The organism is Kitasatospora sp. NPDC058184, assembly GCF_042883725.1.
Lineage (GTDB): Bacteria > Actinomycetota > Actinomycetes > Streptomycetales > Streptomycetaceae > Kitasatospora.
Genome location: NZ_JBHVVE010000034.1, coordinates 1 through 56,221, shown reverse-complemented (window position 1 = coordinate 56,221; position 56,221 = coordinate 1). Strand labels below are relative to the sequence as shown.

The following is a 56,221-nucleotide window of genomic DNA, read 5'->3' as shown; positions in this document are numbered from 1 at the left end:
CGGCCGCCTTGCCGCCCTCGGCCGGATCGCTGCTGCTGCGCATCGCGGCCACGCTCAGGTGCGGGAAGGCCAGGCCTATCCCGGTGCCGGCGGCGAACAGCGCCACCGCCCAGAGCAGCACCCGGAGCCCGGAGGCGTGCCCGGTCTGCGACAGCCCGTACACCAGCAGGCCGCCGACCAGCACCAGCGGGGCGACCCGGATCGCCAGGGCCCGGCCGCGGGCCGACTCGATGCCGACGCTGAACAGCTGGGCGGCGGTCCAGCCGGCCGAGGTGGCGGCGCCGAGGAAGCCGGCCACCAGCGGGCCGAGGCCGCCCAGCTGCTGGCCGAACAGCGGGATGAAGTTCTCCGTCACCACGCCCGCGCAGAGCACCGCGACGGTCAGGTAGAGCCACTTCAGGGGGTTGCCGGGCCGGTAGGTCTGCCGCGGCAGCACCGTCGCCGCCGAGCGCCGCTCGACCGCCGCGAAGCCCACCAGCAGCGCCAGTCCGGCGAGCAGGCAGAGCGCCGTCGGCCAGCCGGACGGCACGGTCGAGCTGACGCTGAAGACGGCCGCCGCCAGGGTGAGCAGCAGCAGCGAGGGCAGCGGCACCGGGCCGCCGCCCCGACCCGTGCCGGAGCGCCCGGGCAGCACCCGGCGGGCCAGCACCGCCAGCACCAGCGCGGCGGCCAGCAGCAGGACGTACGCCCCGCGCCAGGCGCCGAGCTGGGCGAAGAGCCCGCCCAGCGACGGCCCGACCAGGGTGCCGACGCCCCACATCGCGGAGACCAGTCCGGCCGCGCGGGTCCACAGCCGCTCGGGCAGGGCGCTGCGGATCACCGCGTAGCCGAGCCCGGCCACCAGCCCGCCGCCGAGGCCCTGCACCACCCGGCCGAGGATCAGCGCCGCCATCGACGGGCTGAGCGCGTTGACCACGGCGCCGGCGCCGAAGACCAGGAAGCCCAGGACGTAGGCCCGGGCGGCGCCGAGGCGCTCCAGCAGCCGGCTGACCAGCATCGAGGCGATCACGGCGGCCATCAGGAAGCCGGTGGCCACCCACGCGTAGTACCGCTCGCCGCCGATGTCGGCGACGATCGAGGGCATCAGCGCGGCGGTGAAGTAGAGGTTCATCGCGTACAGCGCGACGCCGCCGGCCAGGATCGAGGCGGGGGCGGCGTACCGGCGGGAGAAGAGTTCGCGCCACCCGGCGGCGGCCCCGACGGACTGCGACTCCGGTGCGTAACTGCCCTGCTCAGCAGGGGAGGTGTCGGTCACTACGGCAGATAATTCGGTCACGTCCGGTACGCTAGGACTTCAAGAGAACTTGAAGTCAAGGAAGCCGAAGGAACCGAGGAGTCGCCATGACCACCGCGCCGGTCGACCTGCTGAGCGTCGGTGAGGTGGCCCGGCGGGCCGGGATCGCCACCTCGGCGGTGCGCTTCTACGAGGACCAGGGGCTGATCTCCTCCGAGCGCACGGCCGGCAACCAGCGGCGCTACCGGCGGCACGTGCTGCGCCGGATCTCGCTCATCCTGGTCGCCAAGCGGCTCGGCATCCCGCTCTCCGAGGTCGCCGAGGTCTTCACCGGCCTGCCCGAGGACCGGATGCCCGGCAAGCACGACTGGGAGCGCATCTCCCGGCGCTGGGCCGAGCAGCTGCGCGCCCGCCGGGCCGAGCTGGAGCGGCTGGAGGACGAGCTGACCGGCTGCATCGGCTGCGGCTGCGTGTCGCTGCGCCGCTGCCGGGTGCTCAACCCGGGGGACGAGCTGGCCGCCGAGGGGCCGGGCCCCCGCCGGCTGCTGCCGGAGGAGGGCCTGCTGCCCGTCGAGGAGTGAAACGCCGTCGACGCGTGGGACGCCATCGAGGAGTGAGGCGCCGTCGACGCGTGGGACGCCGTCGACGCGTGGGCGGGGAAGGGGTTGGAACCCGGCCGGACGCGGCCCTCGCAGGGTTCCCCGCCGCGTCCGACCGGGGGCTTTGTGCGGCTCAGACCTCCGGGAAGTGGCAGGCCGCCTGCCGCTCGCCGGGCCCGGCGATCCGCAGCAGCGGCCGCTCGGTCCGGCACAGGTCCTGGGCCTTCGGGCAGCGCGGGTGGAAGGTGCAGCCGGGCGGCGGGTCGGCCGGGCTCGGCGGGTCGCCGAGCAGCACGATCCGCTCCCGGGTGCGCTCCGCCTCCGGGTCGGGCAGCGGGACGGCGGACAGCAGCGCCCTGGTGTACGGGTGCGCGGGGCTGCCGTACACCTCGGCCTTGTCGCCGATCTCCACGATCCGGCCCAGGTACATCACCGCGACCCGGTCGCAGACCCGCTTGACCACCGAGAGGTCGTGCGCGATGAACACGTACGCCAGCCCGAGCTCCTGCTGGAGCCGCTCCATCAGGTTGACCACCTGGGCCTGAATGGAGACGTCCAGCGCGGAGACCGGCTCGTCGGCGATCACCAGCCGCGGCGAGGTGGCCAGCGAGCGGGCGATGCCGATGCGCTGGGCCTGGCCGCCGGAGAACTCGTGCGGGTAGCGGTCCAGGTGCTCGGGGATCAGCCCGACCAGCTCCATCAGCTCGGCGGCCCGCTTGCGCGCGGCCGCCGCGCTCTCGCCCTGGACGAGCAGCGGCTCGGAGATGATCCGGGCCACCGTCTGCCGGGGATTGAGCGAGGAGTACGGGTCCTGGAAGACCATCTGGAGGTCGCGCCGGTGCGGCCGCAGCCGGGCCTGGGAGAGCCCGCCGATCTCGGTGCCGTCGAAGGTGACGGTGCCCGAGGTCGGGTCGAGCAGCCGGACGATCATCCGCCCGGTGGTGGACTTGCCGCAGCCGGACTCGCCGACCAGGCCGAGCGTCTCGCCCGCCCCGACGTCGAAGCTCACCCCGTCCACGGCCCGGACCGGCGCACCGGGGCGCCCGGTGCGGCTCCGCCGGCCGGGGAAGGTCTTCACCAGGTCCCGTACGGACAGCAGCGGTCCGGCCGCGTCCTTCGTCGACGGTGTGGTCATCACAGCACCCCTTCCGGCACCAGCGGCAGGTGGCAGGCGGCCTGGTGGCCGGGGGCGAGCCGGTCGAGCACGGGGCGCTCGGCCAGGCAGCGGGAGTGCTCCTCGGCGGACGCCGCGGTGGTGCGGGCGCAGCGCGGGGCGAAGGAGCAGCCGGGGGCGGGGGCGATCAGCGACGGCGGGCTGCCGGGGATGGCCCGCAGCGGGGCGTCGTCGGTGTCGTCCAGGCGCGGCAGCGAGTCCAGCAGGCCGCGCGTGTACGGGTGCGCGGGCTGCGCGAACAGCCGGTCCACCGGGGCCTGTTCGGCGGCCCGGCCGCCGTACATGACCAGCACCTCGTGGGCGACCCGGGCAACCACGCCGAGGTCGTGGGTGATCATCACGACGCCGAGGCCGCGCTCCTGCTGGATCCGGGCGATCAGGTCGAGGATCTGCGCCTGGACGGTGACGTCGAGCGCCGTGGTGGGCTCGTCGGCGATCAGCAGCTCGGGCTCGCAGGCGAGCGCCATGGCGATCATGACGCGCTGGCGCATGCCGCCGGAGAACTGGTGCGGGTACTCGTCGACCCGGCGGGCCGGCTCCGGGATGCCGACCTCGGCCAGCATCTCCACCGCCTTGGCCCGCCCGGCCTTGCGGTTGGCCTTGAAGTGCACCCGGTAGTGCTCGGCGATCTGCTCCCCGACGGTGTAGAAGGGGTGCAGGCTGGACAGCGGGTCCTGGAAGATCATCGCGATCCGGCGGCCCCGGACGGTGCCCAGCTCCCGCTCCCCGAGCCCGTTCAGCTCCTGCCCGTTCAGCCGGATCGAGCCGGTGACGGCGGCGCCGCGGTGCAGGCCCATGACGGCGAGCGAGGTGACGGACTTCCCGCTGCCCGACTCGCCGACCAGCCCGAGGGTGCGACCGGCCTCGACGGCGAAGGAGATCCCGTCGACCGCGCGGACGGTGCCGCGCGGGGTGTCGAAGGCGACCTTGAGGTCCTCGACCTCCAACAGCCTGGTCATCAGTACCTCACTCTCGGGTCGACGAACGCGTAGAGCAGGTCGACCAGCAGGTTCGCCGCGACGATGAAGAAGGCCGCGAGCAGGGTGACGCCGAGGATCACGGGCTGGTCGGAACGGGCCAGCCCGTCGTAGAACAGCCGGCCGACGCCGGGCAGACCGAAGATCGACTCGGTGATGACCGCGCCGGCCAGCAGGCCGCCGAGGTCCATGCCGAAGATGGTCAGGATCGGCGTCATCCCGGAGCGCAGCCCGTGCTTGACGGTGACCGTCCGCGGCGGCAGACCCTTGGCCCGGGCGGTGCGGATGTACGGCTCGGCCATCGCCTCGATCATCGAGTTGCGGCTCTGCCGGGCGTACATGGCCGCGTACAGCAGGGCCAACGCGATCCACGGCAGCAGCAGGTTGGAGCCCCATTCGAAGGGGTTCTCGGTGAACTTGTGGTACGAGGGGTAGGGCAGCACGCCGGCCGTCCTGACCAGGCCCCAGATCAGCATGATCGAGGTGAAGTAGACCGGCAGCGAGGCGGTGCCGACGGACAGCACCATCAGGGTCTTGTCGATCGGCCTGCCCTTGCGCAGCGCCGAGGTGACGCCCGCGCCGAGGCCGAGGACCAGCCAGAGCACGGCCGCGCCGAGGGCCAGCGAGATGGAGACCGGCAGCCGGTCGGTGAGCAGGTCCCAGACCGGCAGCCCGTACTCGTAGGAGTAGCCGAGGCAGGGGAAGCCGCAGTGCACCGCGCTGGGGCCGGAGCCGTAGTCGCGGCCGGCGAAGATGCCGCCGAGGTAGGCGAGGAACTGGTCCCAGACCGGCTTGTCCAGGCCCATCGCCGACTTGACGTCGGCGAGCCGCTCGGGGCTGCAGGTCTTGCCGCAGGCGGCCGCTGCCGGGTCGTTGGGCAGCAGGTAGAAGATGGTGAAGGTGATGGCGCAGATGGCGAGCAGGATGCCCGCCACGCCGAGCAGCCGGCGGCCGAGGTAGAGGATCACGACCGGCCTCCCCGGGGGTCGAGGATGTCGCGCAGCGCGTCGCCGAGCAGGGTGAAGGCGAGCACGGCGACGAACAGGAAGGCGGTCGGGATCAGGAAGTAGGTCGGGTCGGTCTCGTAGTGCACGATGCTCTCGGCGATCATCTGGCCCCAGGACGCGGTCGGCGGGCGGACGCCCACGCCGAGGTAGCTGAGCGCGGCCTCGGTGGCGATCATGCCGGGGACGAGCAGGGTGGTGTAGGCGATGATCGGGCCGGAGACGTTCGGCAGGATCTCGCGGGTGAGGATGCGCCAGGAGCGCGCCCCGCCGACCTTGGCGGCCTCGACGTACTCGCGGTGCTTGAGCGAGAGGGTCTGGCCGCGCACCACCCGGGCGATGCCGGGCCAGGTGAACAGCCCGATCACCAGGGTGATCAGCAGGATCCGGTTGACGTCCTTGGCCACCGACATCATCGCGATCATGAAGATCAGCGAGGGGAAGGACATCGTGAGGTCCATCAGCCGGGACAGCAGGGTGTCGACGCGCCCGCCGAAGTAGCCCGCCGCGATGCCGGCCAGGGTGCCGGCGATCACGACCACGGCGGTCGCGGTGAACGCGATCAGCAGGGACACCTGACCGCCGTGCAGCACCCGGGCGAACAGGTCGCGGCCGCTGCCCGGCTCGACGCCCAGCCAGTGCCGGGCGCTGATGCCGCCGAAGTCGCCCCGGGGCACGCCGCCCAGGTACGGGTCGACGGCGCGCTTGTCGAACTCCTCCGGGGTCCAGCCGCCGAGGGCGCTGAGCGGTCCGGCCAGCGCGGTGACCAGGATCAGCACGCCGACGGTGATCAGCCCGAACCGGGCCGAGCCCTTGGCCCACAGCTGGTCCCAGACCAGCCGCCAGGGCCCGCGCCCGGCACTCTTCTTGGCGCCCCCCGCCGTGGCGTCGGCCACGGCGGCGGGCTCAGTGGTGGTACTCATCGCTGCCGGCCCCTCACTTGCCCTTGGCGGGGTCCTTGAGGCCGATGGCACCCAGGTCGAGCATCCCGGCGTAGCCCTGGTTGCCGAAGGCGCCGGCCACGTTGGTGCCGACCAGCAGGGGGCGGCGCTGCCAGATCAGCGGGACGGCCGGGGCCTTCTTCGCCAGGTCCTGGTCCAGCTGCTGCCAGGCCTTGTTGGCCTCGTTGACGTCCGTCATGGCCGCGATCTGGTCCATCCGGTCCATCGTGGCCTGGTCCTTGAACTGGCTCAGGTTGCCCTGGTTTCCCTTCTCCTTGATGGTGCGGCCGTCGAACTGGAACGGCAGGAAGGTCGCACCGGAGGGGTAGTCGGGGCACCAGCCGCTGATGGTCAGGTCGGGGGCGTTCTTGATGTCGCCGACGGTGTCCTGGAAGGCGGACGGGTCGGTGGTGTTGATGGTGACCTGGACGCCGGCCTTGGACAGCGACTGCTGGATCGCCTCGGCGCGGCTCTTGTCGCCGAGCGAGACGGTGAGCGAGACCTTGAGGTCGCTCTTGCCCGCCTCCTGGAGCAGCTTCTTGGCCTTCTCCGGGTCACCGGCCGCCGGGACCTTCAGCGGGTCGGACTTGACGCCGCCGGTCAGCGAGGGCGGCAGGTAGGAGGTCGCCACGTCGGCCATCGCCGGGCCGCCGAAGGCCGTCACCTGCCCCTCGCGGTCGACCGCCCACATCATCGCCTCGCGCACCTTCGGGTCGTCGAAGGGGGCCTTGGAGGTGTTCATGTACAGCATGTCGGTACAGCCGGTGACCTCGGCGGCCATGCGGGACTTGACGTCCGGCTTGGGCAGCACCTTGGCGACGGTCTCGTGCGCCATCCACGGCATGTTGATCGCGTTGGCGTCGGCGCCGTCGCTGGCGATGATCCGGTCGTCGGCCTGGCCGCCCTTGATGCCCTCGGTGACCACGACCTTGTCCGGGTAGGCCTTGCGGACGGTGTCGGTGGCCGGGTCCCAGTTGGTGTTGCGGACCAGCACCAGCTGCTTGCCGCGGTCGTAGGTCTCGATCTTGTACGGGCCGGAGGAGAACGGCCGGGCGTCGTACTGGGTGCCCTTCTCCTGGGACTGCGGCACCGGGGAGAAGGTCGGCAGCGAGACGGTGGAGGAGAACTCGGCGACCGGGCGCTTCAGGTGGAAGACGATCGTCTTGTCGTCCGGGGTCTCGATGCTCGCCAGGTGCTCGCCGTTCAGCGGGCCCTTGTAGTTCTCGCCGCCGGCCAGGTACTGGATCGCGTAGTCGGGGCCGCCGGTGAGGTCCGGGGAGAAGGACCGCTCGACGTTGTACTTGATGTCGGCGGCCTTGATCGGCGAGCCGTCCTCGTACTTGAGGCCGTCCTTGAGGGTGAAGGTCCACACCTTGCCACCGTCGGAGGACTTGCCGAGGTCGGTGGCGAGGTCCGGGACGATCTCGCTGCCCGCCGCGCCCGGCTCGGCCTTGAAGGTGGTCAGGGTGCGGTAGATCAGCCGGGTGCCGAAGTCCATGTGCGGCACCACCCAGCTGCGGGCCGGATCGAGGTGGGCGAAGTCCTGGTTGGTCAGGACGGTGAGGGTGCCGCCCTTGGCAGGGGTGCCGCCGATGACCGAGCCGGACGCGGCGCCCGGGCCCTTGCCGTCGGAGGGGGCGGCGTCGCTGCCGCCGTCACTCTTGTCGTTGGAGCAGGCCCCGAGGCCGAGGGTGAGGGTCGCCGCGAGGGCCGCCGCGAGGGCGGCGTGGGTGCGCCTGGTCATGTTGCAACTCCGCTGTGGGGGGCCCGATCCGCCGGATCTGGCCGCTGCGCTGTGTGACCCGTAACATAGTAATGTGAAATTGCACTTCACAAGAGGTGACGGCTCCCGTTACCGAGCTGTGTCCGTGCCAGCATCTCCCCCGCCCCGCCAAGGAGTTCACCGGTGACCCTTCCCCCGACCGGCCTCAACACCGGGAGCCACGACCTCCCGGTCTCCCCCGCCCTCGCCTCCTTCATGGCCACCAGCTGGGCCGCCACCCCGCTCCCCGCCGACCGGCGGGTCCCCGGCCACGACCGCTTCCCCGGCCGCCGCGCCCGGCTCTCCGCCGCCTTCCCCGGCGAACGGCTGATCGTCCCGGCCGGCCGGCTCAAGGTCCGCTGCAACGACCTCGACTACCGCTTCCGCCCGCACAGCGCGTACGTCTGGCTCACCGGCCTCACCGGCGAGGACCAGGCCGACCACGTCCTCGTCCTCGAACCGGCCGGCCCCGAAGGCCACGAGCCCGTCCTCTACCTGCGCCCGCGCTCACCGCGCGACGGCGGCGAGTTCTACCGCGACCGCCGCTACGGCGAGTTCTGGGTCGGCTCCAGGCCCGACCTCGCCGAGGCCGCCCGACTCACCGGCGTACGCACCGAACACCTCGACGACCTCGGCAAACTGCTCACCGGCCCCCAGCCCCCCACCCGGGTCCTGGCCGGCACCGACCCGCTCGTCGACGAGGCCACCGGACGGCCCGCCGACGGCCGGCGGGACGGCGAACTCGCCGCCGTCCTCTCCGAGTTGCGCCTGGTCAAGGACGAATGGGAGGTCGGACAGCTGCAACTGGCCGTCGACCACACCACCACCGGCTTCGAGGACGTCGTCCGGGCCCTGCCCACCGCACTGCGCCACCACCGCGGCGAACGCTGGATCGAGGGCGTCTTCGACCTGCGCGCCCGCGCCGAGGGCAACGGCACCTCCTACACCACCATCGCCGCCTCCGGCGCCCACGCCTGCGTCCTGCACTGGATCCGCAACGACGGCGCCCTCGACCCGAACTCCCTCCTCCTGCTGGACGCCGGCGTCGAGACCGACACCCTCTACGCCGCCGACATCACCCGCACCCTGCCGCTCAGCGGCACCTTCACCCCGATCCAGCGCCAGGCCTACGACCTCGTCCTCGCCGCCCAGAGCGCCGGCATCGCCACCCTCCGCCCGGGCGCGCGGTTCCGCGACTTCCACCGCGCCGCCATGCGGGTCATCGCCGAAGGCCTCGCCGACTGGGGCGTCCTGCCCGTCTCCGCCGAAGAGGCCCTCGCCGAGGACAACGGCCTCTACCGCCGCTACACCCTCTGCGGCAGCGGCCACATGCTCGGCCTCGACTACCACGACTGCGCCAAGTCCCGCGCCGACCGCTACCTCGACGCCACCCTGGAGGAGGGCATGGTCCTCACCGTCGAACCCGGCCTCTACCTCCAGCCCGACGACGAGACCCTCCCCGCCGAACTCCGCGGCCTCGGCATCCGCATCGAGGACGACCTCGTCATCACCCCCGACGGCGCCCACCTGATGTCCGGCGCCCTCCCCCGCACCGCCACCGACGTCGAGTCCTGGATGGCGACCCTGCTGTCCTGAGGAGGCCGCCAGGAGCGGACGGTCAAGCCACCTTGATCGTCCGCTCCCCCCGCCGGATCATCACCTCGACCTCGCCGCCGATCGCCGCCGAATACGCCCGCAGGTTGTCCAGGCTGTCCACCTGCCCGTGCTCGATCTGGGACACCCGCGCCTGACTCACTCCCATCAGCGCCGCCACCTCCTTCTGGGTGAGGTTGGCCGACTTCCGCATCTCGGCCAGCTCGTAGCCGCGGATCCGGGCCAGGTTCTCCTTTCGGATCCGAGCCCGGTCGGCCTCCGCCTCCGGCGAGGCCAGCCAGGGGTTGATCCGCTGCGCCTCGGCCCACACCTCGGTCCAGCTACGACCCTTCATGCTCACGCTCCCTTGTCCTTCTCCTCGACGTACTGCTCATAGCGAGCCTCCGCCAGCGGGATGTTGATGTCGTACCACCGGGACCACTCCCCGTTCTTGTCGCCGGCGACCAGGATGACGGCCTCCCGTTCGACATCGAAGACGAAGAGCATTCGAACCTCGGAGCGCCCCGCCGAGCCGGGCCGGAGCTCCTTCAGGTTGTGCAACGTGCTGCCATGAATCCGATCCACCAGCGGGCGCCCGAGCAGCGGCCCCCTTCTGGCGAGCAATTCGATCGCGTCGGCGATCTGGTCGGCCGTATCCGGGTCCTTGACAGCGATGTCCAGGAACCAGTCGTTCACCGGACCGATGAGTGTGATCTCCCACATGGACCCAAATTAAGTTGTTCCTTATACGTTACCGCGCGCTTTCCCGCTCAATCCACCCCTGCGAGGGACGACACTCCGAGTCCTGCGCGCCCCCGACCGACTACCCGCGCGCTGCCTGCCACAGGTCGGCGACGATCCTCTCCGCCGGGCCGGTGCGGGCCAGGTGGTGGGCGGTGCCGGCCCAGAGGTGCATGGCGTCGGTGTCGCCGCGGCGGGCGGCGGCGGCGCGGAGGGAGGCGGTGAGGTGGTGGACCTCGGGGTAGGCGGGCGGGGCGTACGGGCCGTGGCGGTCGATGAAGCCGTTGCGCAGGCCGCGGGCCGGGCGGCCGGTGAAGGCGCGGGTGACGGCCGTCTCCGGGAGTTCGACGAGCGCCGCCCGGTGGGCGGCCGAGGCGCCGGACTCGTCCGAGCGCAGCAGCGCCGTGCCCAGCTGCACCGCCACCGCCCCCGCCCGCAGCGCGGCCGCGACGGCCGCGCCGTCGCCGAGCCCGCCCGCGGCGATCAGCGGCAGCGCCGTCACCTCCCGTACGGCGGGCAGCAGTTCGAGCAGCGGCAGCTCCCCGGGCCGGTCCGTCACCCGGTGGGTGCCCCGGTGGCCGCCCGCCTCCGGGCCCTGCACGCACAGCGCGTCCATCCCGAGGGCCTGCGCCGCCCGCGCCTCCTCGGGCGTGGTGACGGTGGCGACCTGGGTCGTGCCGACCGCCCGCACCGCCGCCGCCTCCTCGGCCGTGGGCAGCCCGAAGGTGTACGAGAGCACCGGCACCGGGTCGGCGAGCAGGAGGGCGAGCTTGGCCTCCCAGTCGTCGCGGTCCGGCCCGATCTCCTCCGGCAGGGTCACGCCCCACTGCTCGGCCTCGGGGCGCAGCCGCTCCCGGTACGCCGCGACGGCCGCCGCGTCCCCGGGCGTGCCCGGCACGAAGAGGTTCACCCCGTACGGCCGGTCGGTCGACTTCCGTACCGCCGCGATCTGCTCGGCCATCGCCTGGGCGGTCTTGAGGGCGCCGGCCAGGAACCCGAGCCCGCCGGCCCGGTTCACCGCCGCCGCCAGTTCGGGCGTCGAGGGCCCGCCCGCCATCGGGGCGGCGATCACCGGTACGGCGAGCTCGTCGAGATGGACGGTCATCAGGCGCTCCTCACGCTGCCACGGGCACGGAACACCCCCACCCTACGCTCAGCGGATCAGCCCCAGCCGCCGTGCCTCGCGCACCGCCGCCGTGCGCGAGTCCACGCCCAACTTGGTGTAGATGTGCACCAGATGGGACTTCACCGTGGCCTGGCTCAGGTGCAGCCGCTGGCTGACCTGCTGGTTGGTCAGCCCGTCCGCGACCAGCCCCAGCACCTCGGTCTCCCGGGCGCTGAGCGCCGCCGCGGGCGTCCGCATCCGCTCCAGCAGCCGGTCCGCCACGCTGGGCGCCAGCGCGCTGCGCCCCGCCGCGGCGGCCCGGACGGCCTGGGCCAGCTCCTCCGGCGGCGCGTCCTTCAGCAGGTAGCCGGTGGCGCCCGCCTCCAGGGCGGGCAGGGTGTCCGCGTCGGTGTCGTACGTGGTGACCACCAGGACCCGCGGCGCGCCCGCCCGGGCGGTGATCGCCGCGGTGGCCTGCGCCCCGTTCATGGCCGATCCCGGCCCGAACTGGAGGTCCATCAGCACCACGTCCACGCCCGGCTCGGCCGCCAGTTCGACGGCCCGCTCGGCGGTGGCCGCCTCCGCCACGATGGCGAAGTCCGGTTCGCACTCCAGCACGGCCCGCAGCCCGGCCCGCACCACCGGGTGGTCGTCGGCGATGAGCAGCCGGATCACTGGCCGGCCTCCGGGGTGACCGGCAGCTGCACCGCCACCGTCGTGCCCTGCCCGGGCGCCGACTCCACCGTGAAGCCGCCGCCGAGCGCCCGCGCCCTGGCCCGCATCGACGGCAGCCCGAAGCCGCCGTCCCCGCCGGTGCGGCCGGCGACCGCCGCCGGGTCGAACCCGGCCCCGTCGTCGTACACGTCCAGTGCCACCTCACCCTCCATGTAGCTGAGTGTCACCTCGGCCCGCGCGGCCCCCGCGTGCCGGACGGTGTTGCCGAGCGCCGACTGCGCGATCCGCAGCAGCGCGACCTCCTCCGCGGCCGGCAGCCGGACCGGGACGCCGGAGACGTGCAGCTTCACCGGCAGGCCGCTCTGCGCCGTCGTCGTCGCGCACAGCCGCTCCAGCGCGACCGGCAGCGGGTCGCCGTCCAGCGCGGGCGGGGTGAGCGCCCGGACGAACCGGCGGGCCTCGTCCAGGTTGTCCTGGGCGGCCTGCCGCGCCTGCTCGACGTACCCGGCGGCGGTCTCGGTGCGCTCCGGCAGGGCCCGCTGGGCGGCCCGCAGCAGCAGCTGGATGGAGCTGAGGCCCTGTGCGAGGGTGTCGTGGATCTCCCGGGCGAGCCGCTCCCGCTCGGCCAGCACCCCGGCCGCGTGGTGGGCGGCGGCGGCGTCGGCGCGGGCGGCGGTCAGCTCGTCGATCAGCCGGCGGCGCTCCTCGCTCTCCCGGTACAGCGCCTGGTAGCCGAGCACGGTGGCGGTGGCGACGGCCGCGCCGAGCGCGGGCCCGATCGAGGCGGCGAAGCTGAAGCTGTGCTGGTGCCAGGACCACGCGGCGATCGACGCGGCGGCGGTCAGCCCGACGGCGACCAGCCCGCCGCGCCGCCCCAGCAGGTGCAGTTCCAGGAAGTACAGCGGGAAGGCCAGCCAGACGCCGTCCTGGGTGGTGATCAGCACGCCCGCCCAGGTGACGCCGAGCAGCGCCAGCCAGAGTGCGGCCGCCCGCCGGGAGCGGCGCACGGCGGCCAGTTGCGGCCCGACGGTGTAGACGGCGGCCATCGCGGTGGCCGCGGCGGCGACGGCGGCCGGATCGCCGCCCCGGTCGACGAGGACGGCCCGGGCGACGGCGAGCGCGAGCAGGCCCGCCACGAGCAGGTGCAGGCAGACCTGGAGGACGCGGGCGACGGGGGTGGTTCTGGATCGTTCGGTCGCCATCCGTCCAGCCTAAGTTCCTAGCCCGGCACCCGGCATCAATCAAAAGGTTGAACTCGGGCTCTCCCCTTTGATGCCCAGGATGCAATCCCCGGCGCGATGCCCCGGACCCCTCCCGTCCAGGACGGTGGAAGTGTCGAAACCACCTGTCCAGAGGAAGGCCCCGTCGTGTTCGTCGCCTGGAGGGACCTGAGGTTCGCCAAGGGGCGGTTCGCCCTGATGGGAACCGTCATCGTGCTGATCACCGTGCTGGTCGGCCTGCTGTCCGGGCTGACCGCCGGGCTCGGCCGGCAGAACATCTCCGCGATCACCGGCCTGCCCGCCGACCACCTGGTCTTCGGCAAGCCGGCCGACGGGCAGAAGCTCTCCTTCACCGACTCCCAGGTCACCCCCGACCAGTGGCAGGCCTGGGCCCGCGAGCCCGGCGTCACCTCCGCCCAGCCGATCGGCATCACCACCACCAAGGCCGCCGCCGGACAGCGCACCGCCGCGCTCTCCGCCTTCGGCGTCCCGGACGGCTCCGCACTCGCCCCGCAGGGCAGCCGGATCGCCCCCGGCCAGGCCGTACTGTCCAAGACCGCCGCCGAGAACCTGGGCGGCCTCGCCCCCGGCGCCGACTTCACCCTGGCCGGCCACCCGCTGCGGGTCGCCGCCGTCGAGGGCGACGCCGCGTACAGCCACACCCCGGTGATCTGGACCAGCCTCGGCGACTGGCAGCAGGCCGCCCCCGGCGGCGCCGGCCACGCCACCGTCATCGCGCTCGACACCGCCAAGGGCGCCGACCTGGCCGCCGCCGACGCCCGCCACGGCACCGAGACCCGCACCCGCGACGACGCCCTCGCCGCGATCGGCTCCTACACCTCCGAGAACGGCTCCCTCCAGCTGATGCGCGGCTTCCTCTTCGCCATCTCGGCCCTGGTGATCGGCGCGTTCTTCACCGTCTGGACGATCCAGCGCAGCGGCGACATCGCCGTCCTCAAGGCCCTCGGCGCCTCCACCCGCTACCTGCTGCGCGACGCCCTCGGCCAGGCCGTCCTCCTGCTGCTGCTCGGCACGGTCGTCGGCACCGCGATCGCGTCCGGCTTCGGCGCGCTGATCGGCTCCGCCGTCCCCTTCGTCCTGGACGCCCCGACCGTCCTGCTGCCCGCCGCCGTCATGATCGCCCTCGGCGCGATCGGCGCGGCCCTGTCCATCCGCCGGATCACCTCCGTCGACCCGCTGACCGCCCTCGGGAGCGCCCGATGAGTCTCGTCCTCGACCGCATCACCCTCACCTACCCGGACGGCGACGGCCGGCTCACGGCACTCGACGAGGTCTCGCTGACCGTCCCCAAGGGCACGCTCACCGCCGTCGTCGGCCCCTCCGGCTCCGGCAAGTCCAGCCTGCTCGCGGTCGCCGCCACCCTGATCACCCCGGACTCCGGGCAGGTCGTCGTCGACGGCACCGACACCGCAGGCCTCAGCCGGGCCGACCTCACCGCGCTGCGCCGCACCAGGATCGGCATCGTCTTCCAGCAGGCCAACCTGCTGCCCTCGCTCACCGCGGTGGAGCAGTTGCAGGTGATGGCCCACCTCGACGGCCGCCCCCCGCGCGGCGCGCTCCCCCGCGCCCTGAAACTCCTCGACGCCGTCGGCCTGCGCGACCAGGCCGCCCGCCGGCCGCACCAGCTCTCCGGCGGGCAGCGCCAGCGGGTCAACATCGCCCGCGCGCTGATGAACGACCCCACCGTCCTGCTGGTCGACGAACCCACCAGCGCCCTCGACCACGAACGCGGCGCCGCCGTCCTCGACCTGATCACCGACCTCACCCACCGCCGGGCCACCGCCACCGTCCTGGTCACCCACGACCGCACCCACCTGACGGCCGTCGACCAGATCGCCGAGGTCCACGACGGGAGGCTGACCCTCCCGGCGGCGGTCTAGGCGACCAGCTCCGACACCGGCAGCGTCACCGCCGTCCCGGGCAACCCGACCACCTGCCCAGGACGGCGTACGACCCGCTCCCGGTACTCGCCCCGCACGGGATCGGTCAGCACCAGCACCTGCTGCTCGACCCGGTCCACGACCACGTAGGTCGGCACCCCGGCCAGCGCGTAGGCGGCGGGCTTCCTGGTGACGTCACTGCACAACGCCGCCGATGTCACTTCGAGGACGAGGCGGAAGATCTTCGGGTCGTAGCAGTTGTACGTGACCATCCGGTCGTCGCTCACCGCCTCGACGATCGACAGATCCGGCATCGCGAAGTCGTCCGGCCCGGTCGGCAGCCAGATCGCGAGCCGCTGGAGGACTTCCGGGTCCCCGCCTTCCAGCCCGGCCTCGAAGCAGGCCTTCATCACGTCGGAGAGGATCTCGCGGTGGCGCCCGTCGGGCAGCGGCTCGACGGCCACCTCACCGCCGAGCACCTCGACCCGGTGCCCGGGAAACCGATCGAAGAGGACCTCTGCCATGTCGAGCACCCTGTTCCGCACAGGCGAATCCTCCGCCCGTCGGCCCCAAGCCGCCGTCCATACCCGGACTCTTCACCCGAACGGGCGGTTTGACTCCTGCCGAGTCCCCTAGCGGGACCGCAGGCGCAGGGCCGAGGGCTCCGGTTCGGCGGGCTTCTCCTCGCCGGCCCAGAGGGAGCGGACGTGGCTGAGGTGGCGGGTCATGCAGGCCTCGGCCCCGGCCGCGTCGCCGGCGAGCAGCAGGTCGAGCAGCTCCAGGTGCTCCTCCGCCGAGGAGACCAGCTCGCCGCGCTCGTCGAGCCGGTTGAGGCCGTAGAGCCGCGAGCGCTTGCGCAGGTCGCCGACGACCTCGACCAGTCGCGAGTTGCCGGCCAGTCCCAGCAGGTCGAGGTGGAACTGGCGGTCGGCCTCCAGGTAGCCGATCAGGTCGTGCTTGCGGGCCGCCGCGACGATCGCCTCGGCCTGCGGGCGCAGCCGCTCCAGCTGCTCCTTGGTGGCGGTGCGCGCCACCCGGCCGACGGTCGGGACCTCGATCAGGGCGCGGATCTCGGTGAAGTCGTCGAGGTCGCGGTCGGTCAGCTCGGTGACCCGGAAGCCCTTGTTGCGGACGGCTTCGACCAGGCCCTCGCGGGCGAGGTCGAGCATGGCCTCGCGGACGGGGGTCGCGGAGACGCCGAAGTCGGCGGCGAGCGCGGGGGCGGAGTAGACGACGCCGGGGCGCAGTTCGCCGGAGATCAGGGCTGCCCGGAGTGCGTGCGCGACCTGGTCGCGAAGCCGCTCCTGTACGGAGATCAGGGTGCGGGACTTGAGGTCGGCCATGGTGTTCCTCCGGGTGGGTGCAGAACACCAGCGTACAATGTCACGTTACGTTGCGTGCGCAACAGCCAGTGATTCGAACACCCGTCACCGACCCGCCGCACCGGCCCCTCCTCCTGCCGAACGCCATGGTGACAGCGGCCGTCGGCCGTGACAACGGCCGACGGCACACGATCTTCCGGTCCACCCGGGAGGTCCGTACGAAGATCCGCACGGAGGTCCACCCGAAGGTCCGCCCGGAGGGCTACGCCCGGCGGAACCGCCCCACCAGGGTGCTCAGGCTGGCCGCACCGTCCCCGTCCGCCACAACCCGCCGGACCGCCTCCGCGAGGAGGGCCGGCAGGGCGCCGTCCACCCCGGAGTCCTCCGCGGTGTGCTGGACGTGCTCGATGCTCGCGAGTGCCATCGTCAGCCGGTCGACGTCCCCGCGGTGGTCCCCGGCGGTGATCCGCGGCGCGTAGAACTCGATCATCCGCGGCAGCAGCGAGGCGGTGGGCAGGGCGTACGGCAGGAACTCCTCGGCGGTGATGCCGTTGGCCTCGGCGACCGCCGTGGCGTGCAGGTAGCCGACCATCGAGGACCAGAACAGGTCCATCTGGATCTGGTAGTACAGCTGGGCCAGCCCGGGGTCGTCGCCCCGGTAGTCGGCCCCGGTGAGCACCTCCAGGGCGGCCCGGTGCCGCCGGAACAGCTCGACCGGGCCGCTGTAGAAGGTGGACGACTCGGGGCTGCCGATGCCCGAGGGCGGCACCTGCACCCCGCCGGTCAGGTGTCCGGCGCCGCGCTCGGCCAGCCAGCGGGCGGCCTCGCGGGCCCGCCCGGGGGTGTCCGAGCTGAGGTTCGCGACCACCTTCCCCTTCAGAGCCGGCTCGACCGACTCCAGGACGGTGAACACGGCGTCGTAGTCGGTGAGGCTGAGCACCACCAGTTCGTTCGCCGCCACCGCCGCCTCCGCGCTGGGCGCCGCCTGCGCGCCCCGGGCGACGAGTTCGTCGGCCCGTGCGGCCGTGCGGTTCCACACCGTGACGGCGTACCCGGCGTCCAGGAACGCCCGGGCCATGGCCTGCCCCATCGGGCCGAGCCCGATCACCGTCACGGATCGCTTCGCCTGCTGCTCCACGGACATGCGTGTTCCCCTCCACTGGACGAATGCCTAGAACGAACGCTCTATCCAGAGCGCCGGAGCCGACGCTAGCACAGGAGTGGAACGAACGCTCTACTCAGAATCTCGGCTAGGATCGCGCCGTGAAGACGCCCGAGAAGACCCCCGCGCAGGCCGACCCGAAGGCCGCCGTGAGAGTCGCTGCGAAGGCCCCGGCGAAGGCCGCACCGAAGGACGGCGCGCAGGCCGAAGCGAAGCCCGGCACCCGGGAGCGGATCGTCCGGGCCACCTCCCGGCTGCTGCAGCGCCAGGGGTACGAGGGCACCGGGATCAAGCAGATCTCCCGCGAGGCCGAGGCCACTCTCGGCTCCGTCTACCACTTCTTCCCGGGCGGCAAGCAGGAGTTGGCCGCCGAGGCGATCCGGCACGGGGACGAGGAGTTCGCCGTCATGCTGCACGCCGGGCTCGGCTCCTCACCGGACCTGGGCGAGGCGATGACCGCCTGCACCCGGCTGCTCGCCACCGAACTGCGCGCGTCCGACTGGCAGGACGGCTGCCCGATCACCAGCACCGCCCTGGAGACGATCGGCCGGGTGCCGGTGATCGAGGAGGCGGTGGCCGAGGCCTTCGCCCACTGGCGCGCCGTCGTGGCGGAACGGCTGCTCGCCGCCGGCATCGGCGAGCAGGACGCCCGCGAGCTGGCCGGCACCGTGATCAGCACCCTGGAGGGCGCCGAGCTCGCCGCCCAGGTCGCCCGCAGCGAGGAGCCGCTGCTGGTCACCGGCAAGCACCTGGCCCGCCTGCTCACCGCCTACGCCGACGACCGGGCCTGACGCGCGGAACCCGACCTGACGCGCGGAACCGGACCGCCCGCCCGCCCGCCCGCCCGGGAGCCCGCCGGAAAACGTCCGGAAAACGTGAGGAGCCGGTGCAGCGGGGGATCCCATCCCGCTGCACCGGCTCCGGCTCCACAACTCCCGACCACCACCAGGAGTAACGCCGTGTCGATCGACATCGCGCTGTACGACGGCCGCCCGAACGGCGGCCGCCGCACCAGCGCCAGGTTGCTGCACCTGTCGAGCCCCGGCGAGGCCCTCACCTCCGCCCTGGCCCGGCACACCGATCCGACCCGCCACCGGCTCGGCCGGATCGACCCGTACGGGGACACCCCGTTCAACGAGCAGGACGCCGGCGCCGCCTTCGAGGAGGCCACCGCCCTGCTCGCCCGCTGCACCACCGGGGAGCAGCGGGCGGCCGTCCGCGAACTGCGCAACCTGCTCGCCAACTGCGCCGCCACCCCGGGCAGTTGGCTCGTCTTCCTGGGCGACTGAACCGCTAGGGCGTGTCTTCAAACTCCCGTCGTCCGCCCGGAGGGCGGGCGGGGCGGCGTTGGGGTGCGTGCATCGCAAGGCGGAGGAGGGAGCCACTGCGGAGCATTGGCGACCGACGACAACGCGGCGAGGTGCGTGCCCCGGCGTCGCCCCGCAGACGCGAGTTTGAAGACACGCCCTAGGACGCGGCCCGGTACACCTCCGCCGCGACGGCCAGGTCCTGCCAGGCCATCCCGACGCTCTTGAAGAACCGCGGCCGCCCGTCGGGCACCAGCGCGTCGCCGCGCACCAGTTCGGCGAGGTTCCACAGCTGCCGCCCGGCCACGCCCGCCATCAGCAGGTCCCCGGCCTCGCGCTCCGCGACGGTACGCGCCTCGACGTACAACTCGGCGCGCTGGACGAGCAGTTCGTCCACCTCCCGGGCGTCCGGCTCGTGCGAGCCGACCGCCGCCACCGCCGCGTGGGCGGGCACCAGGGCGCCGTCGAACAGCGGGGTGCGCGCGGTGGTGCAGCAGACCACCAGGTCCGCCTCGCGGACCGCGCGCGGGTCGCCGACCTCGGCCGCCAGCCCGAGCTTCCGCCCGTAATCGGCCAGCGCCCCGGCCCGTTCGGCGTTGCGCGCCACCACGGTGAGCCGGCGCAGCGGCCGGACGGCGAGCAGGGCGTCCAGGTGCCCGTACGCCTGCGGCCCGGAGCCGAACAGCACCAGGTGCTCGGCCTCCGGCACGGCCAGCCGCCGCAGCGCGGCCGCGGTGACGGCGGGCGTGCGCAGCGCGGTGAGCGCGGCGCCGTCCAGCAGGGCGAGCGGCTGGAGGGTGGGCCCGTCCAGCAGCAGGTAGCTGCCGGTGATCCGGGGCAGTCCGGCCGACGGGTTGGCGGGCGCGACCCCGGCGATCTTCACGCCGGCGTACGGCCCGGCGGCGGCCGGCATCATCAGCAGTTCGCCGGCGGGCACCGGTACGGCCGACCGGGCGGGTGCCGCCTCCGGGTCGAACCCGTCCAGCAGCACCCGCTCGATCGCCCCCACCGCCCCGGCGGGCCCGACCCCGCCGGTGCCCGGCACGACGTACTGGAGCGGCACAACCGCCGCGCCGGGCACTTCGGTTGGCTTCACGGCTTCGGTCGCACGCACGGTGGTCACAGCAGGAACCCCGCTCCCAGGTCGTCGTCCGGCTCCAGCACGAAGCCGTGCTCGCCGGTGCGGAAGGCCGTCCCGCCGACCTCGGTGACCACGCCCTCGCCCTGCGGGTCGCCGCCCGGGAGGACCTGCCCGCTGAAGACCGTCCCGATGATCGACTCGTGCCGCAGCGGCTCGCCCGGGGCCAGCCGCCCCTCGGCGGCGAGCACCGCGAGCCGGGCGGAGGTGCCGGAGCCGCAGGGCGAGCGGTCGATCTGGCCGTCCGCGAAGACGGTGACGTTGCGCTGGTTCAACACCCCGTCCACCGGGGGGAGTTCGTCGTGGAGGATGACCCCGTACACGCCCGACAGCCGGGCGTCCGTCGGGTGGGCGACCGCCTCCGAGCCGGCCAGCGCGGCCCTGATCTCCCGCCCCACGGCGGTGAGTTCGGGCAGCTGCTGCTTCTCCACGGCGAGCCCGAGGGCGGCCGCGGGCACCGAGGCGTAGCAGGCGCCGGAGTGCGCCACGGCGACCTCCACGGTGCCGCGCGAGGTCTCCACCGGGAGCTTCAGCGCGGTGACCCGGCTGGGCACGTTGCGGAAGGTCACCCCGGTGGTCCGCCCGCCGGAGCGGTGCACCAGGGCGGTGACCCGGCCGGACGGCACGTCGATCCGCACCCGCGCCACGCCGTCCGCGGGGGCGGCCACCAGTCCGGAGTCCACCGCCCAGGCGCCGAGCGCGATGGTGCCGTGCCCGCAGGCGGTGGAGTAGCCGTCCTTGTGCCAGAACAGCACGCCCAGGTGCGCCTCGTCGTCGTCCGGCGGGACCAGGAAGCCGCCGTACATCCCGGCGTGGCCGCGCGGTTCCCGGCTGAGCAGCTGCCGGACCTCGTCCAGCGCGCTGGGCCGGGGCGCGGTCGCGCTGCCGCCCGCGCCGAGCGCGATGGCCCGGCGCTCGGCGACGGTGTCGCCGGGGATCGGGGGCACGCCGTCCAGCACGATCCGGAACGGCTCGCCGGCCGTGTGGTAGTCGACCGTCCGTACGAACATCAGAGCGCACCTCCGCCCGGCAGCACGCTGACGGTCCGGCTGACGGTGTAGAAGTCCAGGGCGGCCTGGCCCTGTTCGCGGTCGCCGTGGCTCGCGCCCTTGGCCCCGCCGAAGGGCAGGTGGAAGTCGACGCCGCTGGACGGCGCGTTGACCCGGATCATGCCCGCGTCCAGCCGGTCGGCGGCGGCCAGCGCCACGTCCAGGCTGCGGGTGTGCACCGAGGTGGAGAGGCTGTGCGGGGTGTCGTTGGCGAGCGCGATGGCCTCGTCCAGGTCGGCCGCGGCGTGCAGCACCGCGATCGGGCCGAAGAACTCCTCGCGGGCCAGCGGGTGTTCGGCCGGCACCTCGGCGAGCAGGGTCGGCTCGACGTACCAGCCGGTCCGCTCGGGCACCCCGCCGCCGGTGAGCACGCTGGCCCCGGCCTCGACGGCCGAGGAGACGGCCCCGGTCAGCCGCTCCCGCGCCCCGGCGTTGATCACCGGCCCGCAGACCGCGTCGTCGACCGCCGCCAGCGCCTTGACCAGCGCCTCGCGCAGCGGCTCGTACGCGGCGCCGACCGCGATCACCCGGCTGGTGGCGGTGCACTTCTGCCCGGCGTACCCGGCGATGGCCGCGGCGATGTGCCCGGCGGCCTGCGCGATGTCGGCGTCCGGCAGCACCAGCGCGGCGTTCAGCCCGCCGAGTTCGGCCTGCACCGGTACCCCGCGGTCGGTCGCGGCCCGCACCACGGCCCGGCCGACGCCGGTCGAGCCGGTGAAGGAGACCACGTCCGCAGCGTCGACCAGCGCCGCGCCCTCCTCCGCCCCGCCGGGCAGCACCGTGAACACGTCCTCGGGCAGCCCGGCCAGCTCCGCCAGCCGCAGCGCGCAGGCCGTCGCCTCGGGGGCCGGCTTGAGCACCACCGCGTTGCCGACGGCGAGGGCCGGCGCGGCCTTCCAGGTCGGGATCGCCAGCGGGAAGTTCCACGGCGCGATCAGTCCGGCGACCCCGTACGGGCGGCGCCGGGTGAGCAGCAGCCCGGGGCCGGCGACGGTCTCGTGCACCGCCCCGGAGGGCGCGTACGGCGCCTGCGCGTAGTAGCGCCAGATCGCCGCCGTGCGGGCGACCTCGCCGAGCGCCTCGGCCAGCGGCTTGCCGACCTCGCGCACGATCAGCGCGGCCAGCTCGTGGGCGTGCGCCTCCACGGCGTCCGCGATCCGGCCGAGCGCCGCCGACCGGGCGCCCGCCCCGGCGGCGAGCCAGTCGCCCTGCGCCGCCCGGGCCCGCCCGACGGCGGCCCGCACGGCCTCGGCGCCGGGCTCCTCGACGGCGACCACGAGGTCGTCGGGGTCGGCGGGGTTGTACGAGGTGATGGTCACGGCCAGCAGCCCTTCGGGGGGAGGTACGGGGACGAAGGAGGAAGGAGGGGTCAGAGCAGGAAGCCCGCCGGGAACGGGTCGCTCGGGTCGAGGAAGTACTGGGCGGTGCCGGTGACCCAGGCCCGCCCGGTGACGGTGGGCACCACCGCGGGCAGCCCGGCCACCTCGGTCTCCTCGACCAGCCGCCCGGTGAAGGTGGTCCCGATGAAGGAGTCGTTGCGGAAGTCCCGCCCGAGCGGCAGTTCGCCGCGAGCGTGCAGCTGGGCCATCCGCGCCGAGGTGCCGGTGCCGCAGGGCGAGCGGTCGAACCAGCCGGGGTGGATGGCCATCGCGTGCCGGGAGTGCTCGGCGGTGGAGCCGGGGGCGAGCAGCTGGACGTGGTGGCAGCTGTGGATGGACGGGTTCTCCGGGTGCACCGGCCGGTCCGGGCCCGCGTTGATCGCGTCCATCATGGCCAGGCCGGCGTCCAGGATCTCCTGCTTGCGCTCGCGCTCGAAGGGCAGCCCGAACTCGGCGAGCGGCAGGATGGCGTAGTAGTTGCCGCCGTACGCGAGGTCGTAGGTCACCGTGCCGTAGCCGGGCACCTCGACCTTGCGGTCCAGGGCGACGGAGTAGGAGGGCACGTTGCGGATGGTCACCGCCTTGGCGGCGCCGTCCTCGACCTTCACCTCGGCGACCACGAGTCCGGCCGGGGTGTCCAGCCGTACGGTGGTGACCGGCTCGACCACCGGGACCATCCCGGTCTCGACCAGTACGGTGGCGACCCCGATGGTGCCGTGCCCGCACATCGGCAGCAGTCCGGAGACCTCGATGTAGAGCACGCCGAAGTCGGCGTCCGGCCGGGTCGGCGGCTGGAGGATCGCGCCGCTCATCGCGGCGTGGCCGCGGGGCTCGTACATCAGCAGGGTGCGGAAGTGGTCCAGGTGCTCCTGGAAGTGCACCCGGCGCTCGGCCATGGTGGCGCCGGGGATGACACCGAAGCCGCCGGTGATCACCCGGGTCGGCATGCCCTCGGTGTGCGAGTCGACGGCGTGGAACACGTGACGGCTGCGCATGGGTCACAACTCCCGTACAGGTTCGGATGGTTGGTGGGTTGGCCGGGCCGACTGCCGCCGCAGCCGGCCCGGAGGCCCGGGATCGCGCCGGTGTCAGACCAGGCCGTCGGCCAGCGCCTTCTCGGTGGCCGCGCGGACGGCCTCCTCGATCTCCGGGACGAGCGGCAGGCGCGGGGCGCGCACCGGGCCGCCGGGGCGCCCGGCGATGTCCATGGAGAGCTTGATGGCCTGGACGAACTCGGTCTTGGAGTCCCAGCGCAGCAGCGAGTGCAGCGACTTGTACAGCGGCAGCGCGTTCTCCAGGTCCTTGGAGACGGCGGCGTCGTAGAGCGCGACCGAGGCGGCCGGCAGGGCGTTCGGGTAGCCGGCGATCCAGCCGACCGCGCCCGCGAGCGCCAGCTCCAGCAGCACGTCGTCGGCGCCGATCAGCAGGTCCAGCCCGGGGGCCAGCTCGGCGATCTCGTACGCCCGGCGGACGTCGCCGCTGAACTCCTTGACCGCGACGATCGAGCCCTCGGCGTGCAGCTGGGCGAGCAGCGCGGGGACGAGGTCGACCTTGGTGTCGATCGGGTTGTTGTACGCCACGATCGGCAGCCCGGCCTTGGCGACCTCGGCGTAGTGGGCGCGCACCGAGGCGTGGTCGGCCCGGTAGGCGTTCGGCGGCAGCAGCAGGACGGAGCCGGCGCCGGCCTCGGCGGCCTGCTCGGCCCAGCGGCGGGACTCGGCGCTGCCGTAGGCGGCCACGCCGGGCATCACCCGGGAGCCGTCGCCGGCCGCCTCGATGGCGACCTCGACGACCTTGGCGCGCTCCTCGGCGGTGAGCGTCTGGTACTCGCCCAGCGAGCCGTTGGGGACGACGCCCTCGCAGCCCGAGTCGATCAGCCAGCGGACGTGCTCGGCGTAGGCGTCGTAGTCGACGGAGTGGTCCGGGCGCAGCGGAAGCGTGGTGGCGACCATGATGCCGCGCCAGGGACGGGTGCTGTCGTGCTGGGTGATGGACACATGAGCTCCTTGATGAGGTGTGACATTTTACTAGAGTGGACGGGCCGGAGACAAGGTCCCCGGCCCGTCCTTCGACGACGGACCCCGGGGGCGTGCCCGACCGTTCCCGCCCGACGCGAGCGGTCGGGCACGCCCTACGCCTCCGGGTTCGGCCCCGCCGCCAGCTGGGAGAGCGGCACCGGGCAGCCCAGCGGCCGCCGGTCCGGCCCCGGCTCACCCGGGCCGGCCAGGCAGGCCACGGCCGGACCGCACATCCGGCCCTGGCACCAGCCCATCCCGGCCCGGGTGAGCAGCTTCACGGTGCGCGGATCGCCCGCGCCCAGGTCCTCGACGGCCTCCCGGATCGCCGCCACCGGCACCTCCTCGCACCGGCAGACGTCGGTGTCCGGACGCAGCCATCCGGTCCAGCCGGGGCCCGGCCGGTGCGCGGCGGCCATCAGGTCGGCGAAGGCCCGCAGCCGGGAGCGGCGGCGCAGCAGCGCGGCCGCGGGCCGCTCCCCGGCCACCGCGTGCGCGGCCAGCTCGCCCTCGGCGAGCGCGAGGTCCGCGCCGCCGACGCCGTTGGTCTCCCCCGCCGACCAGAGGCCGGGCACGCTGGTGCGCAGCCGGGCGTCGACCTCCAGCGCGACCGCGCCGTCCGGCCCGGTCACGGTCCGCGCGCCGAGCTCGGTGGCCAGGTCGATCTGCGGCAGCAGGCCGTGGCCGACGGCGAGCGCGTCGCAGTCGATCCGCCGCCCGGTGCCGGGCACCGGCCGCCAGTCGGCGTCCAGCCGGGCCACCGTGACGCCGGTGACCCGGTCCGTCCCGTGCGCCTCGACCACCGCGCTGCGCGGGCGCAGCCGTACGCCGTGCCGCAGCAGCGCACCGCCGTGCCCGGCGCCCTCGACCAGCTTGCCGGGGACGGCCGCCAGCACGCCGGGGCGCCGCGCGTACCCGAGGTAGGCGGTGGCCTCGACCACGGCGGGCACCTCGGCCCCGGCGGTGACCAGCGAGGAGGCCGCCGCGAGCAGCAGCGGGCCGCTGCCGGCCACCACGATCCGCTTCCCGGGCAGCACCAGGCCGGCCTTGAGCATGGCCTGGGCGCCGCCCGCCGTGACCACCCCGGGCAGGGTCCAGCCGGGGAACGGCAGCTGCCGCTCGTACGCGCCGGTGGCGAGCAGCACCGACCGGGTCAGGACGGTGGCCCGGTCGGTGCCCTCCGGTCCGCGGGTGACGTGCACCGCGAAGCCGTCCCCGGTGCGCTCCAGCGCCCAGACCTGGTGCCCGGCCAGGAAGTCGGCCCGCCCGGCGCGCCCGTGCGCGTCGAGCCGGTCGGCCAGCCCGGTGTAGGCGGACCAGTGGTGGTGCAGCCGGTCCGGCCGGGCCGCGCCGAGGCCGGGCGCCGGGTGGCGGTAGTACTGCCCGCCGGTGCTCTGCCCGCCGTCCAGCAGGGCGCAGCGCAGCCCGAGGTCGGCGGCGGTGACGGCGGCGGCCAGCCCGGCCGGGCCGGCGCCGACCACCACGAGGTCGTACGACAGGGCGTCGAGGGGTTCAGACGGCGAGGTCGGCACGGCCGTGGCCCTCCTGGGTGGTGACGGTGGTGCCGGGCTCGGCGGGGAGCAGGCAGGTGCGCTGGTTGGGGCGGCCGTCCACGGTGGCCAGGCAGTCGAAGCAGGCGCCGATCCCGCAGAACGCCCCGCGCGGCTTCCCGCCGACCCGGGTGGTGCGCCAGGCGAGCACGCCGTCGGCCCAGAGCGCGGCGGCGATCGACTGCCCGGGCAGCGCGGGGACGGGCCGCCCGTCGAACTCGATGTGGTGGGCGGGCCCGGGCTCGGCCTCGACCAGCCCGGCGGGGGTGCGGCGGCGCATCGGCGGCCTCTCCAATCTCACGGGTCCAGGAAGGAATCTCACACAGGCCTCGGTCGCAGGCGTCCGGGCCGTCACGCCGTCACTCGGCCGGGAAGCGGTCCGCCCGGAACGGCGCGAGGTCCAGCTCCGGCTGCTTGCCGGTGAGCTGCTCGCTGATCAGCAGCCCGGTCGCCGGGGCCAGCCCGATGCCGGCCCCCTCGTGCCCGCAGGCGTGGTACAGCCCGGGCACCCGGGGGTCCGCGCCGATGGCCGGCAGGTGGTCCGGCAGGTACGGGCGGAAGCCGCGGTAGGCGCGCAGCACGGTGACGTCGGCGAGCACCGGGAAGAGCGCGGCGGCCTGGGCGGCGAGCCGGCTCAGCACCTCCTGGGAGAGCGTGCGGTCGAAGCCGACCCGCTCCCGGCTGGCCCCGATCAGCACCGGCCCGCCCGGGGTGCCCTCGATCACGGCGGAGGTCTCCAGCCCGGCCGATCCGCTGGCCACGTTGGCCACGTAGTCGGCGGCGTAGACCTTGTGCCGCACGACCCGCGGCAGCGGCTCGGTGACCAGCACGAAGCCGCGCCGGGGCAGCACCGGCAGGTGCACCCCGGCCAGCGCGGCCACCTCGCCGCCCCAGGTGCCGGCCGCGTTCACCACGGCGGGGGCGGCCAGGTGCCGCCGGTCGGTCCGGACGCCGCGCACGGCGCCGTCCGGGCCCCGGTCGACGGCGGTGACGCTCTCCCCGGTGATCAGCTCGGCGCCCATCCGGCGGGCCTCGCGCAGCAGGTGCGCGGCGGCGAGGGCGGGCTGGACCTGGGCGTCCTGCGGGTAGTGGAAGCCGCCGGCCAGGCCCTCGGCCAGGTGCGGCTCCAGTTCGCGCAGCCGCTCGCCGGGCACCTCCTCGGCCTCGACCCCGACGGCCCGCTGCCCGTCGGCGAAGGCCCGCAGCGCGTCCTGCCCGGCGGCGGTGGAGGCGACCACCACGCCGCCCTTGGGCTCGTACTCGATCGCCGGGCCGAGCCGCTCGGCGAGGTCGCGCCAGAGCCGGGTGCTGAGCAGGGCGAGGTCGAGTTCGGGGCCGGGCTCCTTGTCGGAGACCAGCAGGTTGCCCTCGCCCGCGCCGGTGGTGCCGCCGGCCACGGGCCCGCGGTCCACGACGGCGACGGCGAGCCCGGCGCGGGCGGCGTAGTAGGCGCAGGCGGCGCCGACCACACCGGCGCCGACCACGACCACGTCCAGGGGAGGTGTCTCGGTCTTCAGCACGCCAGTAATATGTCACATGCCATGCGAGCTGCCAAGACCACCCGCCGAAACCCGGAACCGCCCCGACCAGCGGAAAGCCCCGGCCCACCGCTCGGCAGCGGCGGACCGGGGCTCCCTCAGGCCTCAGGGCGTGTCTGTGGATCCCTACCGACTCAGGTGATGTCGTCCATCTCCTCGCGGCGGGACGCCGGCACCGAGGCGCCGGCCGCCGGGGCCGCCGAGGCCTGGACGGACTCCGCACCGGCCACCGGCTGCACCGAGAGGTCCAGGTGCGAGGCCTCCTCGTCGTCCAGCCCGGAGTCCGGGTTGCGGCGCGCCTTGCGCTTGTCGTTGAAGATCGCGATCGCCACCGCGATGAAGTACAGCGCCCAGATCGGCGCGGCCAGCGCCAGCATGCTCAGCGGGTCGGCGCTCGGCGTGGCGAAGGCCGCGAACACCGTGATGCCCATGACCATGCCGCGCCACCAGCCCAGCAGCCGCTTGCCGCCGACCACGCCGACCATGTTCAGCATCACCAGCAGCAGCGGGAACTCGAAGGCGAGGCCGAAGACCAGCACCATCCGGGTGGCGATGTCGAAGTAGTCCTCGGGCGGCAGGATCGGCGTGGTGTCGTTCGGGGTGAACGAGAGCAGCACGTCGACCGTGGTCGGCAGCACCAGGATGGCCACGGCCACGCCGGCCAGGAACAGCGGCGTCCCGCAGATCAGGAAGACGACCGTGTACTTCTTCTCGTGCCTGTGCAGGCCCGGCGCCACGAAGGCCCAGACCTGGTAGAGCCAGATCGGCACGGTCCCGACCACGCCCGCCGTCAGGGCCACCTTCAGCATCCAGGTGAAACCGGCGGTCAGACCGATGTTGGAGACCTGGGCGCACTTGCCGTGGTAGTGCTTGGCCAGCTCCAGGGTTTCGCACCGCGGCAGCGGCTGCAGCAGGAAGTCCTCGATCTGCTTGTGGTAGACCGCCGCCACGATGGTGATCAGCACGATCGCCAGGACCGACTTGACCACGCGGTTGCGCAGTTCCCTCAGGTGGTCGGCGAGGGCCATCCGCCCCTCAGGATCCTTTGACGCCTTCGGCGCCTTGGAGAGCTTGCTCAACCCCGGTCCTCAACTCGTGCGTCGGGGCCCGCCGGTCGGCGGGCCTCCGTGGTCGCGAACGCCGCGCACACGGTGTGCGCGGCGGGCGTCAGGTGCCTCACGTGCGCCGCGCTCAGTGCGGGCGGTCGCCGTCGGGCGCGGAGGCCCCGGCGGCGGGCTCGGTCACCGGACGGGCCGTGGCCGACGCTCCCGGAGCGGCCTGGACGGTCCTGGCCGCGGCACCGTCGACCGGGGCCGGAGCCGGGGCGGGCCGGGACGGCTGCTCGGACTCGCCGTCCGAGCGCATCGCCTGCGCCTCGCTCTTCAGGATCCGCATCGACTTGCCCAGCGAACGCGCCAGGTCCGGCAGCCGCTTGGCTCCGAACAGCACGATGGCGAGGATCACGATCACCACGATCGCGGTCATCGAGATGCGCATGCGCGACCACCTTCAGTCATGGCGGCCCGACGGGCCGTCCGCTGCGGATGGTAACCGCTGCGGATGACGCCACGACGACGGCCGCCCGAACAGGACAGCGGCCCCCGGTACACGGTTCAGGAGCCAACTGAGAGCGTAACCCGCCCCCGCCCGCGCGCAGCAGCCCCCGTACCACCGCGGTCCCGACCGTGCTATGCGGCGGGGACGCTCCGCTCCCCCGCCGGGGCGCCCTGGGCGGGCACCGCGTCCGCCAGGTCCCCGGCCGCCGCGGCCAGCGCCCGCGAGGCCGCGTCCACGCCCTTGGCCAGCGCCCGCACGTCCAGCCAGAGCCGGATCGCGAGGACCCCGAGGACCAGCAGGCCCGCGGTGGCGAGCAGGACGGCGGCGACGAGCATCCAGGACATGCGCCCCAGCCTATACGCGTACTACCCCTCGGCCGGGACGAGCCGCATGGTGCGCACCCCGGCCCCGGTGAGCGCCTCGACGATCTTCTCCCCGGCCGGCTTGCGCACCGCCGCCCCGCACCGCGGGCAGCCGAAGCTGTAGTGCGCCTGGGCCGGGGTGCGACCGAGGGTCAGGCGGAAGTCCTCGGCCGGGAGCTCCACCTTCTCCCGGCACTCGGAGCAGTACACCTTGAATCTGGTCCCGGGTTCCACCGCTCAGACCCGCCCCTCCCCGTAGGCGGCCAGCGCCTCCCGCGCGGCCGAGCGCGCCTGCTCGGCGAGCTCGGGCGGCGAGACGATCCGGCCGTCCCGGCCCAGCCGCAGCGCCAGCGGGCGCAGCTGGGAGGGGTCGGCGCTGCGCAGGGTGATCCGCAGCCCGCCGTCGGGCAGTTCCTCGGCCCGGTCGTGGGTGTAGTACTCGGCCACCCAGCGGCCGCCGGAGGAGACCTCGACGACCACCTCGGGGTCGTCCGCCGCCGGGTTGACCAGCCCGCCGCTCAGGTCCCGCGGCTCGCGCCGGGGCGGGTCGGCCGGGACGTCCAGGACGCGGATCTCGGCGACCCGGTCGAGCCGGAACATCCGGTGGTCCTCGGAGGTGCGGCACCAGGCCTCGAGGTAGGTGTGGCCCTCGGTGAGCAGCCGGATCGGGTCGACCTCGCGCTCGGTCATCCCGCCGCGCCCGTGCGAGTAGTAGCGCAGCCAGAGCCGGCGGCCCTCGCTGAGCGCGCGGTCGATGTCGGCGAAGACGTGGCTCTCCGCCTCGAAGGTCACGCCGACCCGGGCGCTGCCCTCGGCGCTCTCCCCCGCCGCGTTCTCGATCTTGGCGACGGCCCGGGTGAGCGCCTCCCGGTCCCCGGCCCGCAGGCCCGGCAGTCCGGCCACCGCGCGGGCGGCCACCAGCAGCGCGGTCGCCTCGTCGGCGGCCAGCCGCAGCGGCTGGGCGACGTCGTCGACGTTGTGCCACCAGATCCGCTCGCCGTCGGTGTCGATGTCGAGCAGGTCGCCGCCGCGGAAGCTGGTGCCGCACATCGGCAGCACGTTGAGGTCCGCGATCAGCTCGCGCTCGCTGATCCCGAACGCCCGGGCCACCTCGGCGACCTCGGCCCCGGGCCGCTCGCGCAGGTAGGTGACCAGCGACAGCATCCGTCGCGTCTGGTCGATGGCGTTGCTCACGCGCCCACTCCTTCGAAACCCGAGACCGCCCGCAGCCGGTCGACCACATCCGCCCGCAGCTCCTCCGGCCCGAGCACCAGCACGTCCGGCCCGAACTCGGCCAGGTCCGCGCCGAGCCCGTTGCCGTACGGGATCTCCAGCTCGTCCCACAGCTCGTCCACCCGGGTGCTGCCCAGCGCCTTGGTCCGCAGCGGGAAGCCGGCGCCCCGGCGGACCCGGACGGTCGCGGTGGCGGTCGCCCCCTCGCCCGCGAACTTCGCCACGGTGGCCCGGACGTCCACGTGCTCGGGCACGGCGCCGAGGAAGGCCCCGGACTTCGCCTTCACCCGGCCGGTGATCCGGCTGAGCCGGAACACCCGGGCGTCGCCCCGGTCGCGGTCGTACCCGGCCAGGTACCAGTGCCCGCGCCAGCACTCCAACGCCCACGGCTCGACGCTGCGCTGCTCGACGGCGGTGGCACCGGCCTTGCGGTACTCGAAGGTGACCGGACGGCGGTCCCGGGCGGCGGTGAGCAGCGGCTCGAACGCGGCCTCCCGGGCGGGGATGCGCGGCTCCAGGGCGGTCCGGCCCTCGGCCTCGGCGAACGGCACCCCGGCCGCGCGCAGCTTCTGCAGGGCGCCGCTGGCCGCACCGGACATCTTGGCCTGCTGCCAGACCCGGGCCGCCAGGGTCAGCGCGGCCGCCTCCTCGGCGTCCAGGGCGATCTCGGGCAGCCGGTTGCGGTCGGCGCGGGCCAGGTAGCCGAGCTCGCCGTCCAGGGTGCTCTCGTCCACGTCGATCACCAGGCCGAGCTCGCGCAGGTCGTCCTTGTCCCGCTCGAACATCCGGTTGAAGGCGTCCTCGCTGCTGTTCTGCCAGGCCTCGCGGTACGCCTCGATGGATTCCCGCAGCTCCTTCTTGGAGAGCGGACGTCTGGTGTTCATCAGGCACAGGGCGAGATTCATCAGCCGCTCTGCCTTCGCGATCGCCATCGCTGACCCTTCCGGTGTGCCGCGCCGCGCGCGGGGTGCGCCAACCGGGCGATCACCACCCGGCGGGACCGACCGTACCGGTAGCGGTACGCACGGCAAAAGCGGCCTCCCCGAACGCCCCCGGACACGCCCGTGGGCCGGGCCCCCGGAGGGGTCCGGCCCACGGCACGAGCGGGCTCAGACGGCCAGCAGGTCGACCACGAAGATCAGGGTCGAGTGCGGCGGGATCGCCGAGGTCGGCGACTGGGCGCCGTACGCCAGACGCGACGGGATGGTCAGCTCGCGGCGGCCGCCGACCTTCATGCCGACGACGCCCTGGTCCCAGCCCTTGATGACCCGGCCGCCGCCCAGCGGGAAGCGGAACTCGTTGGGGCTCCGGTTCCAGCTCGCGTCGAACTCCTCGCCGGTCTCGAAGGTCACACCGACGTACCGGACGCTGACGTTCTGGCCCGGCTTGGCCTCCGCGCCGTCGCCCACGACGATGTCGCGGATCTGCAGCTCCGTCGGGGCGTCGCCGATCGGGAAGTCGATCTCGGGCTTCTCGTTGAGGTTGACGCTCACAGTCCCTCTTCTCACATTCGCTCTGCTGTCACGACCAAGCGGCGGACGCCCGCACCCGGTCCGTTCGTCCCGGACCACGGTACGGGCGCCCGCCGCCCGTTGGGGACCGGCCACGCGGCCGGACCCGAAGGTCACACGTGCACCATTGTCACCCGAAAGTGGATCAGCCCTGACCGGCGTCCAGGATGTCCACCACGAACACCAGCGTCGCGCCGGGCGGGATGTCGCCCTGGCCCTTGTCGCCGTAGCCCAGCGAGGCGGGGATCACCAGCTCGACCCGGCTGCCGACGGTCTGGCCCTCCAGGCCCTGGTCCCAGCCCTGGATGACCTGGCCGCCGCCGACCGGGAAGGTGAACGCCTGGCCCTTGCTGAGCGAGGAGTCGAACACCTTGCCGCTGGAGAACAGCGCGCCGGTGTACTGGACGACGACCTTCTCGCCCTTCTCCACCTTCGGCCCGGTGCCCTTGATCAGGACGTGCGACTTCAGCTCGGTCGGGTCCTTCGCCCCGGCGACCGGGGTGATCTCGGCCGGCTTCTTGCCGTTGTCCTTGACCTGCGGGAAGTCCGCGGGCGGCGGGGTGACGGTACCGCTCACCACGGCGTCGGGCGCGTTGGCGTTGCGGATGTCGATCACGAAGACCAGGTCGTCCTTGGGCCCGATCGACATGTCGGCCTTGCCCTGGGCGCCGAACGCGGCGGCCGGCGGGGCCACCACCAGCAGCCGGCTGCCGGCCTTCTTGCCGATCACGGCCTGGTCCAGCGCCGGGATCAGCGAGTCGGTCCCGGCCTGGAAGATCTGCGGCTTCCCGTTGGCGTCGTACGAGCTCGGGATGTCCTTACCGGTGTTCCAGTCCTTGGCGGTGTAGTCCACCGAGGCCCAGGAGTTCTTCTCCACCTTGGCGCCGGTGCCCTCGGTGAGCACCTTGACCACGAAGGAGCCGTCGGAAGCCTCGCCCGGGATCTGGATGTCGGCCTTCTTGCCGAAGTCGCCGGCGACCGTCGGCAGCACCTTGGCGCTGTCCTTGATCGGCGGCACCGGGTCGGCGGTCGGCGTGGGCGGCGCGCTCTTGGCCGCGTCCGGCTTGGCCGCGGCGCTGTCCTTGGAGCCGTCCTTGTTCACCATGTACAGCGTGACGCCGCTGCCGACCAGCAGCAGGGCGATCACCGTGCCGAGGATCACGCCCAGCTTGCCGACGCCGGGCGGGTTCTCGTCGTACCCGGCCTCCGACGTGTCGGACTTGCGCACGTTGGAGGCGAAGATCTGCGGGGCGTCGTCCGTCTTGGTCCCGCCCGCGGCGCGCGGCGCCTCGCCGGGCTGCGCCCAGCCCGCCTGCTGCGCCAGGATCGCCGGGGGGACGACGATCGACTCGCGGTCCCCGCCAACCGGACCGCCGGGACGAGAGGCGGCCGGGTCACCCGCGGAGCTGTCGTTCGCCGCGGTGCCGGCCCCGCCCGGGCTCGGCGTCTTCTCAGTCATGACTCCCCATCCATCTCGCCACGAGGTCTTCCAGGTCTGCGCCCGGCGTGGGCACGCCGGCCTGCCGTCGCACCGCCCGCCCCGGACCTCGGCGCCGGGCGGCGCCTGCCACAGTGCGTGGGCAGTATGACAGCTCAGGATGAGGGCGGACGCTTCGTTGTACGAGCGTCCGCCCAAGCGTACGGAATCCCCCCGGTGACTTCCTAGACCGCTTCGAGAATGTCGATCACGAAGACCAGGGTCGAGTTCGCCGGAACCGAGCCCTGCGCCTTGTCCTGGTAGCCGAGCGCCGGCGGCACCACCAGCAGGACCCGGCTGCCGACGTTCTGCCCGACCAGGCCCTTGTCCCAGCCCTCGATCACGCTGCCGGTGCCGATCTGCACCGCCTGCGCGCCGCCGTGCGTCCAGGAGGCGTCGAACTGCTGGCCGTTGGCCCAGAGCACCCCGGTGTACTGCACCACCAGGGTCTGCCCACTCTTGACCTGCTTGCCCTCGCCCTTGATCAGCACCGCCTGCTGGAGGTCGGTGGGCGCGGCCTGCCCGGTCGGGATCGTGATCGTGGCCGGCGCCTTGCCGTTGTCCTTGACCTGCGGCATCGTCGCGGCCGGCTCGGCCATCGCCCCGGTCAGCGTGGAGTCCGGCGGCAGGCTCTCCATGATGTCCAGCACGAACACCACGGTGTCGCCCTTGTTGACGCCCAGCTGGGTGGAGCCCTGCTCGCCGAAGGCCGCCGCCGGCGGGGCGACCACCAGCAGCCGGCTGCCCACCTTCTTGCCGATCACGCTCTGGTCCAGCGCCGGCACCAGCTGCCCGCTGCCGGCCTGGTAGAGCTGCGGCTTGCCGTTGGCGTCGTACGAGCTGGGCAGGTCCTTGGCGGTGGTCCAGTCCCTGGCGGTGTAGTTGACCGTCACCCAGTCGCCCTTGTTGACGGTCGCCCGGTCGCCCTCGCTGACCGTGTTCACCACGAACTGGCCGCCGGGCTGCTGGCCCTCGGGGATGGTGATGGTGGCCTTGCTGCCGAACCCGCCACCCGAAAGAGTGGGCATCGGTGACGCCTCGCCGACCGGCGCGGGCACCGTCGGGGCGGCGCTCGCCGCGGACGGCGTCACCGGGCCCGCCGCCTTGGGCGAGCTGCTGCAGGCGACCGCGAGCAGCAACGGCAGGGTGAGAAGCAAACCGGCGGTGCGGCGCACGGTGGTCCTAACTGTCGGTCGAAGTCGGCTCTCCTGACTCGACGGACAGCGTATGCCCGGCACGCGTCCGGCCCCGGTAGACACCACCGGGGCCGGACGCCGCCTTGATCACACAGCCGGGGGCTACATCCCCGCGATCAGCTTCTCCACCCGCTCGTCCACCGAACGGAACGGGTCCTTGCACAGCACCGTGCGCTGCGCCTGGTCGTTCAGCTTCAGGTGCACCCAGTCGACCGTGAAGTCCCGGCGCTGCTCCTGGGCCCGCCGGATGAAGTCCCCGCGCAGCCGGGCCCGGGTGGTCTGCGGCGGGATCGACTTGGCCTCGAAGGTCTTGAGGTCGGTGGTCACCCGCTGCGCCTGGCCCTTGCCCTGGAGCAGGTAGAACAGGCCGCGGCGGCGGTGGATGTCGTGGTACGCGAGGTCGATCTGCGCCACCCGCGGGTTGGACATGCTCATCTGGTGCTTCTCGCGGTAGCGCTCGATGAGCTTGTACTTCATGATCCAGTCGATCTCCTGGGCGACCCCGTCCAGCCGCTCGCTGCGGACGGCCTCCAGGGTGCGGCCCCACAGGTCGAGGACCCGGGCGACGGTGCCGGTGTTGATGCCCTTGCGGTCCGCGAACTCCAGGGCCTTGGTGTAGTACTCCTCCTGGATGTCCAGCGCGCTGGCCTCCCGGCCGTTGGCGAGCCGCACCTGGTGGGTGCCGGTGAGGTCGTGGCTGACCTCGCGGATCGCCCGGATCGGGTTCTCCAGGGTGAGGTCGCGCATCACCACGCCGGCCTCGATCATCCGCAGCACCAGGTCGGTGGAGCCGACCTTGAGCAGCGTCGTGGTCTCCGACATGTTGGAGTCGCCGACGATCACGTGCAGCCGGCGGTAGCGCTCGGCGTCCGCGTGCGGCTCGTCCCGGGTGTTGATGATCGGGCGCGAGCGGGTGGTGGCGGAGCTGACGCCCTCCCAGATGTGCTCGGCCCGCTGGCTGACGCAGAACACCGCGCCGCGCGGGGTCTGGAGCACCTTGCCCGCGCCGCAGATCAGCTGCCGGGTGACCAGGAACGGGATCAGCACGTCGGCCAGCCGGGAGAACTCCCCGTGCCGGGCCACGCAGTAGTTCTCGTGGCAGCCGTAGGAGTTCCCGGCCGAGTCGGTGTTGTTCTTGAAGAGGTAGACGTCCCCGGCAATGCCCTCCTCGTGCAGCCGGCGCTCGGCGTCCACCAGGAGCCCCTCGAGGATGCGCTCACCGGCCTTGTCGTGCGTCACCAGCTCGACGACGTCGTCGCACTCGGGGGTGGCGTACTCGGGGTGGGAGCCGACGTCGAGGTAGAGGCGGGCGCCGTTGCGCAGGAAGACGTTGCTGCTGCGGCCCCAGGAGACGACCCGGCGGAACAGGTACCGCGCCACCTCGTCCGGGGACAGCCGTCGCTGCCCGCGGAACGTGCAGGTCACGCCGTACTCGTTCTCCAGCCCGAAAATCCGGCGGTCCATGAGCACTCCATTCTCTGTCGGAGCTGTCCGAAACCGCCTCCACGACGACTGGGCCGCCGCAGGGGCACCGGAGTCCCGGACGACGGCGGCGGGGCCGCCGTCCGGGACTCCACAGGCACTGCTACACCGGCGTGCCGTCCGCCGGGTTGTCCTCGTCGTCCGCTTCCGCGGACTGGTCCCCGTCGAGCAGCCGGCCCAGCTGGTTGCCCAGGATCCGCTTGAACTTGCGCTGCTGGAACCGCTGGCGGTCGAGGACCGCCACCTCCAGCTGCTCCGGCGTGAGGCCGCGCGGGCTGCCGCCGTTGGGGTCGCGGGCGAGCGAGTCCACGGCGAGCTTCACCGCCTCGGTGAGGCCGATGCCGGCGCGGTGGCGCTGGCCCAGGTAGTTGCCGATCGAGTCGGCGTTGCCGCCGACCACCACGTAGTTCTTCTCGTCCACGACCGAACCGTCCGGCGTGAGCCGGTAGATCTGGTCGTTGTCAGGGGTGCGGCCGACCTCGGCCACGATCAGCTCGACCTCGTACGGCTTCTCGCCGACCGAGGAGAAGATGGTGCCCAGGGTCTGGGCGTACACGTTGGCCAGGCCGCGGGCCGTGACGTCGGCCCGGTCGTAGGAGTAGCCGCGCAGGTCGGCGTAGCGGACGCCGCCGATGCGCAGGTTCTCGAACTCGTTGTAGCGGCCGACCGCCGCGAAGGCGATCTTGTCGTAGATCTCGGAGACCTTGTGGAGCGCCCTGGAGGTGTTCTCCGCGACGAAGACGATGCCGTCGGCGTAGGTGAGCACGACCACGCTGCGGCCGCGCGCGATGCCCTTGCGGGCGTACTCCGCGCGGTCCGCCATGGCCTGCTGGGGCGAGACGTAGAACGGTGTCGACACCGGCGGTCGTCCCCTTTCCTGTGAGGTGATGGCTAGATCAGCGGGGCCTGCGGGCCGTTGGGCCGGTCCAGGCGCTCGTCGGTGATGGCGACGACGATCTCCGTCACCTCCGCGTCGGTGAGCCGGCGGAAGCCGTCCTCGGTGATCAGCGAGACGATCGGGAAGATCTTCCGGGCGAGGTCCGGGCCGCCGGTGGCGGAGTCGTCGTCCGCCGCGTCGTACAGGGCCTGGACGACCAGGGTGGCGGCCTGGTCGGCCGTCAGGCCGTCGCGGTAGAGCTTCTTCAGCGAGCCGCGGGCGAAGACCGAGCCCGAGCCGGTGGCGGCGAAGCCGCGCTCCTCGGACCGCCCGCCGGTGACGTCGTAGTTGAAGATCCGGCCGCGGCCGAGGTCCAGGTCGTAGCCGGCGAACAGCGGCACCACCGCGAGGCCCTGCATCGCCATGCCCAGGTTGCCCCGGATCATGGTGGTGAGCCGGTTGGCCTTGCCCTCCAGGGAGAGGGTGGCGCCCTCGATCTTCTCGTAGTGCTCCAGCTCCAGCTGGAACAGCCGGACCATCTCGACCGCGAGGCCGGCGGTGCCGGCGATGCCGACCGCGCTGTACTCGTCGGCCGGGAAGACCTTCTCCATGTCCCGCTGGGCGATCACGTTGCCCATCGTCGCCCGGCGGTCACCCGCGATCACGACGCCGCCGTCGAAGATCGCGGCCACGAGCGTGGTCCCGTGCGGGGCCTCGACCACGACGCCCTCGGGGAGCCCCCGGAGCCCGGGGACCATCTCCGGCTTGTGCTCGGCGAGGAAGTCGAGGAACGAGGACGACCCCGGGGTCAGGAAGGCAGCCGGTAGACGCCCGGTGCCACGAGTGTTGGCTTCCACACGATTCCTTCCAGGTAGCTTGAAGCGCGCGCTGCCCGCACCCTACCCGCCCGACGATCACTGTCCACGGGTGGAGGGGCCGGTGCCGGACGGCCGGGCGGTGTTCGCCGCCCGGCCGCCCCGATCGGTCGCGACCGTGAATTCGGAATGCCCGGACCGGGCTATTGCCCGCCCTTCTGGACGAATCCGCGAACGAAATCCTCGGCATTCGACTCGAGGACCTCGTCGATTTCGTCCAGAACCGCGTCGACGTCGTCGCTCAGCTTTTCCTGGCGCTCCTTGAGGTCCTCGGAATTCTGGCTTTCCGCGGCCTGCTCCTCGACCTCCTCGGAGGAGCGGTTCGCCCGCTGCTGGCCGCCGCCGGTGTCCTTGCTCGCCATTTCCCTCACCCCGCTCGATTCGTCTGGCACGGTTGGGTCGTTGCTTGCTGCACCGACCCTATACACAAGGTGCGACTGCCGCTCCCGGTTTGCCGGTGGCGCTTCCTGTCCAACACCCGCTGCCACCCCGGATGATTCCCATTCGGCGGACGTTCACCCATGGTGATCGAAAAGTTACCCGCCGGACAGCACCCGGAGCAGGTCCTCGGCCGTGCGGCAGCGGTCCAGCAGCTCCTTGACGTGGTTGCGGGTCCCGCGCAGCGGTTCCAGGGTGGGCACGCGCTGCAGCGAGTCCCGGCCGGGCAGGTCGAAGATCACCGAGTCCCAGGAGGCCGCCGCGACGTGCTCCGCGTACTGCTCCAGGCAGCGCCCGCGGAAGTACGCCCGGGTGTCGTCCGGCGGCTTGGAGACGGCCCGCTCGACCTCGCCCTCGGTGAGCAGCCGCTCGAACCGCCCGCGAGCCACCAGGCGGTTGTAGAGGCCCTTCTCGGGCCGTACGTCGCTGTACTGGAGGTCGACCAGGTGCAGCCGCGGGTTCTCCCACTCCAGGGCGTCCCGGCTGCGGTAGCCCTCCAGGATCTCCCGCTTGGCGACCCAGTCCAGCTGCCGGGACAGCGACATCGGGTCGCGCTCCAGCCGGCCGAGGACGTCCTCCCAGCGGGTCAGCACGTCCACCGTCTGCTCGTCCGCGTCGGTGCCGAAGCGGTCCTCGACGTACTTGCGGGCCAGCTCGAAGTACTCGAGCTGGAGCTGGACGGCGGTGAGCTTGCGCCCGTTGCGCAGGGTGATCAGGTGCTTGAGCGTCGGGTCGTGGGAGACCCGGTGCAGGGTGCGCACCGGCTGGTCGACGGCGAGGTCGGCGGCGATGAACGAGTCCTCGATCATCGACAGCACCAGCGCGGTGGTGCCCAGCTTGAGGTAGGTGGAGATCTCGGAGAGGTTGGCGTCGCCGATGATCACGTGCAGCCGGCGGTACTTCTCGGCGTCGGCGTGGGGTTCGTCCCGGGTGTTGATGATCGGGCGCTTGAGCGTCGTCTCCAGGCCCACCTCGACCTCGAAGTAGTCCGCCCGCTGGCTGAGCTGGAAGCCGTGCGCCGAGCCGTCCTGGCCGATGCCGACCCGGCCGGCGCCGGCGACCACCTGGCGGGAGACGAAGAACGGGGTGAGGTGGCGGACGATGTCGGCGAACGGTGTCGCCCGCTTCATCAGGTAGTTCTCGTGGGTGCCGTAGGAGGCGCCCTTGTTGTCGGTGTTGTTCTTGTACAGGTGGATGGTCTGCCCGTTGGGCAGTTCCAGCGCGCGCTGCGCGGCGGCGGCCATGATCCGCTCGCCGGCCTTGTCCCAGAGCACGGCGTCGCGCGGGTTGGTCACCTCGGGCGAGCTGTACTCGGGGTGCGCGTGGTCCACGTAGAACCGGGCCCCGTTGGTGAGGATGACGTTGGCGAGGCCGATGTCCTCGTCGGTCAGCTGGCTGGCGTCCGCGACCTCGCGGGCCAGGTCGAACCCCCGTGCGTCGCGCAGCGGATTCTCCTCCTCGAAGTCCCAGCGGGCCCGCCGTGCCCGGTGCATCGCCGCCGCGTACGCGTTGACGATCTGGGACGAGGTGAGCATGGCGTTGGCGTTGGGGTGCCCGGGCACGGAGATCCCGTACTCCGTCTCGATGCCCATCACGCGCCGTACGGTCATGCGGCCCTCCTTGCCCGGTGCACCGCCCCCGACGGGCGGAGCACTCTGACGTACCGCCGAACAACACCGGTGCCGGGCCTCTGCCCGCGCACGGTGGGTCGAGCCTAGAACCCGGCGCCGAACGGCGGGCCCGGAGACGCGCCGTCCGGCTGCGGGGCCGCGAGGCGCCACAGCCGGACGGTGTGCGTACAGCTCCGGGGACCGCTGCCGGCCCGGACAACCGCGTGCTTACAGGTACTGCCCCGTGTTGGCGACAGTGTCGATCGAGCGGCCGGACTCGGCGCCCTGCTTGCCGGTGACCAGCGTGCGGATGAAGACGATCCGCTCGCCCTTCTTGCCGGAGATGCGGGCCCAGTCGTCCGGGTTGGTGGTGTTCGGAAGGTCCTCGTTCTCCTTGAACTCGTCGACGCAGGCGGCGAGCAGGTGGGAGACGCGCAGGCCCCGCTGACCGTGGTCGAGGAAGTCCTTGATGGCCATCTTCTTCGCGCGGTCGACGATGTTCTGGATCATCGCGCCGGAGTTGAAGTCCTTGAAGTACAGGACCTCCTTGTCACCGTTGGCGTAGGTGACCTCCAGGAAGCGGTTCTCCTCGGTCTCGGAGTACATCCGCTCCACCACCGACTGGATCATCGCGACCACCGTGGCCTCGACGGAGCCCTCGTGCTCCTTGAGGTCGTCCGGGTGGAACGGCAGCGAGTCCTTGAGGTACTTGGAGAAGATGTCCTTCGCGGCCTCGGCGTCCGGGCGCTCGATCTTGATCTTGACGTCCAGGCGGCCGGGCCGCAGGATCGCCGGGTCGATCATGTCCTCGCGGTTCGAGGCGCCGATGACGATGACGTTCTCCAGGCCCTCCACGCCGTCGATCTCGGCGAGCAGCTGCGGGACGATGGTGTTCTCCACGTCCGAGCTGACGCCGGAACCGCGGGTGCGGAACAGCGACTCCATCTCGTCGAAGAAGACGATGACGGGCGTGCCCTCGCCCGCCTTCTCCCGGGCCCGCTGGAACACCAGGCGGATCTGCCGCTCGGTCTCGCCCACGTACTTGTTGAGCAGCTCGGGGCCCTTGATGTTGAGGAAGTAGCTCTTCCCCTGGGGGCGTCCGGTGACCTCGGCCACCTTCTTCGCCAGCGAGTTGGCGACCGCCTTGGCGATCAGCGTCTTGCCGCAGCCGGGCGGGCCGTAGAGCAGCACGCCCTTGGGCGGGCGCAGCTCGTACTCCTTGAAGAGGTCGGCGTGCAGGTACGGCAGCTCGACCGCGTCGCGGATCAGCTCGATCTGGTTGCTCAGGCCGCCGATCTGGCGGTAGTCGATGTCCGGGACCTCCTCGAGGACCAACTCCTCGACCTCGGACTTCGGGACGACCTCGAAGACGTAGCCGGAGCGGGGCTCCAGCAGCAGGGCGTCCCCGGACCGGATGGTCAGCCCGCGCAGCGGTTCGGCGAGGCGCACCACCCGCTCCTCGTCGGTGTGCCCCAGCACCAGGGCGCGCTCGCCGTCCTCCAGGAGCTCCTTGAGGGTGACGATCTCGCCGATGTTCTCGAAGGCCATCGCGTCCACGATGTTGAGGGCCTCGTTGAGCATCACTTCCTGGCCGCGCCGCACCTCGTCGAGGGCGACGCTCGGGCTGACGTTCACGCGGAGCTTGCGCCCGCCGGTGAAGATGTCCGCGGTGCCGTCCTCGTTCGCGTCGAGGAAGGTGCCGAAGCCGGCCGGGGGCTGTGCCAGCCGGTCCACTTCCTCCTTGAGGGCCACGATCTGGTCGCGGGCCTCTCGCAGGGTGGAGGCGAGCCGTTCGTTCTGGGCGGTCACGCCCGCCAGGTTGGTCTGGAGCTCGACGATCCGCTCTTCGAGGATCCTCGAATTGCGCGGCGAGTCGGCGAGCTTGCGGCGCAGCACGGCGATTTCCTGCTCAAGGTACGAGACCTGAGCGGCCTCGTCGGAACCACGAGCGGGCCTGCCGGTGCTGCGGTTGTAGTCGTCATCGTGGGCTGCCACGGTCCTCACCTCCTCCGGGGAGCTGGACGCTTCCAGACCCTACCTGGGACCAGGGGTCCGTAAACCCCTAGATCAAGAAAGATGGAACGGGCGTGTCCGATCTTCGCCCCAGCGTGCTTCCCCTCTGCTAAGGGGGATACCCACCGCGCACCACCCAAAGCGGGCCAGATGTATCGTCGAGCGAAGTGATATCCGATCGCGACCACAAGTCGAGGTCCGATCGTTGTACGAATGGCGGGATTGCTCCAGGAATAGGGGCGACCCGGGACAGAAACGGCAGGGGACCATGTCGGTGACCGAGCAGACGGCGGCGGCCGAGGCGCTGGAGGTGTGGATCGACCAGGATCTGTGCACCGGTGACGGCATCTGCGTGCAGTACGCGCCCGAGGTCTTCGAGCTCGACATCGACGGGCTGGCCTACGTGAAGGGGCCGGACGACGAGCTGCGCCAGCAGCCCGGGGAGAGTGCCCCGGTGCCGCTGACGATCCTTCAGGACGTGGTGGACTCGGCGAAGGAGTGCCCCGGCGACTGCATCCACGTGCGCCGGGTCGCCGACCGGGTCGAGGTGTACGGGCCGGACGCGGAGTAGAACGGGCCGGGCTCAGGCCTGGTGGAGCGGGGCGGCGGTCTGGGAGCGTTCCCAGCCGCCGCTCCGCTGCGTCCAGGTGAGGTCGAGCGAGATGTCGGGCCGGAACCGCGGCACGTCCTCGCTCGAATACCCCTGCGCGTGGCCGGTGATGGCGCCGTCCGAACGCACCGCGATCCGGCTCACGGTGAGGTTCTCGCGCTCGGGGAGCAGGGTGGCCACCACCTCGGGGCGCCCGCCCGGGCCGAAGCCGAGCAGGTAGACGGCGTCCGGCGGGGTGCCGGTCTCGGCGGCGCAGTGCGCGGCGACCACCGTGCCGGGGCGCCCGTCGCCGAGCCGGGCCGGCACGCTGAGCGCCGTCTTGACCGGGAACGGGCCGCAGTCCAGCGGGAGTTGGGCCCGGGCCGGGTCGGGGGCGGCGCTCGCGACGAGGGCCTGGGGGGTGCCGTGCGCGGGCACCGGGGTGCCGGTCGCCGGGGAGGCCGCGAGCGCGGCCGCCACCACCGCGCCGCAGCCGGCCAGGGCGACGGCCCAGTGCCAGGGGACGGTGCGCGCGTGCCCGGGCCCGGAACGGCCCCGCGGTGTCTGCTGTCCAACCGTCGCCGTCGTCCCGACCGCGGTCTCCACCAGGCGTCCCCTCCAGCGCTCCAAGAGCCAAGGCGTGAGCCAGCATCGTCCCACACCGTGATCGGCGGAATGCGAAAGGGGTGGTACGAGCGGTGTGCTCGTACCACCCCTTGTCGGTGGGTTCGGGGCTCAGCCCAGGTCGGGCTGGTCCGCCTCCGTGGCCTGGGCGGCCTTGCGGGCGGCGGCGCGCTCCTGGAGGGTGGGCTCGGGCGTCCCGTTGTCGTAGTCCTCGCCGTACGCGCCCTTGGCCGGACGGCGGCGGCGCAGCGGCGGCTCGACGCCGTCCGCCAGGCGGCGGGCGGTGAGCAGGAAGCCGGTGTGGCCGATCATCCGGTGGTCCGGGCGGACCGCCAGGCCCTCCAGGTGCCAGGTGCGGACCATGGTCTCCCAGGCCTGCGGCTCGGTGAAGGTGCCGTGGTCGCGCAGCGCCTCGACGGTCTTCGACATCTGCGTGGTGGTGGCCACGTAGCAGCAGATGAGGCCGCCGGGGACGAGCGCCTTGGAGGCGACGTCCAGGCACTCCCAGGGCGCCAGCATGTCGAGGATGACGCGGTCGACGTCGGTCTCGACCAGGTTGTCCTGGAGGTCGCCGACGGTGAGCTTCCACGCCGGGTGCGGGCCGCCGAAGTAGCGCTCGACGTTGCCCTGGGCGATGTCGGCGAAGTCCTGCCGGCGCTCGTAGGAGGCCAGCATGCCGGTGTCGCCGACGGCGCGCAGCAGGTAGGTGGAGAGCGCGCCGGAGCCGACGCCGGCCTCGACGACGCGGGCGCCGGCGAAGATGTCGGCCATCGCCAGGATCTGCCCCGCGTCCTTGGGGTAGATCACGGCGGCGCCGCGCGGCATGGACAGGACGTAGTCGGGGAGCAGGGGGCGCAGCGCGAGGTACGGGACGTTCCCCGTGGTGCGCACGACCGTGCCTTCGGGGGCGCCGATCAGCTCGTCGTGCGGGAACGCACCCTTGTGGGTGTGGAACTGGTTCCCGGCCTGGAGCGTGAACGTGTAGTGGCGACCCTTGGGGTCGGTCAGCTGGACCTGGTCCCCGACCTGGAAGGGCCCGCGTCGGCGGGCGGCACCGGTCGGTTCGGACATGCGGACAATCCTAAGGGAAGCGGAGCCTTCCGCCTTACCACCATGATCAGCGGCCGGAGACGGCGGCGGTCAGCCGCTGCTCGATGTCGCTGAGCGCGGCCACGCCGTACACCCGGCCGTCCGGCTCGACCACCAGGTACTCCCCCGCCGGGGTGGCCTGGACGGCCCGCAGCAGGTCCTCGCCGCCGAGGTCGGCGTCCAGCCGCAGCCCGGGTTCGAGGTCGCGGGCGAGCGGGCCGACGGCCACCCAGGGGCGGCGGTGCTCGGGCACCGAGCGGACGGCGGACTCCCGGACGAGGGCGATCGGCTCGCCCCGGCCGTCCACCACGATCACCGCGCCAGCCCCGGCCTCGCGGGCGCGGCGCAGCGCCTCGCCGAGCGGGGTGTCGGCGGTGACCTCGACGGCCCGCCGGGCCAGCTCGCGCAGCCGCAGGGAGGGCAGCACCTCCTTGAGCCGGGCGTTGCGCAGGCTGCCGGTGGCGCCGTTCCAGATGATCGCGGCGAGCACCGCGGCCAGCACCGCGTCCACCAGGGTGTCGGTGGTGGTGCGCTCGACCCCGCGGGCGGCGCTCAGCAGCGGCAGGCCGATCAGCACGGCGACGGCCAGCCCGCGGCCGACCCAGGCGGCGGCCACCGTGCCGGTCATCGGCCGGCCGGTGATCGCCCAGACGACCGCGCGCAGCATCCGGCCGCCGTCCAGCGGCAGGCCGGGCAGCAGGTTGAAGGCGGCGACCACCAGGTTGGAGACCATCAGGCCGGTGAGCAGCACCCCGGGCACGGTGGACAGCTCCACCGCCCGCACCCCGAGGTAGAACACGCCGCCGAGCAGCAGCGAGAGCAGCGGGCCGACGAAGGCCAGCCAGAACTCCCGCCAGGGGCTCTCCGCCTCGTTCTCGATCTCGGAGACCCCGCCGAAGAACTGGAGCTGGATCCGCCGCACCCCGAGCTTGTACCGCAGTGCCACCAGCGTGTGGGCGAGCTCGTGCACCAGGACGGAGGCGTAGAAGGCGACCGCGAAGAAGAACGCAACCAGGTAGCGGGCGCCGCCGAGGTCGGGCAGCACGTCGCCCAGCTGCCCGCCGAACACCCAGGTGATCAGCGCGGCGATGACGAACCAGGAGGGGGTGACGTAGATGGGCACGCCGAAGGGCCGGCCCATCAGGATTCCGCCGCGGCGCTCGGGCGGCGGCGCGGCCGGGCGCCCGTCGCCCGCCTGCGGTGGCCGTTCGGAGGGCTGCTGCCCCCTGCTGTCGCTCACCGTGATCCCTTCGGTCGTCTCCCCCGTCGTGCCCGGTGCGCCCACGCTACGTGATCGCGGCCCCCCGGCGCTGCGCGGCCCTCCTTCTGCCTTCATACCCACTCACCGGCGGCTGTGGCAGCACCGTGGCAGCGGGATGACAGCAAAGGGCAATAGGGTCGTAGCCATGCAGCACACCCAGACCAGCAGTGCCGCCGGGCGCCCGGCGGCACCCCCGACCGGGCTCTCCCCGTCCCGAGCGGGGGACTTCCTCACCTGTCCCCTGCTGTACCGGCTGCGGGTGATCGACCGGCTGCCCGAGCCGCCGAGCTCGGCGGCGACCCGGGGCACGCTGGTGCACGCGGTGCTGGAGCGGCTGTTCGACAGCCCGGCGGCCGAGCGGACCCCGGACCGGGCGCTGGGCCTGCTGCGCCCGCAGTGGGAGCGGCTGCTGGGCGAGCGCCCGGAGCTGGGCTCGCTGTTCCCGGACGACCCGGACGGTGCGGCGCTCACCCGCTGGCTGGCGGACGCCGAGAAGCTGGTCGGCCAGTGGTTCCGGCTGGAGGACCCGACCCGGCTGCACCCGGTGGAGCGGGAGCTCTACGTGGAGACGGCCCTGGACTCGGGGCTGCTGCTGCGCGGCTACATCGACCGGGTGGACGTCGCCCCGACCGGCGAGGTCCGGCTGGTGGACTACAAGACCGGCCGGGCGCCCTCGCGGGACTTCGAGGGCAAGGCGATGTTCCAGATGAAGTTCTACGCCCTGGTGGTGTGGCGCTGGAAGGGCGTGCTCCCCAAGCGCCTCCAGCTGGTCTACCTCGGCGGGGGCGGGGACGTGGTCAGCTACGACCCGGACGAGGCGGACCTGCTCGCGGTGGAGCGCAAGCTCCGGGCGCTGTGGGAGCGGATCGGCCACGCGGTGGCCACCGGGGACTTCCCGGCGACCCGCAACCGCCTCTGCGACTGGTGCGACCACCAGGCCAGCTGCCCGGAGTTCGGCGGCACCCCGCCGCCGTACCCGCTGCCGCTGGCCCGTACGTCGGATGAAAGCGATCCCACGGGGGATCCGATGAGCAAGGAGTCCTAGGTGACGATCCGAGTGCTGCTGGTCGACGACCAGCCGCTGCTGCGCACCGGTTTCCGGATGATTCTGGAGGCCGAGTCCGACCTGGTGGTGGTCGGCGAGGCCGGCGACGGCCAGCAGGCGCTGGACCAGGTGCGGGCGCTGCAGCCCGACGTGGTGCTGATGGACATCCGGATGCCCAGGATGGACGGCGTCGAGGCGACCCGCCGGATCGCCGGCCCGGGGCGCGACGGCCCGGCCAAGGTGCTGGTGCTGACCACCTTCGACCTGGACGAGTACGTGGTGGAGGCGCTGCGCGCGGGCGCCAGCGGCTTCCTGCTGAAGGACGTCCCGGCCGAGGAGCTGGTGCAGGCGATCCGGGTGGTCGCGGACGGCGCGGCGATGCTGGCGCCGAGCATCACCCGCCGGCTGCTGGACATGTACGCCACCAAGCTGCCCTCGGGCGACGAGGCGCCGCCGCAGGCGCTGGGCGCGCTGACCGAGCGTGAGCTGGAGGTGCTGAAGCTGGTGGCGCGCGGGCTGTCGAACGCGGAGATCGCGGCCGAGCTGTTCGTCAGCGAGACCACCGTGAAGACCCACGTGGGCCATGTGCTGACCAAGCTCCAGCTGCGCGACCGGGTGCAGGCGGCGGTGTACGCCTACGAGAGCGGGCTGGTGCGCCCGGGCGCCCTGTAGCGGGCCGGTAGCGGCCCCAGGGCGGCAGAAACGTCACGGCGGCCCGTCCGCTCCCCCGTACCGACGGGGAAGCGGGCGGGCCGCCGTCCTGCGGGCGCTACTTGTTGGTCCGGCTGATCTCCCAGAAGCGGAAGTAGCCGGTGGTGTCGACGGTGGACTCGACGCCGGTGACGTACGAGCGGGCCGCGAAGAAGGACTTGTTCTGGTACAGCGGGATCAGCGGCACGTTCTCGGCCTCGATCTGCTGTATCTGCGCGTAGGTGCCGGCCGCGGCGCTGCGGTCGGTCTGCTTGAGGCCCTCCGGCACCAGCCGGCCGCTGATCCGCGGGTCGTCCCAACCGTGGTGGTACGCACCGCCGTTGATCAGCAGCGGGGCGAGGTAGTTGTCCGGGTCCGGGTAGTCGGCGAACCAACCGATGATGTACGCCTGGTACTTGCTCTCGGCCCAGCCCTTGCGGTACGAGTCCCAGTCCGGCTCCTGGGCGAGCGTCACCTGGAACAGGCCGCCGGTCTCCAGCTGCTTCTTCAGCGTCTCGGCCTCGTTGCTGCCGGCCCGCGAACGGGACCAGGTCAGCGTGAACTTGACCGGGGTCTGGACCTTGGCGTCGGCCAGGATCTTCTTGGCCTTGTTCACGTCCTGGTCGCCGTAGCGGTCGAAGAAGGCCGTGGTGTGGCCGGGCAGGCCGGCCGGGACCATGGAGTAGAGCGCCTGGACGGTGCGGGCGAAGACGTCGCGGGCCAGCGCCTTGCGGTCCATCATCTGGGCGACGGCCTGGCGGACCGCGACGTTGCTCATCAGCGGGTCCTTGGTGTTGAGGACCAGCGAACGGGTGTCGTTGCTGTCGCCCTCGGTCACCTGGAGGTCGGCCTTGCCGCCCTGCTGGTCGGAGCGGACCTGGGCGGCGGTGTTCGGCTCCAGGCTGTTGTCGGTGAGGTCGATCTCGCTCTTGTCCAGCGCGGTCTTCAGGTCCTCGGCCTTGTCGAAGTACCGCACGGTGAACTTGCCGTTCCGGAGCTTGGCCTCGCCGCCGTACTTGTCGTTGGCCGACAGCACGACCTTGCCCAGCTGCTTGCCGCCGTTCAGGTTCTCGACCGAGTCGATGCGGTACGGGCCGGAGCCGATCAGCTTGTCGTTGGGGACGACCTTGTCGGCGGGGTAGACCTGGTGGTCCACGATGGCGCCGGCCGGGCTCGCCAGCTTGGCCGGCAGGGTGGCGTCGGGCGCGGAGAGGTGGAAGAGCACCTCGTTGTCGCCCTTGGCCTCGACGGACTTGATCGAGTCCAGCAGTTCGACCGGGCCGTTCTGGTCGTTGATCTTCTTGGTGCGCTCGATCGAGAAGACCACGTCCTGGGCCGTCATCGGGTGCCCGTTGGAGAACTTCAGACCGGGCTTCAGGGTGCAGTGGTACTCGGTGGCCTCGGCGCTGGTGAACTCGCAGGACTGCGCGGCGTCCGGGGAGGGCGCGCTGGCGGCGGCCTGGAAGGTGAGCAGCGACTGGAAGGTGTTGCGCAGCAGCAGCCAGGAGCCGGAGTCGTAGGCGGCGGCCGGGTCCAGGACACCGGTCAGCTGGCTGGTGCCCATGGTGATGGACTTGCCGCTGTCCCCCTTGACCACGTCGGTCACCGATCCGCAGCCCGCCACCGACACGGCGACCAGGCCGGCGCAACCGAGTACTGCCAGGCGTTCAGCTGAAGTCTTCACGAGGCGCGTCCTTCTGGGTGGCACGAACTGGAGTAGCGTGCCATATCGAACACGCACGACCGGTACCCGTGCAGATGACGTTTGGGACACGGTCGTTGAGGGCATCACCGCGCGCCCGACGAGTTGTCAGCCAATGACCGTTTTCTCCCCCGGCAGCGCCGGTCCGGGGGCTCGCCGGGCCTCGTACCGGCGAGTAGAGCCGTCTCGCAATGAGACGACAATCACACCCGCGAGGCGACCAGGGAGCGCAGCAGGTCGAGGTCGACCTGCTCCAGCGAGGACACCACCAGCCGCCCCGGAGCCGGCTCGACCGGCGCCACCGAGGGCACCGCGATCACCGGGCAGCCGGCCGCCTCGCCCGCCCGCACCCCGGTCGGGGTGTCCTCGACGACCACGCAGCGGGCCGGCTCCGCGCCCAGCCGCCGGGCCGCCTCCAGGTACGGGTCCGGGAACGGCTTGGTGCGCGGCACCTCGTCCCCGCCGATGCTGAAGGCGAAGTGGTGGGCGCCCAGCGAGCGCAGCACGATGTCGATCACGTGCCGGTGCGAGGCGGACACCAGGGCGGCCGGGATGCCGTGCGCGGCAAGGGTGTTGAGCAGCCGCTCGGCGCCCGGCATGAGCGGCACGCCGCCCGCCAGCAGGTCGACGAAGCGCTGGTTGACCAGCACGCCGAGGTCCGCCGGCGCGATGTCCGCCCCGGTCCGGGCGACCAGGTACTCCATCACCCTGGCCATCGGACCGCCGACCACGTGGGCGCGGTCCGCCTCGTCCAGCTCGTGGCCCAGCTCGGCGAAGAGCGAGGCCTCGGCCTGCCACCAGAAGTCCTCGGTGTCCACCAGCGTCCCGTCCATGTCCAGCAGCACCGCCTGGAGCCCGCGGTCGTCCCCGTGGTCGAGGATGCGCGTGGCAGTGGGGCTGGTGGTCATGGCGGGGGTCCTTCCGGCAGGCCCGGGCGGCCCCGGGGAAGGCACGGGCCGGCCCGCAGGTGAGCGGACCGGCCCGTTCAGGATCATCAAGGATACGCCCGCTTCGTCCGGAAAGAGCGAATGCGGCGGGAACCGGGGGTTACCGGGCGTTGAAGTACTTCGCCTCCGGGTGGTGGATCACGATCGCGTCGGTGGACTGCTCCGGGTGGAGCTGGAACTCCTCGGAGAGCACCACGCCGATCCGCTCCGGCTTCAGCAGCTCGGCGATCTTGGCCCGGTCCTCCAGCTCGGGGCAGGCCCCGTAGCCGAGCGAGAAGCGGGCGCCGCGGTACTTGAGCGCGAACATGTCCTTGACGTCCTGCGGGTCCTCGCCGGAGAAGCCCAGCTCGTAGCGGACCCGCGCGTGCCAGAACTCGGCCAGCGCCTCGGCCAGCTGCACCGAGAGGCCGTGCAGCTCCAGGTAGTCCCGGTAGGAGTTCTCGGCGAACAGCTCGTTGGCCGCCTCGGAGATCCGGTTGCCCATGGTGACCACCTGGAGGCCCACCACGTCCCGCACCCCGGACTCCTCCGGGCGGAAGAAGTCGGCCAGGCAGAGCCGGCGCCCGCGCCGCTGGCGCGGGAAGGTGAAGCGGGTGCGCTCGGTGCCGTCCTCGTGGAAGACGATCAGGTCGTCGCCCTTGGAATTGGCCGGGTAGTAGCCGTAGACCACGGCGGCCTCCAGCCAGCCCTCGGTCTGCAGGCGGTCCAGCCAGGCCCGCAGCCGCGGCCGGCCCTCGGTCTCCACCAGCTCCTCGTAGGACGGCCCGTCGCCGGCCCGGGAGGCCTTCAGGCCCCACTGGCCCTTGAACAGCGCGTCCTCGTCCAGCCAGGAGGCGTAGTCCGCGAACGGGATGCCCTTGACGATCCGGTCGCCCCAGAACGGCGGGACGGGCACGGCGTTGTCGACGGCGACGTCGGAGCGGATCTGGCCGAGGTTGACCTCGGGCTCCGGCTCCTCCACCTCGACCCGGGCGTGCCGGCGCTGCTTGAGCTCCGGCAGGGCCGCGCCGGGCACGCCGCGCTTGACCGCGATCAGCGCGTCCATCAGCCGCAGGCCCTCGAAGGCGTCCCGGGCGTAGCGGACCTCGCCCTCGTAGATCTCGTGCAGGTCCTGCTCGACGTAGGCCCGGGTGAGCGCGGCGCCCCCGAGGATCACCGGGAAGCTCGCGGCCAGCTTGCGCTGGTTCAGCTCCTCCAGGTTCTCCTTCATGATCACGGTGGACTTCACCAGCAGGCCGGACATCCCGATGACGTCCGCGTTGTGCTCCTGCGCGGCGTCCAGGATCGCCGAGACCGGCTGCTTGATGCCCAGGTTGACCACGTTGTAGCCGTTGTTGGACAGGATGATGTCGACCAGGTTCTTGCCGATGTCGTGGACGTCGCCCTTGACGGTGGCCAGCACGATGGTGCCCTTGCCCTCGCTGTCGGACTTCTCCATGTGCGGCTCCAGGTGGGCCACCGCGGTCTTCATCACCTCGGCGGACTGGAGCACGAACGGCAGCTGCATCTGGCCGGAGCCGAAGAGCTCGCCGACCACCTTCATGCCGGACAGCAGGGTGTCGTTGATGATCTCCAGCGCGGGCCGACCGGCCAGCGCCTCGTCCAGGTCGGCCTCCAGGCCCTTGCGCTCGCCGTCGATGATCCGGCGCTGGAGGCGCTCGTCCAGCGGCAGCGCGGCCAGCTCCTCCGCCTTGGACGCCTTGACCGAGGCCGAGGAGACGCCGTCGAACAGCTCCAGCAGGTGCTGCAGCGGGTCGTAGCCGTCCCGGCGGCGGTCGTAGACCAGGTCGAGGGCGGCCTCGCGCTGGTCCTCGGGGATCCGGGAGATCGGCAGGATCTTGGAGGCGTGCACGATCGCCGAGTCCAGGCCGGCCTCCACGCACTCGTGCAGGAAGACCGAGTTCAGCACCACCCGGGCGGCCGGGTTGAGGCCGAAGGAGATGTTGGACAGGCCCAGCGTGGTCTGCACGGCCGGGCGGCGGCGCTTGAGCTCGCGGATCGCCTCGATGGTCTCGATGCCGTCCCGGCGGGACTCCTCCTGGCCGGTGGCCAGGGTGAAGGTGAGGCAGTCGACCAGGATGGAGCCCTCGTCGACGCCGTAGTCGGCGGTGAGCTCGGCGATCAGCCGCTCGGCGATCTCGACCTTCTTGTCGGCGGTGCGGGCCTGGCCCTCCTCGTCGATGGTCAGCGCGATCAGGCCGGCGCCGTGCTCGCGGGCCAGCGAGGCGATCCGGCCGAAGCGCGAGTCCGGGGCGTTGCCGTCCTCGTAGTTGACCGAGTTGAGCACCGCGCGGCCGCCGAGCGCCTCCAGGCCGGCCCGCAGCACCTGCGGCTCGGTGGAGTCCAGCACGATCGGCAGGGTGGAGGCGGTGGCCAGCCGGCCGGCGATCTCCTTCATGTCGGCGACGCCGTCGCGGCCGACGTAGTCCACGCAGAGGTCCAGCAGGTGGGAGCCGTCCCGGATCTGGTCGCGGGCGATCTCCACGCAGGCCTGCCAGTCGCCGGCCAGCATCGACTCGCGGAACTTCTTCGAGCCGTTGGCGTTGGTGCGCTCGCCGATCGCCAGGTACGAGGTGTCCTGGCGGAACGGCACGGCCTGGTACAGCGAGGCCGCCGAGGGCTCGGGGCGGGGGTCGCGCGGGGCGATCGGGCGGCCCTGGACCCGCTCGACCACCTGGCGCAGGTGCTCGGGGGTGGTGCCGCAGCAGCCGCCGACCAGCGAGAGGCCGTACTCGCGGGTGAACACGTCGTGGGCGTCGGCCAGTTCGGCCGGGGAGAGCGGGTAGTGGGCGCCGTCCTTGCCGAGCACCGGCAGGCCCGCGTTCGGCATGCAGGACAGGCCGATCCGGGCGTTCTTGGCCAGGTAGCGCAGGTGCTCGCTCATCTCGGCCGGGCCGGTGGCGCAGTTGAGGCCGATGTAGTCGACGCCCAGCGGCTCCAGCGCGGTGAGCGCGGCGCCGATCTCCGAGCCGAGCAGCATGGTGCCGGTGGTCTCCACCGTCACCTGCACCAGCACCGGCAGGTCCAGGCCGGCCTCGGCCAGGGCCCGCTTGGAGCCCAGGATGGCTGCCTTGGTCTGCAGCAGGTCCTGGCTGGTCTCGACCAGCAGCGCGTCGGCGCCGCCGGCGATCAGGCCGGCCGCGTTCTGCTGGAACCCGTCGCGCAGCGTCTCGTACGGGGCGTGGCCGAGCGTCGGCAGCTTGGTGCCGGGGCCGATCGAGCCGAGCACCCAGCGGGTGCGGCCGTCGGCGGCGGCGTGGGCGTCGGCCGCCTCGCGGGCGATCCGGGCGCCGGACTCGGACAGCTCGAAGATCCGCTCGGCGATCTCGTACTCGCCGAGGGCGCTGAAGTTGGCGCCGAAGGTGTTGGTCTCCACGCAGTCCACGCCGACCCCGAAGTAGGCCTCGTGGACGGACCGGACGATGTCCGGGCGGGTGATGTTGAGGACCTCGTTGCAGCCTTCGAGGTTCTGGAAGTCCTCCAGCGTCGGGTCCTGCGCCTGGAGCATGGTGCCCATGGCACCGTCGGCGACCACCACCCGGGTGGCGAGCGCTTCACGCAGCGCGTTCGCACGGTTCTGCTGAGTGATGGACGGGGTGGCTGCTGTGGCCATGGGCTTCTCCCTGGTGCGACGGCTGTCGGCTTTGCGGACCCGCTTGCTCGGGCCCGCACGTGGCCAGGGTATCCGGCCCACGGGTCGGCCCGCCGTTCCATTCCGTATCCTGAGCGTTCGACCGCAAGGGGGGAGCAAGCGCGTGGCCCGATTCGGGACCTCCGCGCAGCGAGCCGGTCGGGCCCTGACGGCCCCGTTCCGCGTGCTGCGCGACCGCTGGCGGGCGTGGTCGTGGTGGCGCCGGTCACTGCTGGCCCTGGTGCTGGCGGCGGCCGTGCCGGCCACCGCGCTGGGCTCGGTGTTCGTACTGTTCCGGCTGCACTACACCGGCGAGCCCGCCGCCGACGCCCGCACCCGGGGCCGGGACGCGCTCTGGCTCGGCCACGCCTGGGTGGACGGCCGCAGGACCGAGGCCGACGTGGCCGCGCTCGGCCGGCTACTGGCCGGCACCGGCATCCGGGACCTCTACGTGCACACCGGCCCGCTGGAGCACGACGGCTCGCTGCCGCCCGCCGTCCACCCCCGGGGCCGCTGGTTCACCGACACCGTGCACCGGGAGCTGCCCGGCGTACGGCTGCAGGGCTGGCTGGGCGACGAGGTCAAGCCGGAGAAGGACGCCCTGGACCTGGAGGACGGCCCGACCCGGGACCGGGTCACCGCCTCCGCCCGCCAGGTGCTGGACCTCGGCTTCGACGGGGTGCACTTCGACATGGAGCCGATCCGCCCCGGTTCGGCGGGCTGGCTGGCCCTGCTCGACCAGGTCCGCCCGGTCACCGCGGGGCGCGGCGCCAAACTGTCGGTGGCGGCCCCGCAGATCGACCCGGTCCCCGGCCTGCACACGGCCGGCATCCTGCTCACCGACCACGGCAAGTGGTGGGACCAGGCGTACTTCACCGAGACCGCCCGCCGGGTCGACCAGATCGCGGTGATGAGCTATGACACCTCGATGCCCACCGAGCCGCTGTACGGCGGCTACGTCGCCCGGCAGACCGAACTCGCCCTGCGGGCCACCCCGGCCGACGTGGACCTGCTGATGGGCCTGCCGTTCTTCTGGGACGACAAGTGGGGGCACTGGGGCGACGCCGAGACCGTCCGGGCCGCCGTCCGGGGCGTCCGGCTGGGCCTGGGCCGGGAGGACCGGCGGCGGGCCGGCTTCGGCGTCGCGCTGTACGTGGACTTCGCCGCGCTGCCCGAGCACTGGACGGCGTACCGCGACGGCTGGGTGGACCCGGAGTAGCGCGCCCGGCGGGCCCGTGCGCCGGGCGGCGGCGGGCACAGCGCGTCGCCGGTCGAACACGCTCCGCCCCTGGTGAACGCCTGACGGACCGTCAGCTCCGGCGCCGCCGATATCCGGTGGATCCCGGCGGTCCGCTCCCCCAGACTGTCCCGGTGCCCGGCCGCGGTGCGCATCAAAGCCCGTAGGCTGGGCAGGTAGGGACCATGGAGCGAGGCGTTCCATGGGAGACGAGAGGTTCGACAGTCGGCAGCCGGCCCGTCGGCGCCCCGGCAGGCCAGCCGGGGCGGCGCAGGTCCGACCGCCGACCGGAGGGAGACGCTGGGTGATCGAGCTGGAAGATGTTCCCGAGTTGATCGACCCGGTGATGGTCTGCGCCTTCGAGGGCTGGAACGACGCGGGCGACGCCGCCTCCGCGGCTCTGGCACACCTCGACGAGACCTGGAACGGCAAGGTGTTCGCCGCGCTGGACGCGGAGGACTACTACGACTTCCAGGTCAACCGGCCCACGGTCTGGCTGGACGGCGGCATCCGCCGGATCACCTGGCCGACCACCCGGCTCTCGGTGATCCGGGTGACGGAGCCGACGACCAGGGACGTCGTGCTGGTCCGCGGCATCGAGCCGAGCATGCGCTGGCGCTCGTTCTGCAACGAGCTGCTGGGCTTCGCCCACGAGCTGGGCGTCGAGCTGGTGGTGATCCTGGGCGCCCTGCTCGGGGACACCCCGCACAGCCGCCCGGTGCCCGTCAGCGGGGTCACCTCCGACCCGGACCTGGCCCGCCGGCTGGACCTGGAGGAGAGCCGCTACGAGGGCCCCACCGGCATCGTCGGGGTGCTCCAGGAGGCCTGCACCCACGCCGGGGTGCCGGCCGTGACGCTGTGGGCCGCGGTGCCGCACTACGTCTCGCAGCCGCCGAACCCGAAGGCCACCCTGGCCCTGGTCAACAAGCTCGAGGACCTGCTGGACCTGCGCATCCCGCCGGGCGAGCTCGCCGAGGACGCCCGGGCCTGGCAGCTCGGCGTGGACCAGCTGGCCGCCGAGGACAGCGAGGTGGCCGAGTACGTCCAGCAGCTGGAGGAGGCGCAGGACACCGCGGAGCTGCCGGAGGCCTCCGGCGACGCCATCGCCCGCGAGTTCGAGCGCTACCTGCGCCGCCGGGAGAACGTCGGGCCGACCGGCGAGAAGCCGGTGGCCGGGCACGCCACGGCGGAGCGGCCGGCCGATCCGGAGGCGCCGGGCGGCGCCCGGGAGAGCCAGGACGGCGCCGAGGACGAGTAGCCCGGACCGCAGACGCCGAAGGGGCGTCGGGACCGCGGGCGGTTTCTGGTGGTCGTCGCAACACGTGGTCGGTTGTCTAGGCCGCGATGAGTTTATGCAGACGCTCGGCTGGGGTTTCCCAGCCGAGCGTC

The 56,221-nt window shown here is 72.8% G+C and carries 54 protein-coding genes and 1 pseudogene (1 of these 55 cut by a window edge); 11 read left to right on the top strand and 44 right to left on the bottom strand.

The annotated features are described in order from the left end of the window. Positions 1–1,276 carry the 5' portion of an MFS transporter gene (locus ACFVXH_RS38355; protein ID WP_387830777.1) on the bottom strand. 182 nt of this gene lie to the left of the window's left edge, so the window shows 1,276 of its 1,458 coding nt (coding positions 1–1,276); it begins with the start codon at positions 1,274–1,276; the stop codon falls past the left edge of the window. A gap of 65 nt (positions 1,277–1,341) precedes the next feature. On the opposite strand from ACFVXH_RS38355, the gene soxR reads away from it, so the two are divergent. Then, positions 1,342–1,815 (top strand): redox-sensitive transcriptional activator SoxR, encoded by a 474-nt coding sequence (gene soxR, locus ACFVXH_RS38350; RefSeq protein WP_049651587.1) that lies wholly within the window; start codon positions 1,342–1,344, stop codon positions 1,813–1,815. A gap of 151 nt (positions 1,816–1,966) precedes the next feature. On the opposite strand, the gene ACFVXH_RS38345 is transcribed toward soxR, so the two are convergent. From ACFVXH_RS38345 to ACFVXH_RS38325, 5 genes are read right to left on the bottom strand one after another with little or no spacing between them, the layout of a single operon-like run. After that, complete coding sequence (locus ACFVXH_RS38345) at positions 1,967–2,968, bottom strand: ABC transporter ATP-binding protein (RefSeq protein ID WP_049651588.1); 1,002 nt, start codon at positions 2,966–2,968, stop codon at positions 1,967–1,969. Beyond that, complete coding sequence (locus ACFVXH_RS38340) at positions 2,968–3,966, bottom strand: ABC transporter ATP-binding protein (RefSeq protein WP_049651589.1); 999 nt, start codon at positions 3,964–3,966, stop codon at positions 2,968–2,970. The genes ACFVXH_RS38345 and ACFVXH_RS38340 overlap by 1 nt, the downstream gene beginning before the upstream one ends. Next, positions 3,966–4,952: an ABC transporter permease gene (locus ACFVXH_RS38335; RefSeq protein WP_049651590.1), complete on the bottom strand. Its 987-nt coding sequence runs from the start codon at positions 4,950–4,952 to the stop codon at positions 3,966–3,968. Before ACFVXH_RS38335 ends, ACFVXH_RS38340 begins: the two co-directional genes overlap by 1 nt. Further along, positions 4,949–5,911 (bottom strand): ABC transporter permease, encoded by a 963-nt coding sequence (locus tag ACFVXH_RS38330; protein WP_074002328.1) that lies wholly within the window; start codon positions 5,909–5,911, stop codon positions 4,949–4,951. Before ACFVXH_RS38330 ends, ACFVXH_RS38335 begins: the two co-directional genes overlap by 4 nt. Before the next feature lie 13 nt (positions 5,912–5,924). Beyond that, the gene (locus ACFVXH_RS38325) at positions 5,925–7,673 is read right to left on the bottom strand and encodes an ABC transporter substrate-binding protein (RefSeq protein WP_049651592.1); all 1,749 of its coding nucleotides are present in this window, start codon (positions 7,671–7,673) and stop codon (positions 5,925–5,927) included. 162 nt (positions 7,674–7,835) lie between these two features. On the opposite strand from ACFVXH_RS38325, the gene ACFVXH_RS38320 reads away from it, so the two are divergent. After that, positions 7,836–9,287 carry an aminopeptidase P family protein gene (locus ACFVXH_RS38320; protein ID WP_387830773.1) on the top strand — a complete coding sequence of 484 codons (1,452 nt, stop codon included), beginning with the start codon at positions 7,836–7,838 and terminating at the stop codon, positions 9,285–9,287. 22 nt (positions 9,288–9,309) lie between these two features. Here the strand turns inward: ACFVXH_RS38320 and ACFVXH_RS38315 are convergent, their stop codons facing one another. The 5 genes from ACFVXH_RS38315 to ACFVXH_RS38295 all read right to left on the bottom strand — a co-directional run bounded on the left by ACFVXH_RS38315 (position 9,310) and on the right by ACFVXH_RS38295 (position 13,007). Further along, positions 9,310–9,639, bottom strand: a complete 330-nt coding sequence (locus tag ACFVXH_RS38315) for an XRE family transcriptional regulator (protein ID WP_117487201.1) — start codon at positions 9,637–9,639, stop codon at positions 9,310–9,312. A 2-nt stretch (positions 9,640–9,641) separates the two neighbouring features. Next, positions 9,642–10,007 carry a type II toxin-antitoxin system RelE/ParE family toxin gene (locus ACFVXH_RS38310; protein ID WP_117487202.1) on the bottom strand — a complete coding sequence of 122 codons (366 nt, stop codon included), beginning with the start codon at positions 10,005–10,007 and terminating at the stop codon, positions 9,642–9,644. Between the two features lie 100 nt (positions 10,008–10,107). Further along, positions 10,108–11,130 (bottom strand): nitronate monooxygenase, encoded by a 1,023-nt coding sequence (locus ACFVXH_RS38305; RefSeq protein ID WP_387830771.1) that lies wholly within the window; start codon positions 11,128–11,130, stop codon positions 10,108–10,110. A 48-nt stretch (positions 11,131–11,178) separates the two neighbouring features. Next, positions 11,179–11,805 carry a response regulator transcription factor gene (locus ACFVXH_RS38300; protein ID WP_049656462.1) on the bottom strand — a complete coding sequence of 209 codons (627 nt, stop codon included), beginning with the start codon at positions 11,803–11,805 and terminating at the stop codon, positions 11,179–11,181. Further along, on the bottom strand, positions 11,802–13,007 hold the full coding sequence (locus ACFVXH_RS38295) for a sensor histidine kinase (protein ID WP_387830768.1): 1,206 nt from the start codon (positions 13,005–13,007) through the stop codon (positions 11,802–11,804). The genes ACFVXH_RS38300 and ACFVXH_RS38295 overlap by 4 nt, the downstream gene beginning before the upstream one ends. Positions 13,008–13,172: 165 nt before the next feature. Here ACFVXH_RS38295 and ACFVXH_RS38290 point away from each other — a divergent pair, with 165 nt between their 5' ends. Further along, positions 13,173–14,249, top strand: a complete 1,077-nt coding sequence (locus ACFVXH_RS38290) for an FtsX-like permease family protein (protein ID WP_049656458.1) — start codon at positions 13,173–13,175, stop codon at positions 14,247–14,249. Next, the gene (locus ACFVXH_RS38285; protein WP_387830766.1) at positions 14,246–14,926 is read left to right on the top strand and encodes an ABC transporter ATP-binding protein; all 681 of its coding nucleotides are present in this window, start codon (positions 14,246–14,248) and stop codon (positions 14,924–14,926) included. The genes ACFVXH_RS38290 and ACFVXH_RS38285 overlap by 4 nt, the downstream gene beginning before the upstream one ends. Here ACFVXH_RS38285 and ACFVXH_RS38280 read toward each other — a convergent pair. From ACFVXH_RS38280 to ACFVXH_RS38270, 3 genes are all read right to left on the bottom strand, one after another. Continuing rightward, positions 14,923–15,450, bottom strand: coding sequence for a Uma2 family endonuclease (locus ACFVXH_RS38280; RefSeq protein WP_387830764.1), 528 nt, complete (start codon positions 15,448–15,450; stop codon positions 14,923–14,925). The genes ACFVXH_RS38285 and ACFVXH_RS38280 overlap by 4 nt on opposite strands. A gap of 108 nt (positions 15,451–15,558) precedes the next feature. Next, positions 15,559–16,269, bottom strand: coding sequence for a GntR family transcriptional regulator (locus tag ACFVXH_RS38275; protein ID WP_117487207.1), 711 nt, complete (start codon positions 16,267–16,269; stop codon positions 15,559–15,561). 241 nt (positions 16,270–16,510) lie between these two features. After that, on the bottom strand, positions 16,511–17,392 hold the full coding sequence (locus ACFVXH_RS38270; RefSeq protein ID WP_387830762.1) for an NAD(P)-dependent oxidoreductase: 882 nt from the start codon (positions 17,390–17,392) through the stop codon (positions 16,511–16,513). Positions 17,393–17,643: 251 nt separating this feature from the next. Here ACFVXH_RS38270 and ACFVXH_RS38265 point away from each other — a divergent pair, with 251 nt between their 5' ends. Together ACFVXH_RS38265 and ACFVXH_RS38260 are read left to right on the top strand one after the other, a co-directional pair. Then, entirely contained in the window at positions 17,644–18,201 is a 558-nt protein-coding gene (locus ACFVXH_RS38265; protein ID WP_387830814.1) for a TetR/AcrR family transcriptional regulator, read from the top strand. Positions 18,202–18,369: 168 nt separating this feature from the next. Beyond that, positions 18,370–18,699: a hypothetical protein gene (locus tag ACFVXH_RS38260; protein WP_049656450.1), complete on the top strand. Its 330-nt coding sequence runs from the start codon at positions 18,370–18,372 to the stop codon at positions 18,697–18,699. 178 nt (positions 18,700–18,877) lie between these two features. Here the strand turns inward: ACFVXH_RS38260 and ACFVXH_RS38255 are convergent, their stop codons facing one another. The 24 genes and pseudogenes from ACFVXH_RS38255 to arc all read right to left on the bottom strand — a co-directional run bounded on the left by ACFVXH_RS38255 (position 18,878) and on the right by arc (position 41,999). Next, entirely contained in the window at positions 18,878–19,813 is a 936-nt protein-coding gene (locus tag ACFVXH_RS38255; protein WP_387830759.1) for an ornithine cyclodeaminase family protein, read from the bottom strand. 23 nt (positions 19,814–19,836) lie between these two features. Continuing rightward, positions 19,837–20,865 (bottom strand): proline racemase family protein, encoded by a 1,029-nt coding sequence (locus tag ACFVXH_RS38250; protein ID WP_375876044.1) that lies wholly within the window; start codon positions 20,863–20,865, stop codon positions 19,837–19,839. Continuing rightward, a complete protein-coding gene (locus ACFVXH_RS38245; RefSeq protein ID WP_387830757.1) occupies positions 20,865–22,223 on the bottom strand; it encodes an aldehyde dehydrogenase family protein in 1,359 nt (452 codons plus the stop codon). The genes ACFVXH_RS38250 and ACFVXH_RS38245 overlap by 1 nt, the downstream gene beginning before the upstream one ends. A 50-nt stretch (positions 22,224–22,273) precedes the next feature. Further along, complete coding sequence (locus ACFVXH_RS38240; RefSeq protein WP_049660310.1) at positions 22,274–23,278, bottom strand: proline racemase family protein; 1,005 nt, start codon at positions 23,276–23,278, stop codon at positions 22,274–22,276. A 93-nt stretch (positions 23,279–23,371) separates the two neighbouring features. After that, entirely contained in the window at positions 23,372–24,235 is an 864-nt protein-coding gene (locus ACFVXH_RS38235; RefSeq protein ID WP_181970794.1) for a dihydrodipicolinate synthase family protein, read from the bottom strand. 179 nt (positions 24,236–24,414) lie between these two features. Next, entirely contained in the window at positions 24,415–25,830 is a 1,416-nt protein-coding gene (locus tag ACFVXH_RS38230) for an NAD(P)/FAD-dependent oxidoreductase (RefSeq protein ID WP_387830755.1), read from the bottom strand. Beyond that, positions 25,811–26,128: a (2Fe-2S)-binding protein gene (locus ACFVXH_RS38225; protein WP_049652011.1), complete on the bottom strand. Its 318-nt coding sequence runs from the start codon at positions 26,126–26,128 to the stop codon at positions 25,811–25,813. The genes ACFVXH_RS38230 and ACFVXH_RS38225 overlap by 20 nt, the downstream gene beginning before the upstream one ends. Before the next feature lie 79 nt (positions 26,129–26,207). Next, positions 26,208–27,368 (bottom strand): FAD-binding oxidoreductase, encoded by a 1,161-nt coding sequence (locus ACFVXH_RS38220; RefSeq protein WP_049652010.1) that lies wholly within the window; start codon positions 27,366–27,368, stop codon positions 26,208–26,210. 152 nt (positions 27,369–27,520) lie between these two features. Next, a complete protein-coding gene (gene tatC, locus ACFVXH_RS38215; protein ID WP_049652009.1) occupies positions 27,521–28,414 on the bottom strand; it encodes a twin-arginine translocase subunit TatC in 894 nt (297 codons plus the stop codon). A gap of 163 nt (positions 28,415–28,577) precedes the next feature. Continuing rightward, complete coding sequence (gene tatA / locus ACFVXH_RS38210) at positions 28,578–28,883, bottom strand: Sec-independent protein translocase subunit TatA (protein ID WP_049652008.1); 306 nt, start codon at positions 28,881–28,883, stop codon at positions 28,578–28,580. 191 nt (positions 28,884–29,074) lie between these two features. After that, a complete protein-coding gene (locus tag ACFVXH_RS38205) occupies positions 29,075–29,287 on the bottom strand; it encodes a hypothetical protein (RefSeq protein WP_049652007.1) in 213 nt (70 codons plus the stop codon). Between the two features lie 21 nt (positions 29,288–29,308). Further along, on the bottom strand, positions 29,309–29,515 hold the full coding sequence (locus ACFVXH_RS38200; protein ID WP_375876040.1) for a hypothetical protein: 207 nt from the start codon (positions 29,513–29,515) through the stop codon (positions 29,309–29,311). Between the two features lie 27 nt (positions 29,516–29,542). Then, entirely contained in the window at positions 29,543–30,469 is a 927-nt protein-coding gene (locus tag ACFVXH_RS38195; RefSeq protein ID WP_181970795.1) for a YafY family protein, read from the bottom strand. Between the two features lie 26 nt (positions 30,470–30,495). Further along, entirely contained in the window at positions 30,496–31,470 is a 975-nt protein-coding gene (locus tag ACFVXH_RS38190; RefSeq protein WP_387830752.1) for a helix-turn-helix transcriptional regulator, read from the bottom strand. 177 nt (positions 31,471–31,647) lie between these two features. After that, the gene (locus ACFVXH_RS38185; RefSeq protein WP_049652003.1) at positions 31,648–32,031 is read right to left on the bottom strand and encodes an FKBP-type peptidyl-prolyl cis-trans isomerase; all 384 of its coding nucleotides are present in this window, start codon (positions 32,029–32,031) and stop codon (positions 31,648–31,650) included. A gap of 163 nt (positions 32,032–32,194) precedes the next feature. Then, positions 32,195–33,508 carry an FKBP-type peptidyl-prolyl cis-trans isomerase gene (locus ACFVXH_RS38180; protein WP_049652002.1) on the bottom strand — a complete coding sequence of 438 codons (1,314 nt, stop codon included), beginning with the start codon at positions 33,506–33,508 and terminating at the stop codon, positions 32,195–32,197. A gap of 203 nt (positions 33,509–33,711) precedes the next feature. Further along, complete coding sequence (locus ACFVXH_RS38175; RefSeq protein WP_074002320.1) at positions 33,712–34,701, bottom strand: FKBP-type peptidyl-prolyl cis-trans isomerase; 990 nt, start codon at positions 34,699–34,701, stop codon at positions 33,712–33,714. Between the two features lie 123 nt (positions 34,702–34,824). After that, positions 34,825–36,186, bottom strand: coding sequence for a Pup--protein ligase (gene pafA, locus ACFVXH_RS38170; protein WP_049652001.1), 1,362 nt, complete (start codon positions 36,184–36,186; stop codon positions 34,825–34,827). Between the two features lie 121 nt (positions 36,187–36,307). Next, on the bottom strand, positions 36,308–37,063 hold the full coding sequence (gene prcA, locus ACFVXH_RS38165) for a proteasome subunit alpha (RefSeq protein WP_049652000.1): 756 nt from the start codon (positions 37,061–37,063) through the stop codon (positions 36,308–36,310). A 32-nt stretch (positions 37,064–37,095) separates the two neighbouring features. Continuing rightward, positions 37,096–37,893: a proteasome subunit beta gene (gene prcB, locus ACFVXH_RS38160; protein ID WP_369808298.1), complete on the bottom strand. Its 798-nt coding sequence runs from the start codon at positions 37,891–37,893 to the stop codon at positions 37,096–37,098. Then, positions 37,890–37,967, bottom strand: a pseudogene (locus ACFVXH_RS38155) (recombination endonuclease VII); the annotation flags it as partial. The pseudogene ACFVXH_RS38155 and the gene prcB, both read right to left, overlap by 4 nt. A 132-nt stretch (positions 37,968–38,099) precedes the next feature. Continuing rightward, the gene (locus ACFVXH_RS38150; RefSeq protein ID WP_049652012.1) at positions 38,100–38,318 is read right to left on the bottom strand and encodes a ubiquitin-like protein Pup; all 219 of its coding nucleotides are present in this window, start codon (positions 38,316–38,318) and stop codon (positions 38,100–38,102) included. A gap of 174 nt (positions 38,319–38,492) precedes the next feature. Continuing rightward, entirely contained in the window at positions 38,493–40,004 is a 1,512-nt protein-coding gene (gene dop / locus ACFVXH_RS38145) for a depupylase/deamidase Dop (protein WP_387830748.1), read from the bottom strand. A 228-nt stretch (positions 40,005–40,232) separates the two neighbouring features. Continuing rightward, positions 40,233–41,999, bottom strand: a complete 1,767-nt coding sequence (arc, locus tag ACFVXH_RS38140) for a proteasome ATPase (RefSeq protein WP_049651997.1) — start codon at positions 41,997–41,999, stop codon at positions 40,233–40,235. 286 nt (positions 42,000–42,285) lie between these two features. Between arc and ACFVXH_RS38135 the strand changes: the two genes are divergently transcribed. Then, positions 42,286–42,588, top strand: a complete 303-nt coding sequence (locus ACFVXH_RS38135; RefSeq protein WP_049651996.1) for a ferredoxin — start codon at positions 42,286–42,288, stop codon at positions 42,586–42,588. 12 nt (positions 42,589–42,600) lie between these two features. On the opposite strand, the gene ACFVXH_RS38130 is transcribed toward ACFVXH_RS38135, so the two are convergent. The 3 genes from ACFVXH_RS38130 to ACFVXH_RS38120 form a co-directional block, all read right to left on the bottom strand. Next, complete coding sequence (locus tag ACFVXH_RS38130) at positions 42,601–43,212, bottom strand: hypothetical protein (RefSeq protein WP_387830745.1); 612 nt, start codon at positions 43,210–43,212, stop codon at positions 42,601–42,603. A gap of 129 nt (positions 43,213–43,341) precedes the next feature. Further along, complete coding sequence (locus ACFVXH_RS38125) at positions 43,342–44,301, bottom strand: tRNA (adenine-N1)-methyltransferase (RefSeq protein WP_049650977.1); 960 nt, start codon at positions 44,299–44,301, stop codon at positions 43,342–43,344. 46 nt (positions 44,302–44,347) lie between these two features. After that, on the bottom strand, positions 44,348–45,559 hold the full coding sequence (locus tag ACFVXH_RS38120; RefSeq protein ID WP_074002318.1) for a site-2 protease family protein: 1,212 nt from the start codon (positions 45,557–45,559) through the stop codon (positions 44,348–44,350). 166 nt (positions 45,560–45,725) lie between these two features. On the opposite strand from ACFVXH_RS38120, the gene ACFVXH_RS38115 reads away from it, so the two are divergent. Then, entirely contained in the window at positions 45,726–46,625 is a 900-nt protein-coding gene (locus ACFVXH_RS38115) for a RecB family exonuclease (RefSeq protein ID WP_049650979.1), read from the top strand. After that, positions 46,626–47,297 (top strand): response regulator transcription factor, encoded by a 672-nt coding sequence (locus tag ACFVXH_RS38110; protein WP_049650980.1) that lies wholly within the window; start codon positions 46,626–46,628, stop codon positions 47,295–47,297. It abuts the gene before it with no gap. 97 nt (positions 47,298–47,394) lie between these two features. Here ACFVXH_RS38110 and ACFVXH_RS38105 read toward each other — a convergent pair whose 3' ends face one another. The 3 genes from ACFVXH_RS38105 to metH form a co-directional block, all read right to left on the bottom strand. Then, positions 47,395–48,999, bottom strand: a complete 1,605-nt coding sequence (locus tag ACFVXH_RS38105) for an ABC transporter substrate-binding protein (RefSeq protein ID WP_387830742.1) — start codon at positions 48,997–48,999, stop codon at positions 47,395–47,397. 221 nt (positions 49,000–49,220) lie between these two features. Next, positions 49,221–49,925 (bottom strand): HAD family phosphatase, encoded by a 705-nt coding sequence (locus tag ACFVXH_RS38100; protein ID WP_049650982.1) that lies wholly within the window; start codon positions 49,923–49,925, stop codon positions 49,221–49,223. 139 nt (positions 49,926–50,064) lie between these two features. Continuing rightward, positions 50,065–53,577: a methionine synthase gene (gene metH, locus ACFVXH_RS38095; RefSeq protein ID WP_049650983.1), complete on the bottom strand. Its 3,513-nt coding sequence runs from the start codon at positions 53,575–53,577 to the stop codon at positions 50,065–50,067. Positions 53,578–53,719: 142 nt separating this feature from the next. Here metH and ACFVXH_RS38090 point away from each other — a divergent pair, with 142 nt between their 5' ends. Next, on the top strand, positions 53,720–54,814 hold the full coding sequence (locus tag ACFVXH_RS38090; protein ID WP_387830740.1) for a hypothetical protein: 1,095 nt from the start codon (positions 53,720–53,722) through the stop codon (positions 54,812–54,814). 322 nt (positions 54,815–55,136) lie between these two features. Further along, positions 55,137–56,090: a PAC2 family protein gene (locus ACFVXH_RS38085; RefSeq protein ID WP_049650984.1), complete on the top strand. Its 954-nt coding sequence runs from the start codon at positions 55,137–55,139 to the stop codon at positions 56,088–56,090. Positions 56,091–56,221 lie beyond the last annotated feature (131 nt).

Bases quoted from the DNA above. Each gene is read 5' to 3' on its own strand.
- ACFVXH_RS38125 (WP_049650977.1), bottom strand. From the start codon at position 44,301: ATGTCCGAACCGACCGGTGCCGCCCGCCGACGCGGGCCCTTCCAGGTC.
- ACFVXH_RS38235 (WP_181970794.1), bottom strand. From the start codon at position 24,235: ATGGTCGCCACCACGCTTCCGCTGCGCCCGGACCACTCCGTCGACTAC.
- ACFVXH_RS38315 (WP_117487201.1), bottom strand. From the start codon at position 9,639: ATGAAGGGTCGTAGCTGGACCGAGGTGTGGGCCGAGGCGCAGCGGATC.
- ACFVXH_RS38135 (WP_049651996.1), top strand. From the start codon at position 42,286: ATGTCGGTGACCGAGCAGACGGCGGCGGCCGAGGCGCTGGAGGTGTGG.
- metH (WP_049650983.1), bottom strand. From the start codon at position 53,577: ATGGCCACAGCAGCCACCCCGTCCATCACTCAGCAGAACCGTGCGAAC.
- dop (WP_387830748.1), bottom strand. From the start codon at position 40,004: ATGACCGTACGGCGCGTGATGGGCATCGAGACGGAGTACGGGATCTCC.
- ACFVXH_RS38340 (WP_049651589.1), bottom strand. From the start codon at position 3,966: ATGACCAGGCTGTTGGAGGTCGAGGACCTCAAGGTCGCCTTCGACACC.
- ACFVXH_RS38270 (WP_387830762.1), bottom strand. From the start codon at position 17,392: ATGTCCGTGGAGCAGCAGGCGAAGCGATCCGTGACGGTGATCGGGCTC.
- ACFVXH_RS38100 (WP_049650982.1), bottom strand. From the start codon at position 49,925: ATGACCACCAGCCCCACTGCCACGCGCATCCTCGACCACGGGGACGAC.
- ACFVXH_RS38330 (WP_074002328.1), bottom strand. From the start codon at position 5,911: ATGAGTACCACCACTGAGCCCGCCGCCGTGGCCGACGCCACGGCGGGG.
- ACFVXH_RS38275 (WP_117487207.1), bottom strand. From the start codon at position 16,269: ATGGCCGACCTCAAGTCCCGCACCCTGATCTCCGTACAGGAGCGGCTT.
- ACFVXH_RS38150 (WP_049652012.1), bottom strand. From the start codon at position 38,318: ATGGCGAGCAAGGACACCGGCGGCGGCCAGCAGCGGGCGAACCGCTCC.
- pafA (WP_049652001.1), bottom strand. From the start codon at position 36,186: ATGGACCGCCGGATTTTCGGGCTGGAGAACGAGTACGGCGTGACCTGC.
- ACFVXH_RS38205 (WP_049652007.1), bottom strand. From the start codon at position 29,287: ATGTCCTGGATGCTCGTCGCCGCCGTCCTGCTCGCCACCGCGGGCCTG.
- ACFVXH_RS38295 (WP_387830768.1), bottom strand. From the start codon at position 13,007: ATGGCGACCGAACGATCCAGAACCACCCCCGTCGCCCGCGTCCTCCAG.
- ACFVXH_RS38305 (WP_387830771.1), bottom strand. From the start codon at position 11,130: ATGACCGTCCATCTCGACGAGCTCGCCGTACCGGTGATCGCCGCCCCG.
- ACFVXH_RS38225 (WP_049652011.1), bottom strand. From the start codon at position 26,128: ATGCGCCGCCGCACCCCCGCCGGGCTGGTCGAGGCCGAGCCCGGGCCC.
- ACFVXH_RS38115 (WP_049650979.1), top strand. From the start codon at position 45,726: ATGCAGCACACCCAGACCAGCAGTGCCGCCGGGCGCCCGGCGGCACCC.
- ACFVXH_RS38285 (WP_387830766.1), top strand. From the start codon at position 14,246: ATGAGTCTCGTCCTCGACCGCATCACCCTCACCTACCCGGACGGCGAC.
- ACFVXH_RS38345 (WP_049651588.1), bottom strand. From the start codon at position 2,968: ATGACCACACCGTCGACGAAGGACGCGGCCGGACCGCTGCTGTCCGTA.
- ACFVXH_RS38180 (WP_049652002.1), bottom strand. From the start codon at position 33,508: ATGACTGAGAAGACGCCGAGCCCGGGCGGGGCCGGCACCGCGGCGAAC.
- ACFVXH_RS38250 (WP_375876044.1), bottom strand. From the start codon at position 20,865: ATGTTCGTACGGACGGTCGACTACCACACGGCCGGCGAGCCGTTCCGG.
- ACFVXH_RS38190 (WP_387830752.1), bottom strand. From the start codon at position 31,470: ATGGCGATCGCGAAGGCAGAGCGGCTGATGAATCTCGCCCTGTGCCTG.
- ACFVXH_RS38240 (WP_049660310.1), bottom strand. From the start codon at position 23,278: ATGCGCAGCCGTCACGTGTTCCACGCCGTCGACTCGCACACCGAGGGC.
- tatC (WP_049652009.1), bottom strand. From the start codon at position 28,414: ATGGCCCTCGCCGACCACCTGAGGGAACTGCGCAACCGCGTGGTCAAG.
- soxR (WP_049651587.1), top strand. From the start codon at position 1,342: ATGACCACCGCGCCGGTCGACCTGCTGAGCGTCGGTGAGGTGGCCCGG.
- tatA (WP_049652008.1), bottom strand. From the start codon at position 28,883: ATGCGCATCTCGATGACCGCGATCGTGGTGATCGTGATCCTCGCCATC.
- ACFVXH_RS38325 (WP_049651592.1), bottom strand. From the start codon at position 7,673: ATGACCAGGCGCACCCACGCCGCCCTCGCGGCGGCCCTCGCGGCGACC.
- ACFVXH_RS38310 (WP_117487202.1), bottom strand. From the start codon at position 10,007: ATGTGGGAGATCACACTCATCGGTCCGGTGAACGACTGGTTCCTGGAC.
- ACFVXH_RS38280 (WP_387830764.1), bottom strand. From the start codon at position 15,450: ATGGCAGAGGTCCTCTTCGATCGGTTTCCCGGGCACCGGGTCGAGGTG.
- ACFVXH_RS38195 (WP_181970795.1), bottom strand. From the start codon at position 30,469: ATGCTGTCGCTGGTCACCTACCTGCGCGAGCGGCCCGGGGCCGAGGTC.